The organism is Brevibacillus sp. SIMBA_040 (assembly GCF_046535075.1).
Taxonomy (GTDB): domain Bacteria; phylum Bacillota; class Bacilli; order Brevibacillales; family Brevibacillaceae; genus Brevibacillus.
This window is the reverse complement of record NZ_JAWRXI010000004.1, coordinates 173,015-230,685: the sequence shown is the minus strand read 5'-3', so window position 1 is coordinate 230,685 and position 57,671 is coordinate 173,015. Positions and strand designations below refer to the sequence as shown.

General features: G+C 46.9%; 56 protein-coding genes (2 of these 56 running past the window's edge). 30 read left to right on the top strand and 26 right to left on the bottom strand.

What is annotated here, in order from left to right:
• From SB752_RS09005 to SB752_RS08975, 7 genes are all read left to right on the top strand, one after another.
• On the top strand, positions 1 to 2,142 hold the 3' portion of the coding sequence (locus SB752_RS09005; protein ID WP_410715328.1) for a S8 family serine peptidase. Its footprint begins 1,620 nt before the window's first position; only the last 2,142 of its 3,762 coding nucleotides appear in the window; its start codon lies off the left edge, out of view; the stop codon is at positions 2,140 to 2,142.
• Between the two features lie 74 nt (positions 2,143 to 2,216).
• Positions 2,217 to 2,645, top strand: coding sequence for a hypothetical protein (locus SB752_RS09000; RefSeq protein WP_410715461.1), 429 nt, complete (start codon positions 2,217 to 2,219; stop codon positions 2,643 to 2,645).
• Positions 2,646 to 2,689: 44 nt separating this feature from the next.
• On the top strand, positions 2,690 to 3,148 hold the full coding sequence (locus SB752_RS08995; protein ID WP_410715327.1) for a chemotaxis protein CheX: 459 nt from the start codon (positions 2,690 to 2,692) through the stop codon (positions 3,146 to 3,148).
• A 63-nt stretch (positions 3,149 to 3,211) separates the two neighbouring features.
• A complete protein-coding gene (locus SB752_RS08990; RefSeq protein WP_410715460.1) occupies positions 3,212 to 4,453 on the top strand; it encodes a M24 family metallopeptidase in 1,242 nt (413 codons plus the stop codon).
• Between the two features lie 189 nt (positions 4,454 to 4,642).
• Positions 4,643 to 5,506 carry an ABC transporter permease subunit gene (locus SB752_RS08985; protein ID WP_410715326.1) on the top strand — a complete coding sequence of 288 codons (864 nt, stop codon included), beginning with the start codon at positions 4,643 to 4,645 and terminating at the stop codon, positions 5,504 to 5,506.
• 34 nt (positions 5,507 to 5,540) lie between these two features.
• Positions 5,541 to 6,464: an ABC transporter permease gene (locus SB752_RS08980; RefSeq protein ID WP_410715325.1), complete on the top strand. Its 924-nt coding sequence runs from the start codon at positions 5,541 to 5,543 to the stop codon at positions 6,462 to 6,464.
• Positions 6,465 to 7,027: 563 nt separating this feature from the next.
• Positions 7,028 to 7,249 carry a helix-turn-helix domain-containing protein gene (locus tag SB752_RS08975; protein ID WP_003387736.1) on the top strand — a complete coding sequence of 74 codons (222 nt, stop codon included), beginning with the start codon at positions 7,028 to 7,030 and terminating at the stop codon, positions 7,247 to 7,249.
• Between the two features lie 156 nt (positions 7,250 to 7,405).
• Here the strand turns inward: SB752_RS08975 and SB752_RS08970 are convergent, their stop codons facing one another.
• From SB752_RS08970 to SB752_RS08935, 8 genes are all read right to left on the bottom strand, one after another.
• Entirely contained in the window at positions 7,406 to 7,696 is a 291-nt protein-coding gene (locus tag SB752_RS08970; RefSeq protein ID WP_244873306.1) for an NIPSNAP family protein, read from the bottom strand.
• A 194-nt stretch (positions 7,697 to 7,890) separates the two neighbouring features.
• On the bottom strand, positions 7,891 to 8,208 hold the full coding sequence (locus SB752_RS08965; RefSeq protein ID WP_410715324.1) for a hypothetical protein: 318 nt from the start codon (positions 8,206 to 8,208) through the stop codon (positions 7,891 to 7,893).
• A gap of 249 nt (positions 8,209 to 8,457) precedes the next feature.
• Positions 8,458 to 9,123: an MBL fold metallo-hydrolase gene (locus SB752_RS08960; RefSeq protein ID WP_410715323.1), complete on the bottom strand. Its 666-nt coding sequence runs from the start codon at positions 9,121 to 9,123 to the stop codon at positions 8,458 to 8,460.
• A 177-nt stretch (positions 9,124 to 9,300) separates the two neighbouring features.
• Positions 9,301 to 9,717 (bottom strand): VOC family protein, encoded by a 417-nt coding sequence (locus SB752_RS08955; protein ID WP_410715322.1) that lies wholly within the window; start codon positions 9,715 to 9,717, stop codon positions 9,301 to 9,303.
• Positions 9,718 to 9,975: 258 nt separating this feature from the next.
• The gene (locus SB752_RS08950; protein ID WP_410715321.1) at positions 9,976 to 10,266 is read right to left on the bottom strand and encodes a hemoblobin-interacting domain-containing protein; all 291 of its coding nucleotides are present in this window, start codon (positions 10,264 to 10,266) and stop codon (positions 9,976 to 9,978) included.
• A 461-nt stretch (positions 10,267 to 10,727) separates the two neighbouring features.
• Complete coding sequence (locus SB752_RS08945) at positions 10,728 to 11,012, bottom strand: hemoblobin-interacting domain-containing protein (protein WP_410715459.1); 285 nt, start codon at positions 11,010 to 11,012, stop codon at positions 10,728 to 10,730.
• A 302-nt stretch (positions 11,013 to 11,314) separates the two neighbouring features.
• A complete protein-coding gene (locus SB752_RS08940; RefSeq protein WP_410715320.1) occupies positions 11,315 to 12,148 on the bottom strand; it encodes a lipid II flippase family protein in 834 nt (277 codons plus the stop codon).
• Positions 12,149 to 12,160: 12 nt separating this feature from the next.
• Complete coding sequence (locus SB752_RS08935; RefSeq protein ID WP_410715319.1) at positions 12,161 to 13,576, bottom strand: phenylacetate--CoA ligase family protein; 1,416 nt, start codon at positions 13,574 to 13,576, stop codon at positions 12,161 to 12,163.
• Positions 13,577 to 13,920: 344 nt separating this feature from the next.
• Here SB752_RS08935 and SB752_RS08930 point away from each other — a divergent pair, with 344 nt between their 5' ends.
• The gene (locus SB752_RS08930; protein WP_410715318.1) at positions 13,921 to 14,466 is read left to right on the top strand and encodes a GNAT family N-acetyltransferase; all 546 of its coding nucleotides are present in this window, start codon (positions 13,921 to 13,923) and stop codon (positions 14,464 to 14,466) included.
• 32 nt (positions 14,467 to 14,498) lie between these two features.
• Here SB752_RS08930 and SB752_RS08925 read toward each other — a convergent pair whose 3' ends face one another.
• The 3 genes from SB752_RS08925 to SB752_RS08915 all read right to left on the bottom strand — a co-directional run bounded on the left by SB752_RS08925 (position 14,499) and on the right by SB752_RS08915 (position 16,483).
• Positions 14,499 to 14,657, bottom strand: coding sequence for a hypothetical protein (locus tag SB752_RS08925; protein WP_410715317.1), 159 nt, complete (start codon positions 14,655 to 14,657; stop codon positions 14,499 to 14,501).
• Positions 14,658 to 14,713: 56 nt separating this feature from the next.
• Positions 14,714 to 15,610, bottom strand: coding sequence for an alpha/beta hydrolase fold domain-containing protein (locus SB752_RS08920; protein WP_410715316.1), 897 nt, complete (start codon positions 15,608 to 15,610; stop codon positions 14,714 to 14,716).
• 183 nt (positions 15,611 to 15,793) lie between these two features.
• A complete protein-coding gene (locus tag SB752_RS08915; RefSeq protein ID WP_410715315.1) occupies positions 15,794 to 16,483 on the bottom strand; it encodes an S-layer homology domain-containing protein in 690 nt (229 codons plus the stop codon).
• A gap of 128 nt (positions 16,484 to 16,611) precedes the next feature.
• Between SB752_RS08915 and SB752_RS08910 the strand changes: the two genes are divergently transcribed.
• Positions 16,612 to 17,046: an SRPBCC family protein gene (locus tag SB752_RS08910; protein WP_410715314.1), complete on the top strand. Its 435-nt coding sequence runs from the start codon at positions 16,612 to 16,614 to the stop codon at positions 17,044 to 17,046.
• A gap of 69 nt (positions 17,047 to 17,115) precedes the next feature.
• Here the strand turns inward: SB752_RS08910 and SB752_RS08905 are convergent, their stop codons facing one another.
• Positions 17,116 to 17,544: a PH domain-containing protein gene (locus SB752_RS08905; protein ID WP_410715313.1), complete on the bottom strand. Its 429-nt coding sequence runs from the start codon at positions 17,542 to 17,544 to the stop codon at positions 17,116 to 17,118.
• A 521-nt stretch (positions 17,545 to 18,065) separates the two neighbouring features.
• Between SB752_RS08905 and SB752_RS08900 the strand changes: the two genes are divergently transcribed.
• Positions 18,066 to 19,121, top strand: a complete 1,056-nt coding sequence (locus SB752_RS08900) for a hypothetical protein (protein ID WP_410715312.1) — start codon at positions 18,066 to 18,068, stop codon at positions 19,119 to 19,121.
• Between the two features lie 171 nt (positions 19,122 to 19,292).
• Positions 19,293 to 20,210 (top strand): cysteine synthase A, encoded by a 918-nt coding sequence (cysK, locus tag SB752_RS08895; protein ID WP_410715311.1) that lies wholly within the window; start codon positions 19,293 to 19,295, stop codon positions 20,208 to 20,210.
• A gap of 38 nt (positions 20,211 to 20,248) precedes the next feature.
• Here cysK and SB752_RS08890 read toward each other — a convergent pair whose 3' ends face one another.
• Entirely contained in the window at positions 20,249 to 21,439 is a 1,191-nt protein-coding gene (locus SB752_RS08890; protein ID WP_410715310.1) for an amidohydrolase, read from the bottom strand.
• A 431-nt stretch (positions 21,440 to 21,870) separates the two neighbouring features.
• On the opposite strand from SB752_RS08890, the gene SB752_RS08885 reads away from it, so the two are divergent.
• Positions 21,871 to 23,124: an ATP-binding protein gene (locus tag SB752_RS08885; RefSeq protein WP_410715309.1), complete on the top strand. Its 1,254-nt coding sequence runs from the start codon at positions 21,871 to 21,873 to the stop codon at positions 23,122 to 23,124.
• 61 nt (positions 23,125 to 23,185) lie between these two features.
• Here SB752_RS08885 and SB752_RS08880 read toward each other — a convergent pair whose 3' ends face one another.
• Positions 23,186 to 24,373, bottom strand: coding sequence for an MFS transporter (locus SB752_RS08880; protein WP_410715308.1), 1,188 nt, complete (start codon positions 24,371 to 24,373; stop codon positions 23,186 to 23,188).
• A 133-nt stretch (positions 24,374 to 24,506) separates the two neighbouring features.
• Positions 24,507 to 25,265, bottom strand: a complete 759-nt coding sequence (locus tag SB752_RS08875) for a TrmB family transcriptional regulator (protein WP_410715307.1) — start codon at positions 25,263 to 25,265, stop codon at positions 24,507 to 24,509.
• A 426-nt stretch (positions 25,266 to 25,691) separates the two neighbouring features.
• Between SB752_RS08875 and SB752_RS08870 the strand changes: the two genes are divergently transcribed.
• The gene (locus SB752_RS08870; RefSeq protein ID WP_410715306.1) at positions 25,692 to 27,953 is read left to right on the top strand and encodes an immune inhibitor A domain-containing protein; all 2,262 of its coding nucleotides are present in this window, start codon (positions 25,692 to 25,694) and stop codon (positions 27,951 to 27,953) included.
• Positions 27,954 to 28,021: 68 nt separating this feature from the next.
• On the opposite strand, the gene SB752_RS08865 is transcribed toward SB752_RS08870, so the two are convergent.
• Positions 28,022 to 29,281, bottom strand: coding sequence for an MFS transporter (locus tag SB752_RS08865; RefSeq protein ID WP_410715305.1), 1,260 nt, complete (start codon positions 29,279 to 29,281; stop codon positions 28,022 to 28,024).
• Between the two features lie 188 nt (positions 29,282 to 29,469).
• On the opposite strand from SB752_RS08865, the gene SB752_RS08860 reads away from it, so the two are divergent.
• From SB752_RS08860 to SB752_RS08815, 10 genes are all read left to right on the top strand, one after another.
• Positions 29,470 to 30,027 (top strand): bifunctional transcriptional activator/DNA repair enzyme AdaA, encoded by a 558-nt coding sequence (locus tag SB752_RS08860; protein WP_410715304.1) that lies wholly within the window; start codon positions 29,470 to 29,472, stop codon positions 30,025 to 30,027.
• Positions 30,028 to 30,181: 154 nt separating this feature from the next.
• Positions 30,182 to 31,771 (top strand): spore germination protein, encoded by a 1,590-nt coding sequence (locus tag SB752_RS08855; protein WP_410715458.1) that lies wholly within the window; start codon positions 30,182 to 30,184, stop codon positions 31,769 to 31,771.
• Positions 31,772 to 31,807: 36 nt separating this feature from the next.
• On the top strand, positions 31,808 to 33,004 hold the full coding sequence (locus SB752_RS08850; RefSeq protein ID WP_410715303.1) for a Ger(x)C family spore germination protein: 1,197 nt from the start codon (positions 31,808 to 31,810) through the stop codon (positions 33,002 to 33,004).
• A gap of 7 nt (positions 33,005 to 33,011) precedes the next feature.
• Positions 33,012 to 33,245 (top strand): hypothetical protein, encoded by a 234-nt coding sequence (locus SB752_RS08845; protein ID WP_410715302.1) that lies wholly within the window; start codon positions 33,012 to 33,014, stop codon positions 33,243 to 33,245.
• Positions 33,246 to 33,259: 14 nt separating this feature from the next.
• The gene (locus SB752_RS08840) at positions 33,260 to 34,387 is read left to right on the top strand and encodes a GerAB/ArcD/ProY family transporter (protein ID WP_410715301.1); all 1,128 of its coding nucleotides are present in this window, start codon (positions 33,260 to 33,262) and stop codon (positions 34,385 to 34,387) included.
• A gap of 215 nt (positions 34,388 to 34,602) precedes the next feature.
• Positions 34,603 to 35,433, top strand: a complete 831-nt coding sequence (locus SB752_RS08835) for an electron transfer flavoprotein subunit beta/FixA family protein (protein ID WP_410715300.1) — start codon at positions 34,603 to 34,605, stop codon at positions 35,431 to 35,433.
• Positions 35,430 to 36,452 (top strand): electron transfer flavoprotein subunit alpha/FixB family protein, encoded by a 1,023-nt coding sequence (locus tag SB752_RS08830; RefSeq protein ID WP_410715299.1) that lies wholly within the window; start codon positions 35,430 to 35,432, stop codon positions 36,450 to 36,452. Before SB752_RS08835 ends, SB752_RS08830 begins: the two co-directional genes overlap by 4 nt.
• Positions 36,445 to 37,740 carry an FAD-dependent oxidoreductase gene (locus tag SB752_RS08825; protein WP_410715298.1) on the top strand — a complete coding sequence of 432 codons (1,296 nt, stop codon included), beginning with the start codon at positions 36,445 to 36,447 and terminating at the stop codon, positions 37,738 to 37,740. The genes SB752_RS08830 and SB752_RS08825 overlap by 8 nt, the downstream gene beginning before the upstream one ends.
• Positions 37,740 to 38,036, top strand: coding sequence for a ferredoxin family protein (locus SB752_RS08820; protein WP_103110764.1), 297 nt, complete (start codon positions 37,740 to 37,742; stop codon positions 38,034 to 38,036). The genes SB752_RS08825 and SB752_RS08820 overlap by 1 nt, the downstream gene beginning before the upstream one ends.
• The gene (locus tag SB752_RS08815) at positions 37,921 to 38,223 is read left to right on the top strand and encodes a hypothetical protein (protein ID WP_410715470.1); all 303 of its coding nucleotides are present in this window, start codon (positions 37,921 to 37,923) and stop codon (positions 38,221 to 38,223) included. Before SB752_RS08820 ends, SB752_RS08815 begins: the two co-directional genes overlap by 116 nt.
• Before the next feature lie 148 nt (positions 38,224 to 38,371).
• Here the strand turns inward: SB752_RS08815 and SB752_RS08810 are convergent, their stop codons facing one another.
• The 5 genes from SB752_RS08810 to SB752_RS08790 form a co-directional block, all read right to left on the bottom strand.
• The gene (locus SB752_RS08810; RefSeq protein ID WP_410715457.1) at positions 38,372 to 38,746 is read right to left on the bottom strand and encodes a M67 family metallopeptidase; all 375 of its coding nucleotides are present in this window, start codon (positions 38,744 to 38,746) and stop codon (positions 38,372 to 38,374) included.
• 37 nt (positions 38,747 to 38,783) lie between these two features.
• Positions 38,784 to 38,966 carry a hypothetical protein gene (locus SB752_RS08805; protein WP_410715297.1) on the bottom strand — a complete coding sequence of 61 codons (183 nt, stop codon included), beginning with the start codon at positions 38,964 to 38,966 and terminating at the stop codon, positions 38,784 to 38,786.
• A gap of 81 nt (positions 38,967 to 39,047) precedes the next feature.
• Complete coding sequence (locus SB752_RS08800) at positions 39,048 to 42,689, bottom strand: hypothetical protein (RefSeq protein WP_410715296.1); 3,642 nt, start codon at positions 42,687 to 42,689, stop codon at positions 39,048 to 39,050.
• A gap of 150 nt (positions 42,690 to 42,839) precedes the next feature.
• Positions 42,840 to 44,045, bottom strand: a complete 1,206-nt coding sequence (locus SB752_RS08795; RefSeq protein WP_410715295.1) for a BMQ_0737 family morphogenetic spore coat protein — start codon at positions 44,043 to 44,045, stop codon at positions 42,840 to 42,842.
• Between the two features lie 106 nt (positions 44,046 to 44,151).
• Positions 44,152 to 45,036: a glycosyltransferase family 2 protein gene (locus SB752_RS08790; RefSeq protein ID WP_410715294.1), complete on the bottom strand. Its 885-nt coding sequence runs from the start codon at positions 45,034 to 45,036 to the stop codon at positions 44,152 to 44,154.
• A 143-nt stretch (positions 45,037 to 45,179) separates the two neighbouring features.
• On the opposite strand from SB752_RS08790, the gene SB752_RS08785 reads away from it, so the two are divergent.
• On the top strand, positions 45,180 to 46,733 hold the full coding sequence (locus SB752_RS08785) for a hypothetical protein (protein ID WP_410715293.1): 1,554 nt from the start codon (positions 45,180 to 45,182) through the stop codon (positions 46,731 to 46,733).
• An 82-nt stretch (positions 46,734 to 46,815) separates the two neighbouring features.
• On the opposite strand, the gene SB752_RS08780 is transcribed toward SB752_RS08785, so the two are convergent.
• Entirely contained in the window at positions 46,816 to 47,901 is a 1,086-nt protein-coding gene (locus tag SB752_RS08780; RefSeq protein ID WP_410715292.1) for a peptidoglycan-binding protein, read from the bottom strand.
• Between the two features lie 97 nt (positions 47,902 to 47,998).
• Between SB752_RS08780 and SB752_RS08775 the strand changes: the two genes are divergently transcribed.
• A complete protein-coding gene (locus SB752_RS08775; protein ID WP_410715291.1) occupies positions 47,999 to 48,343 on the top strand; it encodes a DUF1360 domain-containing protein in 345 nt (114 codons plus the stop codon).
• Between the two features lie 8 nt (positions 48,344 to 48,351).
• Here SB752_RS08775 and SB752_RS08770 read toward each other — a convergent pair whose 3' ends face one another.
• Positions 48,352 to 49,539 carry a glycosyltransferase family 2 protein gene (locus SB752_RS08770; RefSeq protein ID WP_410715290.1) on the bottom strand — a complete coding sequence of 396 codons (1,188 nt, stop codon included), beginning with the start codon at positions 49,537 to 49,539 and terminating at the stop codon, positions 48,352 to 48,354.
• A 195-nt stretch (positions 49,540 to 49,734) separates the two neighbouring features.
• Positions 49,735 to 50,583, bottom strand: coding sequence for a DUF1698 domain-containing protein (locus SB752_RS08765; RefSeq protein WP_410715289.1), 849 nt, complete (start codon positions 50,581 to 50,583; stop codon positions 49,735 to 49,737).
• Positions 50,584 to 50,774: 191 nt separating this feature from the next.
• Between SB752_RS08765 and SB752_RS08760 the strand changes: the two genes are divergently transcribed.
• From SB752_RS08760 to SB752_RS08740, 5 genes are all read left to right on the top strand, one after another.
• Entirely contained in the window at positions 50,775 to 51,650 is an 876-nt protein-coding gene (locus SB752_RS08760; RefSeq protein ID WP_410715288.1) for a hypothetical protein, read from the top strand.
• A gap of 166 nt (positions 51,651 to 51,816) precedes the next feature.
• The gene (locus SB752_RS08755; protein ID WP_410715287.1) at positions 51,817 to 53,184 is read left to right on the top strand and encodes a sugar phosphate nucleotidyltransferase; all 1,368 of its coding nucleotides are present in this window, start codon (positions 51,817 to 51,819) and stop codon (positions 53,182 to 53,184) included.
• 5 nt (positions 53,185 to 53,189) lie between these two features.
• Entirely contained in the window at positions 53,190 to 54,281 is a 1,092-nt protein-coding gene (gene rfbG, locus SB752_RS08750) for a CDP-glucose 4,6-dehydratase (protein ID WP_410715286.1), read from the top strand.
• Positions 54,278 to 55,045 (top strand): glucose-1-phosphate cytidylyltransferase, encoded by a 768-nt coding sequence (gene rfbF / locus SB752_RS08745; protein ID WP_410715285.1) that lies wholly within the window; start codon positions 54,278 to 54,280, stop codon positions 55,043 to 55,045. Before rfbG ends, rfbF begins: the two co-directional genes overlap by 4 nt.
• Positions 55,046 to 55,082: 37 nt before the next feature.
• Positions 55,083 to 55,970, top strand: coding sequence for an NAD-dependent epimerase/dehydratase family protein (locus tag SB752_RS08740; RefSeq protein WP_410715456.1), 888 nt, complete (start codon positions 55,083 to 55,085; stop codon positions 55,968 to 55,970).
• A gap of 137 nt (positions 55,971 to 56,107) precedes the next feature.
• On the opposite strand, the gene SB752_RS08735 is transcribed toward SB752_RS08740, so the two are convergent.
• The gene (locus tag SB752_RS08735) at positions 56,108 to 57,535 is read right to left on the bottom strand and encodes an FkbM family methyltransferase (RefSeq protein ID WP_410715284.1); all 1,428 of its coding nucleotides are present in this window, start codon (positions 57,533 to 57,535) and stop codon (positions 56,108 to 56,110) included.
• A gap of 14 nt (positions 57,536 to 57,549) precedes the next feature.
• On the bottom strand, positions 57,550 to 57,671 hold the 3' end of the coding sequence (locus tag SB752_RS08730) for a glycosyltransferase family 4 protein (protein WP_410715283.1). Its footprint extends 994 nt past the window's final position; 122 of the gene's 1,116 nt are visible here — the last part of the coding sequence; the start codon falls outside the window, past its right edge; it ends in the stop codon at positions 57,550 to 57,552.

Genomic DNA, 57,671 nt, shown 5'->3' with positions numbered 1-57,671 from the left:
AGTGTTGCTGCATTTGAAAAGGCGCGTGCGCAAAAAATGCCCTACAGCCCGCGTGTGCAGGGGGCAGGACTAATGCAAATCAACAAGGCGATCCAAACGCCTGTAATCATTGTTGATGCTAAGGGTAAGGCTGGGGTTTCTTTGGGGGAAATTGGCCCTACGACGTCCTTTTCCTTATTTCTCGATAACAAATTCGGTAAAAAGCCAATAACGTATCAGCTGAAGGATGAATTCGGGGTACTGACTGATTTGCGCAAGGATGGCTTGAATCTCTTGACCGAGGGGCCACTCGACGGGGCCAAGCTGCAGTTTTCTAATACGCAAGTCACCGTTGCTCCGGGAAAACGAAGTGAGGTGAAAGTGACGCTCCAGGTTCCCCAAGAGACAGCACGAAATCTGTTTGCAGAGGGCTTTATTGCGTTTCAGCCTGATGATAAGGAGCTTCCCACCTTACGTGTTCCGTACTTTGGCTTTTACGGAAATTGGAACGAGCCGCGAATCATGGACGAGCCGATGTGGGAGAAAGGAAGCCAGGAAAAGCGCACAGGGGTCAAAACAACGTGGTACCATGACAAACGCAATGACAAATGGAAGTACCGTGACTACTTGGGTGTAACAGGTGTTGGCGAGGAAGGAGCAGCGAAAATCGATCCGACTCAAATCGCTTTTTCGCCAAATGGTGACGGTCATTACGATACGGCTGCTCCATCCATTACGTTTTTACGCAATGCCCGTCAAGTGATCGTGGAGGTAACCGATCAATCTGGCAAGCCAATCCGGACGCTGGTGCGCGATGAAAAGGTATCCAAATACGATCAGTCCAAGCTGGGTACGCCCTATTACTACACGGAGAGAGAAGCGTGGAGCTGGGATGGCAAAGCGTACGTTCCCGAAAAAGGAACCTATGAACAGGTAGCAGATGGCCAATATCACTTTAGCATCAAGGCCAAAATCGATGGACGCAATGCCAACTGGCAGACCTTGACCTTGCCGATCCGAGTGGATACGAAGCCACCAGTCATTTCTGCATCGGTGTCAGGAAATCGCGTGCAATGGAGCAGTCGGGACAAAGACATTCAAGGGTACTTGCTGTATGTGAACGGGAAAAAAGTAGGCGGACCATACTCAGCCAAGGTAACAAGTACGATTGTCAATCAACCCGACAAGAAAATGAGTGTGGTTGCTTACGATTTTGCGGGAAATATCAGTGTGGTTCATTTGAATGGGAAGAGCGATACGACCCCGCCATTCATCGAGTTTCCGGAGGATCTGTTCTCCTACCTGAAAATTTCCAAGCAGCCGGATGTCGCCTTGCGCGGAAAAGTGACTGGAGAGGATATGCTGGACCGAGTTCGGCTAGCGATTAACAAGGCTCCGGTAAAGGTCGAGGCAGATGGTTCCTTTGAGACGATCCTGCGGCTGCCAGAAGGGCTCAACTATGTTGTTTACAGTGCTCGAGACATGTATGGAAACACGCGGCAATTTACACAGCGAGTCATTGTGGATACGACCCCTCCCATTTTGCAGTTCCAAAATGATGGAGCAGAGGACGTACAATTTGACCCAGCAACGAAGCAAATGCTGGTCCCGATCCGGTTTATGTATCGAGATCAGACATACAAGGGACAGATTAGTGTAAATGGACAAATTGTCACCAGCTTTGAAGAAGATCAGCTCGAGGTCCCTGTTCAAAAATATGTGACTCAGACACTGCCATTGAAGCATGGGGAGAATCGTATTTTGATCGAGGGCAAGGACGGGGCAGGCAATCAAAGCGCCCTGTTGATCTACGGATATGTCGATGCTAGTGCCGGATCGATTGTCTTGCATCAAGGCGAGCTGCGATTGAACTACAAAGCGCGAGCAGTTCCTGCACCAACAGTTAAATTAAAGCAAGACCAGCTTGAAGCAAAAGGCGGGGAGTCTATTCCGATCGAAGGGAAGGTGACAGGGACTGGTGCTGTCAGTCTTCAAATCCAGTATGGTAATCAGGAGCTACAGGCTGATGTGAATGATCAAGGGGGATTTCGACTTGTGCTCGATCATATTGAGGAAGGAAGGCAAAAGCTGACAGTAGTTGCAACAGACTCATTGGGACGAGAAGCCCGAGCGGAAATGAATGTGATAGGAAAGAAAAGGTAGAGTTTTGAAGCATACCCGGCGAAGCGCATGATCAGGCTGTTGCCGGGTATTTGTGTCTGGGGAGGGAAAATTTGATGTTTTATCATGGGATCAAGTGGGAATATGTAATGAAGGAGTATCCGTTACTTTCACCACGACGTACCGTTAGCAAGCATCGGAGAGACCAAGCCCTCGATCGTAAGCATTTGCTTCAACAATTTGGCTTGGAGCCGGTTCATTTACTTGAGGCTGATGAGAGCTACCCGCATGAGCGTTGCATCATGGAATGCTTCGAGTTTGGAGATACCGTTTTTGCTTTTGAACGTTTGGAGCTTCCGGTATGGCAGTTAAGTCACCATGAAGTAGGAGTAGAAGTACTCGATTTACGCTCCTGCAAGACTATTTATACCATTCGATATGAGGCTAAAGTAGAGTCTTTTTTTCCGGGAATTCCGTATATAAGAGACTTTTTCCCTACATTTTATGGTAATGACTCTTGCAACTGCCAAAAATCGACATTATGATATGGATACGACAGATAATTGCCCGGGAAAGGAAGAGAGTGAAGATGCTAGTCCAATACTTAGATCCATTCTTAGAATCTGCCTCATCGGTGATTTCGCAAGTGTGCAATGTCGATATCTCTCGAGGAGAATTGGCCGAAAAAGAATGGATACATCGTGAAGGCCATACCTGGATTCGTATTGGGATGACCGGTCAATTGCAAGGAGATATATTTTTTGGCATCCAGGAGGATTTGGCTCTGCGAATCATTTCCGCTATGATGGGTGGTTTCCCTGTCAATGAAATGGATGAAATTGGTAAAAGTGCAATTTCAGAGCTAGGAAATATGATTTCGGGGAATGCGAGTACGATTTTGTCTAATCGAGGCGTGCTGGTAGATATTACACCGCCGTTGTTTTTGCTGAATCGGGATATGCAAGAAATGACGGGTACTGCACTGACTGCACCACTCGACTTGCATGATATGGGGACGATGGAAATTCAGATTGTGATCATCAGATAGGCGGCAGCAGCCGTCTTTTTTCTATGAAAATATATCAGGGCGGGGGAAAGCGCTTTGAACGAGATGAACGTGAGAAACAACATCCTGCCGCTGCAGGTGCGCGATCGAATGCAGGATCAATGGCTGCAAATACGTTTAGCTACGATATTGCCCGCGATTATGGTGAAGCATCAAATGGACATGTGGGTGATAATCGGCCGGGAGTATCAGGAGGACCCGATCATGGAGACACTGTTTCCGGCAGCGATTGACAGCTCCAGAAGATTGACGATCATCGTGTTTGCTTTAAATGAAGACCAGACAGTAGATTGTTTGGTCATTCATACGAACCCCGATTTTGAGCCTTTTTATAGACCAGTCTGGGAGCCGGCAAAAGAAGATCAATGGGGATGCTTGGCCCGCATCATTTCTGAGAATAAACCGAAGTACATTGGCGTCAATGTCTCCGACCACTACAGCTTTTGCGATGGGCTAACGCACTCGTATTTTACGAAATTGCTGGAGGTACTCGAAGCAAGTCAGGCGCCTGCCGTCATGAGTGCAGAACGGGTCGCGCTTGATTGGCTTCAGCTACGCACAGACGAGGAGCTGATAGCGTATCCGGCAATCGCAGCAATTACCAGAAATTTGGCGCAAGAGGCACTCTCCAATCAAGTAATCCATCCTGGAATTACGAGGACGACTGACGTCGTTCGCTGGATCAGGCAACGAGTAAATGACCTTGGAATACGGACATCCTTTTACCCAACTGTAGATGTCATTCGCAAAGGCTGTGGCAAGCTTGAAGATGTGGTTATTGTCCCTGGGGATGTGATCCATCTGGACTTCGGGATTCATTATTTAGGGCTGGCGACAGATACTCAACAGCTTGCGTACGTATTAAAAATGAACGAACTCGATGCTCCGATAGGATTACAGAACGCCATGCAGACTGCGAATCGATTGGAAGACATCATGTGTGAGAACTTCCAAGAAGGACAGACTGGCAATGAGATTTTCACAGCATGTATCAAGCAGGCTGAAGCAGAAGGGATAAAGGCGATGATTTATTCGCATCCCATCGGCACTCATTGTCATGCCGCAGGGCCACTTATTGGCTTGTACGATAAGCAGGAAGCAATCCCGGTCAAGGGAGAGTTGACCATACAAAACAATACGTGCTACGCCATGGAATTTAATATTCGGCAATACATACCTGAATGGGATGAGGAAATCCCTATCTATTTGGAAGAATCCATCGCTTTTGTAGATGGCAAGGTGTACTTTTTGGCCAAAAGGCAAACAGATTTTTACCTCATTCGTTAAGAGAAAAGAGGGGAACACCAGGATCGCCCCTCTTTCGATTTTCACTCTCTTCCGCGTAAGTAGCCTCAAGAATTGCTTTTCTACCACCATCCATTATCTGAAATATAAAAAAACATAAAATATTTTTGATTGTCTGGATGAATTTTTTTAGATGGTGTATTGTTGGAAATAGTAAGGGGGTATGAAGGCTTGTCATATGTGAAACAACTGGTAGGAATGTTCTTTTTGGTGATCGCTGTTTGTGGCGGGCCGTTCATGCTGTACACGGTCAAAGAAGAGATTGTGTTTGCACCAGAAGAAGTAGTAGTACGAACGGTTTACCTGATACAGCAGATCGCAACGGGGTCACTGGGAACCTATTATTTAGGCGACAATGAGAGAAGTATAGCGGAGGATATTCTTCCTTTTGCTTTCAGCACGTTTGAGCTGCTATTTTCGAGTGTTTGTATTGCGGTTGTAGTGAGTCTGGTTTTTGGCTTGTTTCTGCAAAGATTTGGCATGGTGCGCCAGCTGCAAAAGCTGCTCAATCTCATATCGACGATTCCGGATTTTATTCTGATTTTTTTGTCGATTTTGGCTGCAATCAGTTTCTATAAGCTGACTAACATCCGGATCATTACATTGTCACCAACGAGTGATTCCGCCAACAACTGGTTTCCCATCACTCTTTTGTCCATAGGACCTACCATCTTCCTGATGAAGGTGGTCAGCCTGAAATATGTCCAGATTGGCGGAGAGGATTTCATCAAGACTGCACTGGCAAAAGGGATGGGGATATGGCATGTTCTCGTCCATCACGTATACAAAAACATCAAGCCGTTTTTGTTGGCTGATCTGAAAAAGACAATCGCCATTACTGTAGCGAATCTGTTCATTGTGGAATATTTGCTTAATGTGGTCGGCTTGACTCGCTTTATTTTTAGTAAAAACGCACCGTATCAGTTCAATTCCGCAGTCATGGGACTTTTGGGTATCATTCTATTGTCTATCTTGGTCTATTTCCTGATTCGTTTGGTTCTGTATTTGTTTGAACGGGCGGTCGTCTATAAGTAGTCGCTACATTTTTCGGTATGAGTGAGGTTTTTCTATGCAGAAACGATTCAATTGGTCTTTATGGACAGGCTCTATTCTGGCACTGCTTCTGCTCGTGATTGGACTGATCGGTCCCTATATGGCACCATATCCACTCGATCATCAGGAAAAGACACGCAATGAGGTTATAAACGGTAAAACAGTCATTATTTCGCCGCCATTACCACCGTCGAGTGATCATCTATTCGGCACCGACAAGTGGGGCTATGATCTGCTTACACTGCTCCTGCACGGGGCTCCTTATACGTTGTTTGTGACACTGGCGATAGCAGCTGGCAGGGTGGTTTTAGGCTCTGTTATCGGGCTGTACATTGGCATCCAGGACAAGCCTCAGCGATGGTGGTTGGCTATCGAAAATGCGTGGGGCTATATGCCGATTTTTATTCCCGTGTACTTTTTGCTAAAAGGGGTAAGTATCAATCCGTTGATGCCTACTTCGACGCTAGTCATGCTGTTCATTGGAATTGTGGCGATATTGGGTGCTCCTAGTGTTGCCTCGTCCATCCGACAGAAGACCGAGCAAATCAAAGATACGCAGTATGTACTGGCTGCTACCTCACTTGGGGCTGGCCGGGAACAAATTATTTTCCGCCACATCCTGCCCCATTTAAAAGAGCAGCTGATTATTATATTGGTGACCGAGATGGTTGCGATCATGACGTTGATGGGTCTTTTAGGGATGTTCGATTTATTCGTCGGCGGGACAAAAATGACGACAGACCCCGTTATCTATCACTCCATTACGCATGAATGGGCGGGGCTTTTGGGATCATACCGCGGCTTTGTCTACAGCAACTTCACCTGGATTTTCCTCACGCCATTACTTGCTTTTATTGTGGCTGTTGGTTCTTTTACCTTGCTTGCTAAAGGGCTGCGCGAAAAGTTTGAGCAGACGTATCATCGCACGCCTTTTATTTAACGTATAGGAATTGATAAGCGTGACGCTTATCAATTCCGGAGCGCATGACAACTTTCCGCTAAACGCGGTCGCTCCTCATTGAGGAAGCCTCGATAGAGGTTTTCTTAACGCTTGAAAAAAATGATGTGCACGGCTCCCTTTATCGGCTGAGATGACGGGAGTTTTTTTGTCGACTGCTGGGAACAAAGATGGTAAACCAAAATAAAATGAGGGCGAAAAGACGGGAGCAGTACGTGAGTGCGTTGAATAGACTGAAGTGTCGGGGGCGGTGTTGGCCTTGGGTTCCGGCGCCTGCTTCCTTCAGAGTCATTCGAGCGTATGACCGGGAGCAACAGACAAAAAGGCGGCCATCGTCGTCCTAAAAGTAGCGTGTTCGCGGTGTTTATCGAAGATCTTTGTTTGCGGTGTTCGGAACCCATTGCCCTTTTTCTGAATAGGATGTATGGCAAAAGCCTAAAATCCTTGAAATTCCGGCACCATCACCCACCCCCCATCATAGGATAAGGTGACTCTGTAATCCCTCAACCTTGTTCCTGTAGAGCCCACAAGGAGGGGTGGCACGATTGAAGGGTAGCGACCAAACCAAGCCGTTGTTAACGAATCGCGAAAGAGAAGTGTTTGAACTCTTGGTCCAAGATAAGACAACCAAAGAGATTGCCGGACAACTCTTCATCAGCGAAAAGACTGTGCGCAATCACATAAGTAATGTTATGCAAAAATTAGGTGTCAAAGGTCGATCTCAGGCAGTAGTCGAACTCGTTCGACTTGGTGAACTAGAGATTTGAGCCCGTTCCACCCAGCCTCCCTTTTCTTCCCCTGGTCGGAAGGGAGGGTTTTTTTATTTTTGCTTGTAAGAGGTGACAGCAGGATGAATAGAAGGAGCAGGTGTTGAGTGTTGAAAAGCCCATCTTACAAAAGATGGGCGAGATTGGATGGTTTCTTTATTCAAGTACAGGGCGAAGGAAGCTTCTTTCGTAGCTAATAATGCATTTTGTGTTATCTGCGAGAGCGAGGGCTTTTTGGCACTCTTCATCTGTCGGGATTTTCTTACGGTATTCTTCGTATTCAGCCAAGCTGGGGAAGCTGAAGAGGGCGTAGGCGATATTATTGGCACCTTCATGAGGTAGAAAATAACCATGGTGGTGTCCACCGAACTTATTAACGAGGGGAATCCACATTTTTGCATATTCTTCAAAAACATCAACCTGGTATGGATCAATAACGTATTTCAAGTAACAAGTGACCATTTGTCCACTCCCTAATCGTTTTTCCTAAATCTTACTGTACGTTAGTATGGGAAACAAGAGGGGGGATGGTTTTACAACCAATTCCAGCAGAAAAATACCCTCGGGTTATCCCGAGGGCTGTTGATGGAAGTCGTATTAGTAAACATACCAAGCTTTTCTTTCTCGATTCCTTATCCTAACTAGTCGATCTGTAATTGATCCCAGTCAAAAGAAACAGGATAGGAACCATTTGGGAAGTTGCCTTCTTTTTGATACATGAAGAACACTACCTTTTTATTCTGGTTATCGATCTCAATGCTGATGGTGTACCGATAACCCGGAACTTCCCAACGTTTTACTTCGTTGTTGTCAGAATCAAATGCGACGACAATCAATTTCAAGTCGTTCGTGGAAGTAGTAAACGGCCAATACGTATACTCTCCCGACCTAACTATTTGGTTAACACTGCTCGCCACAAGTCCATCTACGTATGGAATTACATGGGGTTTGGTAATCAATTCATAGCTATTCCCGACTTATTCCCTTCTATGTGTGAGGGTTTTCGTTCGAGCCTACACCGTGCTGGCGGCTTTCATCGCACACGGCGTTCCATCAACAGATAAGAAAGCTATACAATGGGCAAATGTAACGTTACACCAGCCTAGTTTTACTGTCTGCTAACTAAAGTTATAACTTTCTGTGATTGTGTTTTTACGAGCTGAGATTATCCAAACATACGATTCCTAAATGAGGGGCAAGCCTTATCTTTATAACCCTTGGCTAAGCTTTACTATTTGATCATGTACATTTTCATCACTCAATCCCCCGTGATAACAAACCACGGATGCGATGTCGAGATCTACATACTTTTTTAACGAGAGACGAGCTACATTCATATCTGGTGTGGTTGGGGCATGAATTCCTCCAAGAATTCCGTTTACACTGTACATCGAATCCCCAGCAATGAGAATCTTACTTTGCTTTAAATAAAGGCTGATATGACCGGGAGTATGCCCAGGAGTATGGATGACGCGAATCCCGCCGCAGAAAGGCAGTTCCTGACCGTCAATCAAGGTATAGTCTACTCGGCCTTTTGGGGGACTCTCCAGGTGCCCATCTTTTAAAAGTGGGAGCTCCCCCTGAATATAAGGCTTATCCAGTTCGTGTGCATAAACCTTAACTCGATTCCCACACTCCTGCAAAATCTCAGGGAGACTGCCTATATGATCCATATCCTGATGGGTTAAAATCACAGCTTTTAGTTTGTCGAGCGACACTCCTGCTTTTTCCATGGCCACACGTAAATCTACCATTTGCCCTGGGAATCCAGTGTCTATTAATACGGCCATTTCTCTATCCCACAAAAGAATGGGGTGAATCATGTTCCCATGAAAATCGAGGGGAAGCATTTCTACTCCCTTTGAAATCTCCATATAATCACACCTTCGCAAAATAATATTTTTACGTAAAGTAATGTTATTATGAAGAGTCGGTTGTTGTCAATATCTTCCGCTCTAATTCGCTCGAGATAACGGAGTCGTTCCCTACCGCCTAAAACGCAAGCACGAAATTAACCGCCTGCTCTGATGGATAAACGTAGAACCCGACTGTCAGGACTTTTTGATTGATTCTAGGACCTCTAAATAGTGGGCATTGTACATAATTCCAAGGATATTTCCAAAAGGATCAACTACGGAGGCAGTGATAAATCCTGGTCCACGTTCTATAGGTTCCTCGTATGTCGTTGCACCCATAGAAAGAAGCTTTTCAAAAGTTGCTTTCACATCATCGACATGCCAGTATACAATGGTGCCGGCTGGACTTGTTTGCGAGTCAGTGGGGGAGTAGCGGCTATCAATAACACCCAATTCAGCTTGAGTATCACCAAGACGAAACTCAAAATATCCTGGTCGTTCAAAGTATGGCTTGACGCCAAGCAGCTCTGTATACCATTTTTTCGAAGCTTCGAGATCAGCAGCCCAGAAACTGATGGTGCTGAGTCCTCGTAATGTGATTGGATTGTTCATAATTATTCCTCCTCGATTTTGAGTTAGGAAACGAATGGGTATTACCAACATAGTAACAGCCCAAAGCTGACAATTACGGTCAGTGGAGTTTAAACAATTATGGGGCGTATGCAGAAAGCGTTCTGGCTGTAATTTGTACGATTTGACAGCGAATTTACACTCGGTTTTCTAGCGTGTTCTTTGAACAAAAAGAAAGAGACTGCCTTTTGAGGGCAGACCCTTTCACATTCTAAGCTTGATAAAAAACTGGAATCAAGATTATGCCCCTACTGGTCCTGCAATTGTAAGAACCAGATTGGCATATCCATTTGCCGTAATGACGATTTGATATGTTTTAGAGTGCGGAAATAAATACGGAGATATGTCGATTGATTTCGTCCTACCAACACCAGGATCGTAGTAGGAGTATCCACCGGGCCATTCTTCATTTAATGTCTTAATTTCATGAATCACTTCTCCTTCGACAGTATACAATTTTACGCTTGTAATACTCCCATAATAGTCAGTATCATCGAAGCCAATACGCGTATCAAATAATCTTTCGTACACAAGAGTTTTGCCTTGGCTATTCTCGTCTTATACCTTTCGGCTTTATAACGAGCCTACACCGTGCGAGCGACTTTCATCGCACACGGCGTTCCGCCAACGAATAAGAGGGGGTTTTTACAATGGGCAAATATAACGTTACGCCATGCAATTCATACTGTCTGCTAACTAAAGTTATGATTTTTTTGTGTGTGTTAAAAATGAGCTGAAAGGAGTTGTAGCACATGAAAGCGGATTACGACTTAGAAATAATCCCAACCAAGAGGATAGGAAAATTTCAATTGGGATGGGACCTGGAAACGCTCAAAAAGAATTTGGATTGTGAATACACATGTGATTGGGTACAAGATGAAATGTGCTTAATTGAAAATGATGATTTCAAGTATTTTTATTCCCTAATAGTATAGGATTGAATATAAGAAGGAACCCCTAGAAAATTTCCTAAGGGTCTGTCGATGGAATTATTAAAGTAGTGATGCAATTGGACCTTGAAGTGTAAGGGTAACGTCTGGATATCCGGATGATTTGATCGTGATGATGTACTTCTCATTATTGGGAAATAATGTCGGATTAAAGGCAATAAAGTTAATACCTTCATCCAATTCTACCGGAGGAGGAGCAACATTTGTTGATCCAAACACATAGTCACCCGGCGATGTCTGTCCTAGCAATTCTGTTATCACCCGATCGCCGACTTTAACTGACGTAATGTTTCCTCTCCATGCTGGATTGTCGGTAAAGGTAAAGATAGGAAATGGCGCATCAAGTAAACGTGTAAAGACGAAATCGAAATCGCTATTCTCGACTTATTCCCTTCTATTATGGGGGTTTTTGTTCGAGCCTACACCGTGCGAGCGACTTTCATCGCACACGGCGTTCTATCAACGGATAAGAAATGGATTACAATGGGCAATTATAACATTACGTGATTCAAATCATACTGTCTCCTAACTAAAGTTAGGGGATTTTTTGTTGAGCCGAAAAAAAAGAGCCGAGGACATATTCCTCGGCTCCTGTTATTTGTGGCGATATAATCTTCCAGCAGAATGCATCAGAAGAATTTCGTTAAGAAGGAAATTCCTAAAGCGGCTGGATAAAGGGTGAAGATCGCCAGGATGTTTCCTAGAAAGCGACTGATCCCCAGATAGACCATGGCGGATCGAACAACTTCCATTGGGATTTTTCGATTTAATCCTCTGTCTACGATGATCGCACTTTGGGCATCGACAAAGAATAGAAGTAAAAATGCTCCGATAGCATTAATGGCAGGAGAAAGGCTGCTGGCACGCGCCATGTACTCAGGATTCAACCAAGCGGCGTAGTAAGCAGCAATCGCTCCCATACTGAAAAAGGTGTACAGCACGATATTCAAGATGACCATGCTTTTGGGAATGCCGTCGAGCTTCAGTTTTTTCACCATCTCGAACCGAGGAGGAGTCCAACAACTTTTCAGTGCAGATAAACCTTCTTTTGAGAGAATGAGGAACTTGAAAACCCGTATGATGCTGCCGTCTTTTTCTAAACGCTCTACGCCAATGTCATAAAATTTAACGATGGTCGGCATAAAAATGATCGCCAGTGCAGTTCCGAGCACTCCCCCGACCAGTGTAAACTGCAGCATATGTAAAGGGTCAAAGTTACCTTTTACGGCGCGGTCAATGATACCACCGATCGGAGCAATAAAAAACAGGGTTGCGGTTCGGGAACCGAAGGAAATCATGGCGTACAGTGAATTAGAGATTGCTATCTTTTGGCCACGTACCCCCGCTAATCGTGACCAATAGGAGGTCGTTTCAATAAAATTGGTCAAGGCTATCATTAGAAAAATGAAAAGGAGCCGTTCAATGCTCACCTCACCCAAGAAGCTAGAATCGGTTATATCCAAGTGGTTCACATCCTAGAGGTTTAATTTTGTAAATTCCTTTTCATTCTCAACGATCGTTGGCGTCGTAACAAGTGGAAATTCTCTGACTGCATATCTAATTTTACCCGAACTGCTGCGAGGAATTTCATTTACGAACGAGATTGAAAGATGGATATTCCCTAATTTTTTCATAATCTCATCTCGGAAGATCTGTTCATCCCGTTCAAAGTCATGACTGCCAACGTTTTTGACTAATTTCAACGAAACATCCTCATGCGTATGTTGGATTAGCTGATAACCAGAAAAGCTCTCCAAATTCCACATGACTTGGTTAAAGTAGTTTCCGTGGACATACGAACCGTCACGTGCAACAAATACGTCGTCTTCTCGTCCTTCCAAACTGCCAAGGATTGGTAGGTGGTTCCCGCACCTGCATTGCTTATCCGAAAGTGAAACGACATCGCCGAGCTGATAACGGATTCGAGGCATGGAATAGTTGTTTAAATCGGTAACGAGTAACAAGCCCTTTTCATTATATCCAAGGGGCTGTTTGGTATGAATATCGACGACTTCCAGATAGCAGTTTTTGGCGGAAATATGCATGTTTCCTTCTGGGCATTCATAGGCAATAATGCCACCGTCTCGAGCACCATATTCATTAACGACCTTACAGTTAAAGGCTTTTTCAATCACTTCTCTTTGCTGAGGCTGAAGGGTCTCGGCAGTAGTGACGACTGCATTCAGCTCAATCTGTAGTCTCAGATGGTTTCGAATCATCAGCTCAGCTAATAATGCCAAAGCAGACGGATACCCATACAGGTAGTTTGGTTTGAAGGAGTGAATCTGATCGAGATAGTTTCGAATGCTCTCTTCCTTCAAATCATAGGCAGAAATGATCGTTCGGTTTTTTAACAAAACTTCTTTCAGCTGGTGAATTTGGCTTTGATTTTTCGTAAGCTCAATAGAGGAGCCCCAAACCATCACAGATGGATCGCCAATTTGAATTCCACTCCATGACAATCCCAACCAACGTGCAGCTTCAAAATGCTCGACAGTTACCCGATCTAGATAAAATCGTGTAGGCTCTCCAGTCGAACCGCCCGTGCGATTGGCGATGAGCTGTGAGCGGTCAGCGGTGTTTGCAACATAACTCTCGCTGTTTTTATTGAAATATTTTTTGGTAAGAATCGGAAAATGCTGAATCGCTTCAGCAGGGTTAGAAACAGAGTTGATCAGATCGTGATCGAGATCCTTATAGGCTGGAACGTTTTTTACAGCGTGAGCGAGCAGTTCTTTTAGACGTTCAGACTGATACTGAGAAATCTCCTGCTCCGAAAGACTCTGAAATTTTTTCATTTCAGACATATAGGCTCTGATTTTGTTCCCTTTCTTTTTTTCCATATAGGGCCACAAAATGTTTCTAATCGACCAACCAATAAGAGATGACACAATGTACACTCCTTTTTTTGCTTGTAACAAGGTTAAGGGCTCGTCGTACGAACGAATGAAGGCTTGTTTGTTTATACGTTTGAGACGTACACCAAGATACTTCAGTGTCTGCTCCAGGTAATCCTCCAAAACGAATTATACTATACCACAAGATTACTTTGTGAAAAAGCGGTCAGGCTTCCAAGTGGAAATCACTCTTTCTCTTATTTAAAGAGCTGAATCGTACCAAATGTTCACACCAAGAGAAAATGTGCGCAAAGGCACGAAAGAACTCACAATTGAAAAGAAAATTGGGGCGTAACAGGTTAGATGATTGAAAAATGAAGGGGTAAGGAGTGAGGGATATGCAGCTTCCAAAAGTAGTTTTACGTGATTTAACGCTAGACGATGTAGAAGACCGTTTTCGCTGGTCGCTGGATCGGGAAGTCACCGCCTATTTGAATGTTCCGGATAAGTATCCTCCGTTCACAAAAGAAGAAACAAAGCTATGGATCGAGGCATGTATATTCAGAAGTAACGGATACATACAAAAAGCGATTACTACCGAAGACGGCAACCACATTGGTTGGGTTGATCTAAAAAACATAGACCAGGCAGACAAGAGTGCAGAAATAGGCATTGCGATTGGCGATAAGCGGTTTTGGGGGAAAGGGTATGGCTCCTCAGCATTACGAGCGATGCTATCTGTAGGATTTCGTGAGTGGGAGTTAAACAAAATTTGGCTTCGTGTTGATGTAGATAATAGAAAGGCAATTCGGTCGTATCGTCAAAATGGATTTCGAGAAGAAGCGATAATGTATCAGGATAGATGGAGAAATGGTATTTCTGTAGATAGACTGCGTATGGCAATATGGAGAAAAGACTTTGAACTGTCCGTAATAGACCAGTAAAAAGGAAGAAACGGGTATCAAACCCGTTTTCCTCAATCCTCTGGAGTGCGATCAACGAAAAGCCTCGTAACCGAAGTATAATCTCCCTTTTCTATTTCTTGCTCGCTCGCTTTTTCCTCAAGAGGGTCATGACCGTACATGCTCGGAGCTACAGTTGGCTCGTCATTCGGAGCTGCCTTCTTCTTGTCCATAAATATCCACCACCTTTTCCTAGTAGCGTGTGAAAGAATGGACGTCCTTATGCTTCTTACTTGCTGGGGGTAGCCGACTGGTCAACAAAATATTGAATCAGGTTCTTTTCTTCGGTTCGACTTTGAACAATTTGTGCAGGGGTATCTTTGGTTTTGGTCAGTTGCTTTCGAAAGAAGAGGAGGATATAGTCCAGAATTTCATCGATGGATAGATTTCCGCCGACAAGCCCATGGTCAGCCCCTTTTACACGAAGAAAGCTGGCATCCTCCAGCGCTGCATACAAAAGCTCAGCTTGATGGATGGGGACGATGCTATCGGCGTCACCATGAACAATGAAAAAAGGCGGGGCTTTTTCTGTGACGTAATGGATGGGGTTGGCTAGAGCTACCGTTTGCGGATTATCGGCAAGCGTTCTGATACCGAAGAGTCGGGCTTCTGGGGAATGAGCAAGATCATGCCAGCCACCCATCTGCAGCAGATCGGTTGGTCCAGACAAGGTACAGACAGCTTGTACCTCGCTCGAGTAGGCATCGTTGCCCCCATCTCCCTCAAGCTCACTGGCAAAAGCAGATATACCAAGCAAGGATGCTAAGTGTCCGCCGGAGGAATGGCCCCATATGCCTATTTTCGCAGGATCGATGTTGTATTCGTGCGCATGAGCTCGAATATATCGTACGGCTGCTTTCACATCATGAATTTGTGCAGGGAAGCTGGCTTCTCCGCTTAGACGGTGATTGATGTTCACACACACGAAACTATGCCTGGCAAACCGGGCATTCATATCGCGCCCGCCTAAACCAGCCTTATCTCCTCTAAGCCACCCTCCACCGTGAATGTAGATGATTGCCGGCTGTGGATCAGCGGCAGCCTCTTCTGTCATGATGATGTCAAGACAAAGGGGAGAGCCGTCAACCGAACAAAAAGGAATATTTTCGATCAGTTTCAGCTGCATATGCTTCATCCTTTCTTTTCCTGAAAATGGAATCATTGCAATTAGCATATCATGAATTTCTTGTGCAGCTTTTTGTTCGGCTGTGAATACTTTCCGAAACTTTCAGTCTTTATTACCCATCCCCAAAAACAAGCCCACCACCCAGTACGATTCATGCAAAATGGGATGGTGGGCATTCATCCTTTATTGACCTTGTGTGCTTGTGTCATCGTCTTTTGGGCCAGGATGTGCTTTCAAATATTCAACTGCATTGTAGATGATCTCGGCAGCTTCTTTACGTGTGATGGCATCTTTGGGATGAAGCAATTTATCTGTGTCCAGCGCGGTGATCCCTAGGACAAGTGAGCGCTGAATCGTACCTTGGTATTGAACAGTCAGTTGATCTGCATCCCCAAACTCGACGGGAACGATCTTGATCATTGGCAAATTACCGTGACGCTCCATCGCGAGCATTAACTGATGAATGAACTGCTCTTTGGTCCAAACCTGATTGGGGTCGAGGTCAGCTGGCAACTCAAAGCTGTTGTTCGCTGCGATGATGAGCGCATTTGCATACCAGCCATTGTTGTCCGCTTTTGAAAAGTAGTCGGTTGCTTTTGGTTCTTTAATAAAGCGGATCGTATCCAGGTTCAGGTCCAAGGCTTTTACAATCAATTGAATCCCTTGCGCAGCTGTCACTGTAGCGTCTGGCATAAAATGATGATCCTCTACACCTTGAATCGTACCCATTTGTTGCAGAGCAAGAATTTTATCTTTGGCAGCTACATTTGCCAGGTCTGTAAACGGAGTTGTTTGTGCAAAACTTGGTTGGGCAATAGATAGAGCCATGACAGCAAATGTAGAAAGAGTAAGCAGAGTGCGATTGATTTTCATAGTGATCACCTCGTCTGGTTGTTAGTGTTACACTCCGTTTGACGAGGTATGTTTTGGAATGTTTCAATAGGAGCAGGAAGATTTTTTTCGCGGACAGGAAACAAATAGAAAGAGGGATGAGTGTACATATGAACATTCTAACGAAATTTTCGATCGCGCGACCTGCCCATGAAGTGTTCGAAGCCTTTGTTGATCCTGCAAAAATCGGGAACTTTTGGTTTTCGTCCAGCTCGGATAGATGGGAAGCAGGCAAAACGATTACACTCATGTATGCGGAATACAATGCCACCGTGGTCATCAAAGTAAAGGAAATCGAGCGCAACCAAAAAATCGTGTTTGTGTGGGAAGGCCATGGGGAAGAACATGTTGTTACAATAACGCTGCAAGAAGTGGACAAGGCTCGTACCGTGATAGAAGTCAATGAAGAAGGCTTTTCACAGGATGACCCTGAATTTGTAAGCAAGCTGGTTGATAATAAAGAAGGCTGGGTGTTTGTATTGACCTGCCTGAAGGCGTATCTGGAATTCGGCGTGAAAGAGCTGCGAGGAGGATTAGTCAAATAAAAGAAAACGATTATGGAGCCCTGCAACTTCACCCTTATGTGTCGCAGGGCTGTTTGTTTTAAAGAGCATCTAACGAGATTGAACGGTAGCCCCAGGGCAGCGACTTTGAACTTCTGCCAAAAAGGCGTTTTCTTCCAGGGGAGAGATATAGATTAAATCATACTTGTTGTAGAGGATTTCAAGTCGTTTGCTGGATGTCGCTGCACTTGCAACGATAGAGGTGACAGGCTTGACACTTGTGATGCTTTGCAGAGGAATGGTTTTTTTGAGTGGCCCACTGTAAACAAGTAGAGCTGATTCCGTTACATAATAGACAGTTCCCAGCCAGATCCAGACTAACAATCCGGCAACGGCAAAGCAGATGATGAAAACGACAGTCCCACCTACAGCATCCGCACCACTAATAAAAAGAGGGGAAAGTCCAGAAAAAACGCAGATCAGGATGCAGACCCAAATGGTGATAGATAACCATAAATCCCGTCTGGTAACAAATTTCATGTCACACCTCATCCTTTAACTGTAAATAGATTATTGTCAATCCATTCCAAATTATACCACGCTTATATGATCGTATCCAACAGTCGTGTATGAAATTACTATGTTTTGAAGCAAGTTGAACTTGTGCTACTCTTGTTATGTAAATTTTATCCATAAATAACAAAGGAGTGAGTCCGTGAACTATTTTACGATAGATTGGTATAGAGAAATGTAGGTCAGAGTATCCTGCGCAAGAGCTTCGAGAGATGGCTGAACAGTGGGAAGAGCACATCGCCGGAGAGCTGCATGTCTTGTTTGAATGCCCTTTAACAGAGTGGAAGATCGTTGCAGAAAATGTTCAGATCGAAACAGTAAAATAAATGCGAAAGAGAGCTACTTCATACGAGGAAGTTCTTTCATATGAATTGGCCTTTTGACTCATAGGGTTTGGCGCAAGCCTTCATGTATGATGAAACTATGGGGCATTTTGGCAATCTAATCAGGCCGATCGTCATACAAATAGCAGGTAAAGGAGTAGCATTATGCGGGGAAAAAACAAAGCCACCATCATCATTATCGCACTAATCGTCGTAGCGGCACTAGGATTCGCGGGTTACCGATATTTCAGTCCGGTCACATTGGCAGAAGGGTATTTGTATGAAGATAGTTCGCATCTTCTTTATGCAAAGGTAACACCAGATGAGAAAAATGTGAAGGTTGAAATTTCAGCAGCAAACGTAGAAAAAGATACAGACGATATTCCCACTCTAAAAAGCGATACGCAGCAATTTACAGGGACGATAGACGGAGGAAAGCTGATTCTAAAGTCGCAGCCAGATAGTGGAGCGGAAGTACATGCGACTGTGAGTGCGGAGGAGCTCGTTTTCCAAGGACCGATTGCTGATATTCAAACAACTGAAACCAAGCTTCTCGCGAGTCAGGCGGCAACCTATGAAAAGAAGCTACAAGATTTAACAGCACGGGTGACGCAGGAAGCAGAGCAAAAGAAAAAAGAAGTGGCAGAGCGCAGGGCCAAAGAACAAGAACGAGTCGATTTTGCTAAGAAAGTGGAACGGACGTCCAAGCTTGCAGCCGATCTTATCGAAACGGCACAGTATTTGACGGAAATCCAATTTTCAGAAGAAACCAGCTTCAATCAGGAACAAGTGACAGAATTGCAAGGCCTTTTGGACGAGCTTGGCCAGTATGCGAAGCAGCCGAGTATCCATAAAACAGAATTTGAAGTCATGCAAGGAACAGCAAGCAGTATGAAGGTACTGGTTGATGGCATGAATACGATGGATGCGACGATTCAGGAAAAGAAGAAGAGCATGAATGACTTGATCGCCGTTTTGGAAACCGATATAACAGACATCAAGAGTGTATGGGAGGAAATCAAAGCAACGGTCCCTGATGCGCAAAAGCGGGAAGAAACAGTGAATCAAGCGATCAAAACAGGAACCGAAGCCATACAAAAGGCGAAACAGCAGCTAGCCGCCATCGAGAAAGAACAGGCAGGGTTGAAACAGTCAGCAAACAAGCTGTATCAGGATGGCGTCAATGTAATCAGTCAGACGAAGACCAAGTATGCTTTTTAACGAGATCAGGAGATAATAGAATTGCTCACCTTTTTCCAAAAGCACATGGAGGAGGTGGGCTTTTTCCTTATATACGGGTTTTCAGGAAGGATTAATTGTATTATTCTTATTGTATTACTATGAAATCGTTTGGTATGAAGACAATAGAGCATGTTTTGCAGGAGGTTGACGATGAGCGTTTATCAAAATATGACAGAGTTGATTGGGAATACGCCGATGGTTCGATTGAATCGCATAGTTCCCGAAGGAGCGGCTGAGGTATTTGTAAAGCTGGAAAAATTCAATCCTTCCGGTAGTGTAAAGGATCGCGCAGCCTACAATCTGATTTTGACTGCCGAACAAGCTGGCTTGATCCAGCCAGGAGATACGATTATTGAGCCAACGAGTGGCAATACGGGAATCGGACTGGCGATGAATGCTGCGGCCAAAGGCTATCGGGCGATACTGGTCATGCCCGACAATATGTCCAAAGAGCGAATTAATATTTTGAAAGCATACGGAGCCGAGGTTGTACTGACTCCGAGTGAATTGCGGATGCCCGGAGCAATCGCCAAGGCGGAGGAGCTGCAAAAGGAGATTCCGCGCAGCTTTATTCCCCAGCAATTCGAAAATAAGGCAAACCCGGATATTCACCGAGTGACAACGGCAAAAGAAATCTATCACCAAACAAACGGGCGTCTGGATGCCTTTGTAGCGACTGCCGGAACTGGCGGAACGATTACGGGAACAGGGGAGGCATTGCGTGAAAAGCTGCCTGAGCTCTACATTGCCGTTGTGGAACCAAAAGGCTCTCCTGTTTTGTCAGGGGGGAAACCAGGACCGCACAAGCTTGTTGGAACGAGCCCGGGATTTATTCCGAAAATCCTCAATACGAGCATCTATAACGAAATCATGCAAATCGCAGATGAGGATGCCCTGCAAACGATGAGGCAGCTGGGAGCGTTGGAAGGAATACTCGTCGGACCGTCCTCAGGTGCATCTGTCTTTGCCGCGATCACGATTGCGAAGCGGTTGGGTGCTGGCAAGCGTGTCGTCTGCATCGCACCAGATACGGGTGAGCGGTACCTTAGCATGAATCTGTTTTCATAATAGGAAAAGGCAGGAGAGATGTCCCTGCCTTTTTTCCGTTATTCGCCTTGGTGACGCGCTTGGTACGCGAGCAAGGCCGCGATAAATACTTGTCCGGTCTGAATCATGGAGCGCTCATCCACATCGAACTTTGGATGATGGTGCGGATAGGTAGCCTTGATATCCGGGTTGCGTCCACCAACCATAAAGAAGGTTGCGGGACGCTCCTGTGCGTAGTAGGCAAAATCCTCTCCGCCCATTCCAGGAGGCATGCGCAGCAGTCCTTCTTCGCCAAATAGGCGCAAAACCTCAGCTTCCAGATGTGCCGTTTCTTCCGGGTTATTCCATGTAGCTGGATAACCACGCTCGTAGGTTACCTCGCAGCTCGCACCAACTGCCTGGCAGGTAGCTTCTACGATGCGCTTCAGCGATTGTTCTACTGCAGTACGCACTTCTTCGTCATAGGTACGCACGGTTCCTTTTAGCTTGACTTGGTCAGGAATGACGTTATACGCTTCCCCGCCGCCAACGAATGAGCATACAGACACAACTACCTGTTTCAGCGGATCGACCTGACGGCTGGCGATTTGTTGCAGGTTCATAACGACCTGGCTACCGAGAACGATCGGGTCGATGGCAGTATGAGGATACGCGCCATGTCCACCTTTTCCGTAGAGCATGATCTCGAAGCTGTCTGCAGCAGCGGTCACATAACCATTGGCAATACCGACCTTGCCTACAGCGAAATCGGAAGCGACGTGCGAGCCATATACAACATCTACACCGTCGAGGCAGCCATCTTCGACCATAGCTTTGGCTCCACCTGGTGGCAGCTCTTCTGCAAACTGGTGCAGGAAGACGACGTTTCCTGGAAGCTCGTCTCTGAATTCACTCAATACTTGCGCAACCCCGAGTAAGCCTGCTGTATGAATATCGTGTCCGCATGCATGCATCACACCTGGGATGCGTGATTTGTATTCAACGTCTTTTTCATCCTGGATCGGCAAAGCATCGAAGTCAGCACGCAGCGCAACCGTTTTACCTGGCTTGCCACCCTTGAGAAGGCCAACTACACCCATGCCACCTACACCTGTGCGCACCTCGATACCCAGCGAGGTCAGCTTGTCAGCTACTTTTTTCGCTGTGTTTTCCTCTTTAAAGGAAAGCTCAGGGTACATGTGCAGGTCACGTCTGAATTGAACCAGCTCGGGATAAATCTCCTGCAGTCTGGCAAACAGTTTTTCTTGCATGGAACCCACTCCTTCTCACTTGGAAAAATATTGGATAGTAACACTCTCATTCATTATAAAAATATTCCAAATGATATTTCAATCTATGTTTTTCTAACATATAGGAATTTATAAGCGTGACGCTTATGAATTCCGGAGCGTATGACAAGGTACCTCAGCGTCCGCTCCCGGCATTACTTCGGTAAGACTTTCCGCTAAAACGCGGTCGCTCCTCATTGAGGAAGCCTCGATAGAGGTTTTCTTATTTATGTCGGGTAAGAGTGGTAGCAGGAAGTGAAGTAGACATAAGTAAAGGTATTCGACTAGAATGGAAAGGAACGGTATTGTGTCGAAAAACGTCAGAATTTGTTGGAGAGAAAATGGCTACGATTCATTATAAAAATCCAAGAGTCCTGATCATCCTATTGATATCAGGAGTTCTTTTTTTCATCATGACCTGTATTAGCATAGCAGCGTCTTATTACAATACGATTCAAGCAGTCCGCCTTTCGGTTGCGGGCCAGAGCATGAAGGCGGCTACTTCTGTTGCCAAAAAATTGGATGTCGCTGCTTACCAGGCTTTTCTCGCTAATCCCGTACAAGAAAATAAAGCGTATGGGCAAATCAAGCAACAGCTAGAAGAGATGCGAGAGCAATTGGGCGTTCTACATTTATATACGCTGCAAATTAACGGGGATAATCAGGGGGCAACAGTCATGGTCGGAGCCTTTCCTCCTGAGACCAGCGTGGGTTCGGAAATTGGCGACCCATGTCATGTTTATCCTGAGCAGATCACCCATGTTAAGAATGGACAATCGTACTATTCGGAGATTATCCATGACCCACTCTATGGGGTTTACATGTCGGCAGGTGCGCCGCTTTATGACCACAACGGCAAAGTAATCGGCATCATCGCCGTGGATACGGATATGGAGCAGGTGGATGGGATCGGCAGTGAAGTCGTTCGCCGAAGTATTCCAATCTTTATTTTTCAGGGACTGTTTGTAATTGTTCTTGTTTTGGTGATTTTGGGATGGCAATGCTGGTATCGCCGAGAGCTCAAAAAAGCAATTGGTGAAACAGAGGAGACATACCAGGATGAGCTGCGTTCTGTAATTACCTCGATGCGCTCGATTCGTCACGACTTTGTCAATCATATGCAGGTGTTATACGGGCTGATTGAATGCGGTTATTTCGACAAAGCCCGTGATTATGTCCAATCGCTTATGAAAGAGACCAAGCTGCTGGACTTGACGGTACGGATTGGGAACCCTGCTTTGATGGTCTTGTTCCATACGAAGTGGGAGCAGGCAAAGTCCCGTAAAATTGTGATGCAGTTTGCAGAATGTCCAGATCTATTTGAACAAATTCCATCGATTGATTTAATCAAAATCCTTTCTAACCTGATAGACAATGCCATTGATGCCGCAGCTTTATCAAGTGGCGAAAAACGAATCAGCATTGCTTGTCGCAAAGAAAAGAAGATGTATGTGTTTGTAGTGGAGAACACCGGGCAGGAGATTTTACCTGAGCAAAGGGAGCAGCTCTTCATGAACGGGTACTCGACTAAGAAATCATCAGACAATACTCAGCGAGGTACAGGATTGTACATCGTAAAAGACGTGGTGCATAAGCACAAGGGAACGATTGAAATGGAGTCGAATCAGGGGGTGACCCGATTTACTGTTCAGTTGCCTGTGAAGTAACGAACAAAAAGAAAAAGCCGCCTGCGAACGGCTTTTTTTGTTGGGATGATTTTTCATAAGACTAGGCGGTTTGGTTTGACAGGGACTGCTTTGTTTCTGCCGCCTCATGCTTGAGCGGACGAGTGATGGAAAAGATAGCGAACCCAAAGGAAAGAAGAACAAACAAGGCTCCTACCCACGGTGTGTAGGTGACCGAGGCCTGCTCTACGACCATTCCTCCTGCCATGGAGCCAAAGGCAATGCCAAGATGCAGGGCAGATGTATTGAGTCCCAGCGGAAGGTCAGGCGCAGTGGGTGAAGAGTAAATCAAATAGTTTTGTTGTGCAGGTGAGATTGCCCAGCTCAGCGCACTCCAGATCACCATGATGACTAGAAAAACGCGGAGTGAGCTCGTAAAGAATGGCAAAACGCTCATCACGAGAGCAAAAAGCGGAACGATCCAAAGAATAGCCTTTTTTGCTCCCCATTTATCGGAAAACCATCCTCCGGCTCCGCCTCCAGCGACAGCTGCAAGGCCAAAGACAAAATAGATGAGGCTGAGCATGCTCGCGTCGACGCCCATGGTTGTTTTCAGATACGGGGTGAAGTATGCGTACAGCGTCAAATGACCGGTCAGCATGAACAAAGAGACGAGCAGGGCACTGATGATTTTCCCATTTTTCAGGATAGCGAACTGCTCACGCAAGGGTACAGGCTCCGGTGTCTTTACTTTAGGCAAAAAATAGATCAGGAACAGCATCGATAAAATGCTGAGGGCAGCAATCAACCAAAACGGTGCTCGCCAGCCAAAAGCATTGCTCAGGGCTAGACCTACAGGGACACCTAGCACGAGTGATCCGCTGATCCCCATAAAAATGATTCCAATTGCCCGTCCTCGGTATGCCGGATCGACAATGCTTGCTGCGATCGAAATGGACAAGACGACGAGAAGCGCGCTGCTTGCCGCTGAAAGAATGCGTGCCACCATCAGTACGGTATAAGTAGGACTTAAGGCAGCAAGCACATTGCTAAGGAAAAAAACGGCCAGGGCATACAAGTACAACGGCTTGCGTTCTATTCGTCTGGTCAGGTGCAGAAGTAGCGGAGCCGAGATGGAAAAGGCGAGTGAAAAAATCGTGATCAGTTGTCCGGCTGAGCTGATAGAGACTTGTAAATCTTGGGCAATCAAGTCGAGCGTGCCGCCGATAATCAGCTCCACCGTTCCAACGACAAAGGTAGCAATCGCCAGAATGAAAACACGTGGGTTCAAAACAAAAAGCTCCTCTCTAGTGAAAAAGGTTACTACCATGATAGTAACCTTTTTGAAAATGCGCAACTAGAAAATGATGCTGGATGCGTAAAAAAGGCCCTGGCGTAAATAGCCAGAGCGAGCTGAAAAAGGGTTAATAACGCAGGCGAATCAGCATGCTGCGGATTTCATCATCGTCAAACAGTAAATCAAAATGCTTCTGCGTGATCCTGGTAAGTGCAACGTCATGGTAAAAAGAATCAGCAAAAAACTTCACAAACGGTTGAGCCCGTGTTTTAATCGCTTGCCAGCCGCTTTGCTCTTCACCAGCAAAAATCAGCTCCTCCTGATCAATCACGATCAGCTGATACCGCTCCAAGCCTTCGTGCTCCTTCGCTGGGACAAAGGAGTGTACGTGCGAGAGCTGTGTATGATTTTGCCCGATGATCAAGGCTTCTATTTCCACTCCATTGCGTTCTTTTTCTTCAAGCAGCGGTACAAACTCTTGAAAATCATCTTCCCAAGCGGAAATGCGTATTGAACGCGTCGCGGTATGAATCAACTGCTTGCACTCTGCCCGAATTGAATCAGCTACCTTCAGGCTCCACACACGGTCATCCCGCACAGTTCTTTGGGTGAGCGAGGAGGTGAGCTGTTTGACATCTGACTGAAACTGTTGCGTCAGCTTTTCAACGAGACTGGCCAGCGGAAGGGCTGTGTAGCGTTTCTTCTTCTCTGAAATCGTATCGAGGACCATTCCTTTTTCGACTAGACGATTTAGCACTTCGTAGATTTTGGCTTTGGGAACACCAGAGTGCTTCACTACCATGGCAGCATCCAAAGGTTCACTGCTCGAAGCCAATGCTTCGTACACCTTACTCTCATAGAGGGAAAAACCGAACGATTGTAGCATAAAAAAATCCTCCAAGCCATACACGGTCATGTTTTCTTGATGGTACCCGTAATGTGTGGTTTTTGCAACAGATGGGACAACAAAGAGAGGCAATTGGAGCTATTCCGTACTAGTTCTAAGGACCGGATCATTCCCGAACGTTCGTAACGATTCGACAAGCCCATTTAGGGCTATTAGCGGTGAGTGTGATGTTGATGCTGTTACGCTCCCGGATCGCGGAGAGTTTTCCTACGATAATGGCTCATTGTAGTAAGTCCCTGTCGAATTAGTTCGAGAAGCTTATTGAAAAAATTCTCTCTAGGAAGAGTTTTTTGTCGAATAAATAAATTTGGTAATGATAACCTATCGTGTGATAATTGCGAATAGTCGGAACGTTATTGTGTATAACGATTCGGCAAATCTCACTACAAAAAAGGGTGAACCGCAGTGAAGAAAAGCAAGAAGCTTTTATCCATCCTATTTTCCTCCTCGTTAGTACTCGGTACCTTTGTGGTACATCCGGCAGCAGGGCTGGCAAAATCGAAGGGAGAAAAAGATTCCTTGCATGTGGACTTATCCACCATCAATGTGGATCGTCTGGTGAATGCGCTGGTTGAACAAGGAATAATTGATGAGAATGCAGACCAGGAAGAAGTTGACGAGGCTGTTCAGGATTTCTTAAAAAACAAAAAAGTACCGCATGGCATTGATGACTCTACTTCGTTCGGGAAAAAAGCACGCAAATCGCAAACGGCGGCTCACTCCAAAGCTTCGAACAAGATCGCAAAGCTGGATGATGATGCCAAAGCAGCTCGGACATCCAAGCAGGTGCATACGGACAATATTGTCATCGCGTTAGTCGAATTCCCGGATCGAGAGCATAACCAATTGCCCAAGATGAGTGACTCGTTGTGGACGAAGGATTTTGACGAAAATCATTATAAAGAAATGCTGTTTAATCAAAAGGGCTATAAAACACCAGAAGGCACCGAGATGACGACGATGGCAAAGTATTACTATGAGCAATCCGGCAATACATGGACCGTGGACGGGGTTGTAACTCCGTGGCAAGCAGCAGAGAAAGATTATAAACACTATGGCAGCAACAATGACAACGGTGATGACGCCGCGCCTCGAGATCTGGTGGAAGAGACGCTGGAGGCTGTGGGCGAAGCAATTGCTGGACATGAGGAAGATTACGACCAGCGCGACCCGTATGATCTGGACGGCGATGGCGATCTGATGGAGCCCGATGGCATGCTGGACAACCTCATGCTCGTACATGCTGGAATCGGGGAAGAAACAGGAGAAGATGCTGACGCGATTTGGTCCCACCGCTGGACACTGAAAAAACCCGTAGAAATTCCGGGAACGGATCTGGTGGCGTATGACTACATGATCCAGCCCGAGGATGGAGCACCTGGCGTTTTTGCTCATGAATACGGACATAATCTAGGGCTGCCGGACTTGTATGACACTACGAATGCTGGTCATGATTCACCAGTAGGAGCATGGTCCCTGATGTCTTCTGGCAGTCACACAGGGAAAATCTTTCAAACACAACCGACAGGCTTTGACCCGTGGTCGAAAATGATGCTCAAGCAAATGTACGGCGGCAATTGGATTGAACCACAGGTCGTGAATCATGAAGATTTGAAGAAAAAGAAAAAAACGTTAGAGCTTGTAGACGGCAGCAGTATAGAACAAGAGGGGAAAGTCATCAAGGTGAATATGCCGCAGGTTGAGAAACAGCCGCCTGTTCAGCCAAAAGACGGCGAATACTCGTACTTCTCTGATGAAGGAGATAACCTGAACACAAAAATGGTTTCGGAAGTAATCGATTTGACTGGTGTCAGCTCTGCTTCCATGAGCTTTGATTCCTGGAGATCGATTGAAACGGGCTACGACTATTTGTACGTCAACGTGATTGATGTGGACGCAGGCACTACCACGAAAATTGAAGAGTACGACGACGAAACCAAAGGCTGGGACAGGGAAGAAATCAGCCTGGACGATTTTGCAGGGAAAAAGATCCAAATCGAATTTAATTATGTAACAGACGGCGGATTGGCAATGGCTGGCTTCTATCTGGACAACTTTGAGATAGAAGGAGACGGAGAGGTAATCTTCAGCGATGATGCAGAAGGCGAGCCAAAGTTTGAGCGGGATGGCTTTCATCACTTTGATGGAGAAGGTAAAATGTACGACGCCTACTATCTCGTAGAGCTGCGTTCGCATGAGGGTGTTGACGCTGGGCTGAAATACTTCCGTCGCAACGACACATTCTTCACCTACGATCCGGGTTTGGTGATCTGGTATTATGACGGTCGTTATGGCAAAACGCAGGACAATAACACTAGCCAGCATCCAGGCTATGGTATGCTCGGGGTTGTAGATGCTCATCAGGAGGTGCGATACTGGAACAATGACGAGGACAACAAGGATATGATTGCCGACGCGCGTTACCAAGTAAACGATGCGGCATTCAGCCCGAACAAGACGTCCGGAATGGATCTCGATTACATTTTTGGCACGATGAAGTACAAGCCGTTAAAAGGCATTACTGAGTTTAGTGACAAGGATGACTATACGATGCCAAAAGTTCCGGAAGTCGGCAAAATCCTGCAAAAAATCGGCTTGCAAATCAAGCTGAAAAAAGTGAATAAAAAGTTTACGGAGGCAACAGTAGAGTTTTCCGTCAAAAAATAAAACGGTAAAGGCGCCAGTCGACATATGGTTGATGGGCGCCTTCTCCTATTATTTTATCTGATCTGCCGTTATCCCTGATGCAGCTCATTCATCGTCTTTTCCTTGCTTTTTAAAAAAGGGGTAAAGAATAATGTGAGAGCAGCAATTATCAAACCAGCAGCGCCAGCAAACAAGGCGATCTGCATTCCGTACCTATCGCCAATGATACCGCCAGCAAGCGAACCGAGTGGATAAGCTCCCCAAGCAACAAAACGCACAGTAGCATTGACCCGTCCCTGCAGCTGATCAGGTACGATCGCCTGACGCAGGCTGAGGGTACTAATGCTCCACATAGACATGCCGAGTCCAAAGAAAAACTGTCCCAGCATCAAAAGAAATACGGCCGCGCTGCCAGTCCCCATAGCCAACGGAGCAAAAGGCCCCCCGCATGAAGCGATCATGGCCGAGCCGACGATGACGGGCCCCATCCCGAAAGTCCGGATTGCTTTATGCACGAGCAATGCACCCAAGAAAAATCCGACTCCCATCCCTCCATAAACCAGTCCAAGCCAACCCGAAGAAATATGAAGCGTGGTGATGGCATACAGGACGTATACACTGAACATGACATTCCAGGAGAAATTGAAGATCGCTGAGCATCGTATGACACCAAAGAGCAATGGTTCCGAGAAGGAGAGATGCAAACCTTCGCGGATATCCTGCCAAAGACTGCGCGGTGTGTCAGGACGCACAGGCATAGCCTCTTCTTTCTTGATGAAGCTAAGGGACAGGGCTGAAAGAAAAAAGGAAAGTGATGTCACCAGCATCGCCATAGGTGCAGTGATCATTTGGATGAGTGCTCCTGATAGCCCAGGTCCAGTCATTTGCGCGGCAGAGCGGCTTCCCTCCAGCATGCTGTTCGTCCCGACGAGCTGTTCTTTGCTGACTAGTGTGGGGAGATAGGATTGATAGGCGATGTCAAAAAATACGGTGCAGACTCCGGTCAGAAAAGCGATGGTATAAAGCCACTCCATGCGTAAAACGCCGATAACAGAGAGGATGGGGATCAGCGCCAAAACCAAAGCCCGCCCCATATTAGAGAGAAACAAAACGGGACGCCTCCGAGATCTGTCCACCCAGACGCCAGCGAACAATCCGATGATAAGGAAGGGAGCATATTCGAGGGCCCCAAGCACGCCCATCTGGAGCGGGGTAGCAGCAAGAGAGAGCGACGCAACGAGAGGTAGCCCCAACAATGCTACTTGCGTGCCGAATTGTGTAGCTGTATGGCTGAGCCAAAAAGTGCGAAAATCCTTGTGGTGTCGTCTACTATCATTTTTCTGAAACATGATCTTGTCCTCCCTGCTAAGTTGAATCGTTGACACTTTTTAGCATAGGAGATGGAGGGATTGACGTCTTTCTCGATCTTGCTCTCCCATTTATTCGAAAATGTTGCTCTTTCATTCCGGGGAGCTTACGTATGCGAGGGAACGTACGCTATACTGGGTAAAGAAAAAAGCGAGAGGAAGGATGGCAAATGAACGAAGAATACTGGCAAGCAATCGTATCGTGCGACAATGCGTACGATGGGCAATTTTGGTACGGTGTGCTGACAACGGGCATCTTTTGCCGTCCGTCCTGCAAATCGAGAGTGCCAAAAAAGGAAAATATACGCATCTTCGCTAATACGGCGGAGCCAGAGAGCATCGGTCTGCGTCCGTGCAAGCGATGTCAGCCCCACCTGCAGCATTGGAGACCGGCGGATGAAGAGCTGGCGAATCGGGTAGAGCAATTGATCGACAAATGCTATCAAGAGCCGCTTACGTTGCAAGAAATCGCATCACGATTGTTTGTGAGTCCGTACTATTTGCAGCGCTCGTTCACACGGCTGAAGCTGTGCTCACCTACTCAATATTTAAGTCAGAAACGGGTGGACGCGGCAAAAGAGTTATTGACCGAAACGACGAGCAGTGTGACGGATATAGCGATGCAGGTAGGCTTTCGGACCAGTGCTTATTTTGCGCAAGTGTTCCACAAGCTGACAGGGCAAACGCCGACACAATATCGGAGTCAGGAAATGAGAGAAGTCAAATAATGTTGGAAAAATGTATGGCAGGTAGTGGAGTGAAAAACTCCCTACCTGTTTTTATTTTGGGGCGACCGGCATGTTGTCTAAAACCCCTCGCCTTATGAGCATACTAAAATACTAGATTGGCATCGCTTACCAGAGGGAGCTCGTCATGAAATTTATGGACTTTTGGAAACGTTCTTCGTCCGCCAAAATTAGCAGAAGGCCTGCAGCGGCTACGCCTAAGACTGAGCAGACACCGCTGCTATTGGGCCTTAAAGAAAATATTCAAAAGATCAAAAGTGATCTCGGCAACAGTACGGACATCATTTTCCGAGAAATCCGTGTAGGAAAAACTGGCGAAAACGTGATGGGGATTTTGTACACAGACGGTTTGGTAGATAAAAATGTGATCACGGATTTTATCATGGAGTCGGTGATCCTGAATAGCCGGATCACGGAGGTAGAGCAGTTACTTAACTCCACACATGACGTGGTCCACATTTTGAAGGAATATGTCTTGACGATAGGTGATGTCAAGGAGATTCACAGCTTTGAAGACCTATATCACTCCCTTTTGTCCGGTGAGACGATTATTTTGCTAGACGGTCACACAGAAGGAATCGCCGTCAATACACAAGGCTGGAAAGATCGCGGGGTAGGCGAGCCTTCTGCGGAATCTGTGATTCGTGGGCCTCGCGAGGCATTTTCAGAAACATTACGAACGAATACCTCGTTGATTCGTCGAAAAATCAAAGATCCGAATTTGTGGCTGGAAACGAGAGCAATTGGACGAGTAACCAAAACAGATGTAGCCCTCATGTACATAAAAGGTATTGTCAATGAAAAAGTAGTCGAAGAGGTTCGCTTGCGTCTCGACCGAATCGATATCGATGGTATTTTGGAAAGTGGTTATATCGAAGAACTCATTCAAGACGATAATTACTCGCCGTTCCCAACCATCTACAATACAGAACGCCCGGATGTAATCGCGGCAGAGCTTTTGGAGGGAAAAGTGGCGATCCTCGTGGACGGAACGCCATTTGTTCTTGTCGTTCCGGCATTGTTTGTGTCTTTTTTGCATGCAGCAGAGGATTATTATCATCGTGCGGATGTCAGCAGCCTGATACGCATTCTGCGCTACGTCGGTTTTTTTATTGCTCTGTTCAGTCCGTCGATGTATGTAGCCATTACGACGTTCCATCAGGAAATGCTGCCCACGCAGCTTCTAGTCAGCTTGGCGGCTCAACGCGAAGGGATTCCCTTCCCGGCCTTCATCGAAGCAATCATGATGGAGGTAGCCTTTGAAATTCTGAGGGAGGCGGGACTCCGCATGCCGCGAACGATAGGACCAGCGGTATCCATCGTCGGCACACTCGTTATCGGTCAAGCGGCTGTAAATGCAGGGATCATTTCAGCAGCGATGGTCATTGTTGTGTCGATCACAGCCATTGCCAGTTTTGTTTTCCCATCGTACAGCTTGGCTAATTCCATTCGGATGCTACGATTTCCCTTTATTGTCCTTGCAGCTACTTTTGGGGTGTTTGGAATTATTGTCGGGGTTATCGCACTGGTCCTTCACATGTGCAGTCTGCGCTCGTTTGGAGTGCCTTACATGAGTCCTTTTGCTCCGCTGATTCTGAAAGACCAGAAGGATGCCATATTCAGATTGCCTCAATGGGCGATGTTTTCGCGTCCTCGCCTCATCAATCAAAATAACATAAGGCGAGCAAACAACGGTCCTAGCCAAAAGCCAAAGCCAAGAACATAAAAGAGGAACATGAAAGACTGAAAAGGAGGATGAACCGTGAGACGACCAGCGGTCCTGTTTCTCGTATTTCTAGCTCTACTGTTGTTTACGACAGGCTGCTGGAGCCGCCGGGAATTAAACGATCTAGCCATTGTTACGGCCATAGGCGTTGACAAAATCGATAACAAAGTTCATTTGTCCGTACAGGTCGCTGATCCTGGGGAGGTAGCGGCTCAGAAAGCGACCAGTGGCCGTGCTCCTGTCACGATGTACCACGCGAAAGGGGACACAGTGTTTGAGGCGATCCGCAGAATGACCACAGTAACTCCCCGTAAACTATATTTTGCACATCTTCGAATCTTCGTGATCAGTGAAGAGGTAGCCAGAGATGGAGTTGGAAAAATCCTGGACTTATTTTCACGAGATCATGAAATTCGCACCGATTTTTATATGGTGGTGTCAAAAGGATCACGTGCCAAAGACGTTTTGGGCGTCTTAACTCCTCTGGAAAAAATTCCGGCAACCAAATTGTATACATCTTTAGAGGTATCCGAAAAGGCATGGGCACCAACGGTTTCTATCCAATTAGATGAACTGCTCACTGATCTCGTGAGCGAGGGCAAGCAGGCAGTGATGACTGGTATACGTATTCAGGGCGATCTGCAAGCGAGCAAGGGGAGGCAGAACGTCGAAGCCATTGAGCCCCCCTCCAATCTCCAGTATGAGGGCATCGCTGTGTTTCGAAAAGATAAGCTGATTGGTTGGTTGAACGAGGATGAAAGTAAAGGATTTAGCGATTTAACGGACAGATTGAACAGTAGTGTCATAGAAATCGCATGTCCAAAAGGTGGAAAAATGGGTGTGGAGATTATTCGTTCCGAAACAAAAGTAAAAGGGAAGGTATCTGGAGAAAAACCGGAAGTTGAGATTTCTGTTCAAACGGAGGCGAATGTAGCAGATGTTGAATGTGAGGTGGATCTCACCAAAACAAAATCCATCTATGACTTGGAGAAAAGAGTGGAGCAGGTCATGAAAAACAACGCCGAGCGTGCGGTGAGCAAGGCGAAGCAGCTGCAAAGCGATGTCTTTGGATTTGGTCAGGCCATTCATCGGAGTAATCCGGAATATTGGAAAAAAGCCAAGAAGGATTGGAATAAACGATTCCTGGATCTAGCTGTCAAGATCAACGTTGACGTCAAAATCAGAAGGCTCGGGACAATCAGCGATTCCTTTCTCAATAAAATAAAGGAGTAAAAGTGCCATGGTGGCAGTCTTGGGAATAGTGATCGTAGCATTTCTTGTCATAATGATCGAGGTGCCTTCCCTTATGAAAAAACGTCAAAGGAAGGAACTATGGATTTTTTCGTTTCTCCTGGTGCTTGGTGTGGGCATAAGTATCGCGCATAGTATGCATGTGATGCTTCCGAATCCGATCGATTGGATTATTCAATTATACAGACCAGCTAGCGAGATGTTAGATAATGCATTGAAGTAAAGGTGGGCAGAGACATGGTTACTGAAACGAAAATCAGTGTTCGTCAATTCGGCATTTTAGTAGCTCTCTTTTCGATCGGCACCCCCATCTTGATAATTCCGGCTGGTCTTGCTGGTATGGCAAAGCAAGATGCTTGGCTCGCGGCTGTATTGGGTGTTGGTGTAGGATTGCTGATTACCGGATTGTACTGTGCGCTAGGCAGTCGCTTTCCTACGAAGACTCTGGTTGAAATGAATGAGCTCATGCTCGGAAAATGGATCGGAAAGACCGTTTCGATCACCTTTGTCTTCTTCAATCTAGTCACTGCGTCAGAACTGCTATATTTTGTAGGAAATTTTATGACTACCCAAATCATGCCGGAGACGCCGATTGAATCGATCAACATTATTTTTGCATGCATCGTTCTCATGGGAGTTCGTTTAGGGATTGAGACACTGGCTCGCTCAGCGGAAATGTTGTTTCCATTGTTTATTGTCCTTTTTATCATATTAGCGATTTTTGTTTCACCGCAGATTAAATGGGAAAATATTCAACCGGTACTGGAAACCGATATGAACGTTTTGCTCAAGGCCGTTATTTTTTTTACCAGTGTTTATTCGTTATCTCCTGTTGCCTTGCTCATGATTTTTCCAGCGTCCGTCAATCGCCTCAAGGAAGCTCGTAAAGCTTTTCTATCCGGCGCGTTTATTGGCGGAGCCGTGCTAATCATCATCATCACACTCGCGATACTCGTCCTTGGTGCGGAAACAACTGCAAGACAAACGTATCCCAGCTATGCGTTAGCAAAAAAGATCAACGTGGGAAACTTTTTGCAGCGTATTGAGATTGTAATGGCAGGTATGTGGTTTATTACGATTTTTTTCAGAGTGTCCTGCTATTTCTATGCTTCGGTCATAGGACTTGCGCAGTCACTGAATCTGAAAGACTCTCGGTTTCTCGTACTCCCACTAGGGATTCTCATGATTGCTCTGTCACAGATCGTCCACCCCAATGTTGTCCATTCAGAAGAATATAATAAGGGTGAGTGGATACCGTACGTCGCTACCTACGGACTGCTTCTCCCCTTGCTGCTGCTCGGAATAAATGCATTCAGAAAGAAAGGAAATGAATCACAAAGCCAAGGGCTCGAAACAAGAGAGTGAGTAACGGATAGACAAAAACAGCTGAAATCCCTGTGGAGGCAGGGATTTTTTTGTTGCTGTGCGGCGTGAACGTCTCGGTTTACTGGTCTAACCCTCCCGAAAATGCAATACGTTATAACAATGAACGACAAGCTGCCTGAAGCATCGCGCGAAAAAGAGACAACCTTTTGCTTAGGACCATCCATCACGCGCCCGGCAGCAGAGGGGGATGATTTATGCTGCACATAGTTGCTTGTATCAAACAGGTGCCGGACACCAAGATCATCAAAATGAATCCGAAAACCAACACGATGGACCGAGCGAGCGCACCTGCAATCCTCAATCCATACGATGCTCATGCAGTTGAGGAGGCTGTCCGTCTCAAGCAGAGATATGGGGGCATCGTCTCTGTTGTTACGATGGGACCTCCACCTGCTGTAAAGGCAATCAGAAAATGCGTGGAGATCGGAGCGGACGAAGGATACCTGGTCACGGATCGGGCGTTTGCAGGAGCCGACACGTTGGCTACCAGCTACGCAATCACCATGGCAATCAAAAAAATCGCGGAGACACAACCAGTGGATCTGGTCATCTGTGGAAAAATGACGATTGACGGGGATACAGGCCAGGTAGGTCCGGGTATCGCCAGACGATTGGACATTCCACCGCTGACCAGCGTGAAAAAGGTAGTGGAAGTCAATAAAGAGCAAGGCTACGCAATCGTTCATCGCAAGCTCGAGGATGGCTACGAGGTCATCCAGTCATCCTTGCCCTGCCTGTTTTCTGTTGAAAAAGAAATAAATGAAGTCCCATACTCGCCGCTGCCCAATATGCTGCGAGCAGCCCGGTATAATCCGATTGTCTGGTCTGTTAACGATTTGGGAGATATTGATCGAACCCTGCTCGGATTAAAAGGCTCACCTACGATCGTGGCAAAGGTATGGCCGCCGGAAAAGCCAAAGGGCGGCGAAATGCTACAGGGATCTTCCCAAGAACAGGTGACAAACCTGATGGACATTTTGCGAGAAAAAAGGGGATTGTTTCGGGTGAAGGAGGGGCAAGTATGAATCTGGATGAGTATAGGGGCATATGGGTGTATGTAGAAGTGCGCGACGGTCAGATCGCACCTGTCTCTCTGGAGCTGTTGGGTGCAGGACGACAGATGGCAGATAAGCGGGGAGTTCCGCTCGCTGGTCTCATGATTGGAAAAGGCATTCGTCCGCTTGCCGAAGCTCTTTTTCCGTACGGAGCCGATCAGGTTTATGTGTACGATAACCGGATATTCAGTGATTATCGGACGGAATCGTATATGCGTGCAGTGATCGAGTGCGTCGAGAAGCATAAGCCTGAAATCATTTTGTACGGGGCGACATCTACTGGAAAAGATTTGGCGAGTGCTGTAGCGACCGATTTGGAGACGGGATTGACGGCAGATACGACGATGCTCGATGTCAACGCTGAGACAGGGCTTCTCGAAGCGAGCCGTCCTGCTTTTGGCGGAAATATTATGGCTACGATTTTATGCAAGAAGCATCGGCCACAGATGGCGACTGTACGCCCAAAAGTCATGAAAGCGCTTGAGCCGGACGAGACGCGAACGGGAGAAATTATCGACGAGCATATAAGCCTGAATGAAGAAGATATTCGAACAAAGGTACTGAAAATCGTTCGTGAGACAAAAGAAAAAGTGCGGCTTGATGAAGCAGATGTGATCGTAGCAGGTGGCAAAGGATTGGGAAGCAAGGAAGGCTTTGCGTTGATTCACCGCTTTGCTGTAAAAATCGGAGCGACGGTAGGGGCCAGCAGAGACGCCGTGGAAGCCGGATGGATCGATCATGAGCATCAGGTAGGACAGACAGGAGTGACGGTCACGCCGAAAATTTACTTCGCCATTGGTATATCCGGTGCGATTCAGCATCTGGTCGGCATGCGCAATTCCGGATTAATTATCGCCATCAATAAGGACCCGGACGCACTGATTTTCCAATCATGCCACTATGGGATTGTTGGGGATGCCTTTGAAATCATTCCGATGTTGATGGAAGCATTCCAAGAGGAGCCGGACAAGGAGGTTTCGTATGGCTGAAAAATTTGACGTAATCGTAGTCGGAGCAGGTCCGGCCGGTACAGCCTGTGCATACACGTTGGCAAAAGCAGGAGTGAACGTCCTGTTGATGGAAAGGGGAGAGTACCCTGGCTCCAAAAATGTAATGGGTGGTGTCTTGTACCGTAAGACGTTGGAGGATATCATTCCAGGTTTCTATAAGGAGGCTCCCGTAGAACGTCCGATCGTCGAGCAGCGCTTCATGATGCTCGATAAGGACTCAGCGCTTAATTTTAGCTACAAAGGAATGGAGTGGGCACAGGAGCCGTATAACAACTTTACCGTCCTGCGCGCGAAGTTTGACCAATGGTTTGCCGATAAAGCTGTTCAGCAAGGTGCCCTGTTGCTCAACGAGACGGTAGCATTGGAATGCATTCAGGAAAATGGAAAAGTAGTCGGGATTCGAACAGACCGTCCTGATGGAGATGTCTATGCTGATGTCGTTGTTCTGGCGGATGGGGTCAACTCTTTGTTGGGAAAATCACTTGGCTTTCACAAGGAATTTCGTCCTGACGAGGTAGCGCTTGCCGTCATGGAAGTACTCAAGCTCGATCGGAAAATTATTGAGGACCGATTTAATCTGGAAGGCGATCACGGCTGTACGATTGAGATATTCGGTGATTCGACAAAGGGCATATTGGGTACCGCCTGGCTGTATACGAACAAGGACAGTCTGAATATCGGAGTTGGGACGATGCTGTCAGGATTGATCAAAAACAAGCTCAAGCCTTATGAGCTGTTGGATTATGTCAAGAATCACCCGATGATCCGTCCTTATATTCAAGGGTGTGAGCAGCAGGAGTATTTGGCTCATCTCATACCAGAGGGAGGCTATCGCTCCATGCCAAAGGTTGTAGGCAACGGGGTTATAGTCATCGGGGATGCTGCGCAGCTGGTCAACGCTATTCATCGGGAAGGCTCAAACATGGCGATGGCATCCGGTGTACTCGCTGCCGAAACGATTATGCAGGCGAGAGAGGCAGAGGACTACTCAGAAAAAATGCTTGATTCGTATAGGGTGAAGCTTTTAGATAGCTTCGTCGGGCAGGATTTGAAAAAATACAAGGACGCTACTCATCACTTCGAAAAATACCCGCAATATTTCGAGAAGTATATCCCTATGATGAACAAGGCAGCCAGCCAAATGTTTACGATTGATGGAACCTCCAAGTGGAGCAAGCAGAAAAAAATCTGGCAAGATCTCGGTTCTGCCAAAGACAAATGGAAAATGGCACGCGATCTGATGAATGCGTGGAGGGTGATGAAGTGATGCAGGAACTACCAAAAGGGCAGTCGATTGAAGAAAAGCAGTATCTTGTGCGCTTCAAAGCAGATACGCAGTCACATCTGCATGTGTTAAGTGCTGATGTTTGTGCATCGCAATGCCCGGATAAGCTATGCACTATCTTTTGCCCAGCCGAAGTGTACAAATGGGAAGAGGTCAGGATGCATGTGGGGTACGAGGGCTGTCACGAGTGTGGGAGCTGTCGCATCGGGTGTCCTTACGAAAATATTAAATGGGAATACCCAAAAGGCGGTCATGGCATCATCTTTAGACTCGGGTAAAGGGACGCGATGCGATGTGATACAGATTGGGGATATGGTCGTGTACGTAAAGGATGGAGCCAGGGGGATCGTGATCGGATTAGAGGGAGAGAAATACCACATTAAGTGGGAGGATGACTTTGTTAGCTGGGAAGAAAGAGAATGGCTGCGTCTTGGATCGATGGAAAAGACAGAACAGCGGGAATAAGCTCCCGCTGTTTTTGGTTTGGCTTTTAACGTATAGGAATTGATTAGCGTGACACTTATGAATTCCGGAGCGCATGACAACTTTCCGCTAAACGCGGTCGCTCCTCCTTGAGGAAGCCTCGATAGAGGTTATCTTATGACGCGCGTACCTATATGAGCTGAAAGGGAAGCACGAATGCCTGCTTTCCCGAAATACGATAGCAGCAAAGCTCAGGTCGGTTTGAGGAGAGAGAGAGGATCAGATAGGCTGCTTCTGGATAGTACGCATAGGCAATATCCTCTGTAGATGGAATGGGCGGCGCAGTAGGATGAGAGTGATAAATACCCACTAATGCTTCGCCTTTTAAGGATATTTTTTGCAGTACCTTTTGAAGTTGTCGCGTATCCATGGCAAAAGCGACCGGGCTCTTTTCCGTATTTTCCATTCGCCAGATGGTTTCTGCTCTCCCGTCTCTACCCGAGAGCAATCCGCATGCTTCGTTTGGTCTCTCTTCCTTGCAATGTCTAACCATTTCTTCCCATATTGGGCGAGCTATAAGAAACGGTTCTCCTTGAAAATGACTAGCCCTGCCAGCGCCTGCCGCAGCAGCCTCCTTTGGTTTTGGGTTGCGCCAGTGGTTTAACGTTGTTTACTGGGCTTTGTTTTGGCAAAGGTGAAGCGGGCATGCCCATCGGGTTTTGCATGGGTCGAACGGGACGTTGCTGGCGCTGATTGTAAAGCGCACGGAGTTGCTCTGGTGTCATGATCTTCCTCCCCTTTCTTAACTGTAATATGTTGTATTCAGTATTCCAGTTTGGGGGAACGGCATTTGCACATTATCCCTGTCATTTGAATGGGTTGAATGTGTTCTTGTTTTGTGTAAAGGGTGGCATCTGATAGGGAGTTTGAGGGGATGGCGACATTTTGATTGGGGAGGAAGCCGGACCATTTCCCGTTGATTGTGGAGGAGCAGCGAATTGGCTGAGCGTTTTATTTGTGCGTGCTTCCTTTTGAGTGTAGCTTTTAATAGCTTGTCTGTAAGTCTCCTCCCTTTCCTGAAGGTCCTTCACCATACTCTTGAGTCCAGCAACCGTCTTTTTCAATACTAGCTCCTGATCGGATACTTGCTGAAGCTCTTTTTCCTTGTCTTTTAGCTGCTGCTGGTATAGCTCGCTTTGTTTGTTGGCTTGGTCTAGCAATCGATTCCATTTTTCTTCCTGTGCATCTTTTTGAGTGTCGTGTTCGAGATTTTTGAGCTGTTGTTCGAGCTGGGTTACTTTCTGGTTGGCACCAGATAATTGTTCTTGAATCGTTTCAGCTTTCTGTTTTGCTTCAGCCAGCTGTATATTCAAGCTCTTCTCCAGTCGTTTTAGACTGTCAAGCTCTTCGTCGCGAGCATGGAGAGATGTCTCCCAAGTTTGATAAGCGAGCGCGAATTTCTCGTTGGCTTCGGAAAGTTGTTCAGTCAGAGTTTGCTCGAGGGCACGAGCGTCTTCTAACTGTTGGTTCCGAGCTTCGAGAGCGGCGTTCCATTCCTGCTGAGCAAGTTCCAATTTCTCGTTGGCTTCGGCCAGCTGTTCGGTCAGAGTTTGCTCGGCGATGCGAACGTCTTCTAGCTGTTGGCCCCGAGCTTCGAGAGCGGCGTTCCACTCCTGCTGAGCCAGTTCGAATTTCTCGTTGGCTTCGGCAAGCTGTTCGGTCAGAGTTTGCTCAAGGTCACGAGCGTCTTCTAGCTCTTGATTGTGCGCTTGGAGAGTAGCGTCCCACTCCTGCTGAGCCAGTTCGAATTTCTCGTTGGCTTCGGCAAGCTGCTCAGTCAGAGTTTGCTCAAGGTCACGAGCGTCTTCTAGCTCTTGATTGTGTGCTTGGAGAGTAGCGTCCCACTCCTGCTGAGCCAGTTCCAATTTCTCGTTGGCTTCGGCCAGCTGTTCGGTCAGAGTTTGCTCGGCGATGCGAACGTCTTCTAGCTGTTGGTCCCGAGCTTCGAGAGCGGCGTTCCACTCCTGCTGAGCCAGTTCGAATTTCTCGTTGGCTTCGGCAAGCTGTTCGGTCAGAGTTTGCTCAAGGTCACGAGCGTCTTCTAGTTCTTGATTGTGTGCTTGGAGAGTAGCGTCCCACTCCTGCTGAGCCAGTTCGAATTTCTCGTTGGCTTCGGCTAGCTGTTCGGTCAGAGTTTGCTCGGCGCTGCGAACGTCTTCTAGCTGTTGGTCCCGAGCTTTGAGAGCGGCGGTCCATTCCTGCTGAGCCAGTTCGAATTTCTCATTGGCTTCGGCTAGCTGTTCGGTCAGAGTTTGCTCAAGGTCACGAGCGTCTTCTAGCTCTTGATTGTGTGCTTGGAGAGTAGCGTCCCATTCCTGCTGAGCCAGTTCGAATTTCTCGTTGGCTTCGGCTAGCTGTTCGGTCAGAGTTTGCTCGGAGCTGCGAACGTCTTCTAGCTGTTGGTCCCGAGCTTCGAGAGCGGCGTTCCACTCCTGCTGAGCCAGTTCGAATTTCTCGTTGGCTTCGGCCAGTTGTTCCGTGAGAGACTGCTCGGAGGTTCGGAAGGCTTCTAGTTCTTGATTATAGGCTTGGAAAGAAGTCTCCCAATCCTCCTGAGCAAGCGCGAGCTTCTCGTTAGCCTCAGTCAGCTTTGCTGTCAGGCTTTGTACCAAATCGCGAAGGTCATCCAGTTCTTGGTCACGGGTATGAAGCGCAGCGTCCCAATCCTCCTGAGCAAGCGCGAGCTTCTCGTTAGCCTCAGTCAGCTTTACTGTCAGGCTTTGTACCAAGTCGCTCAGATCATCCAGTTCTTGGTCACGAGTATGAAGGGTCGCGTCCCAATCCTGTTGAGCAAGTACGAGCTTCTCGTTAGCCTCGGCCAGCTGAGCAGTCAAGCTTTGTACCAGGTCGCGCAAATCCTCCAGCTCTTGATTACGAATCTGGAGTTCAGCGTCCCAATTTTGCTGAGCGAGTTCAAGCTTCTCATTGGCTTCGGCAAGCTGGGTAGTCAGGCTTTCTTCCAGAGCACGTAGATTCTCCAGCTCTTGATCACGGATGCGGAGATCGGCGTCCCAACTCTCCTGAGCAAGTGCGAGCTTCTCATTGGCCTTAGTAAGCTGTGCCATGAGGCTTTGCTCGGAAATACGTGTTTTGACAAGCTGCTCTGTCAGGCATAGCTCGGTTGTGCGCAGGTGATCCAATTCCTGGTCACGAGCTTGCAGCGTTTCATTCCATTCCTTCTGAGCGAGCTCAAACAGTCTCGTTGTTTCAGCTAGCTGTGTGGCAAGGCTTTGCTCTGCGGTACGTACATTTTCAAGCTCTTGATGATTATTTTGAAGAGTCTGGTGCAAGTCATGCCTCGCAAGCTCAAGCTTTTGGTTTGCCTCATCTAATTGAATGGTGAGATTTCTTTCAGTAATTCGAATGCTTTCCAGCTCTTCGTTGCTCACTTCGGCCGCTTTTTTCCATTTTTCCTCTTGTTGTGCCGATTGCTTGATGACTTCTTCCAGTTCGCTTCGCTCCTGGATATAGAGAGTCTCTTTTTGCTGTGCAGCACTTAGCTGATGATACACCTCAGTCAATTGTGTATCAGTTTCCCCGAGCTTTTGTTGCAATTCTTCCATTAGAAGATCTTTATTTTTGTTGGCTTCGTGTGCTTCCTCTAATTCGGCAATGATTCCTTCCTGATCAGTCACGAGCTGGATCAAGACGGATTCTTTTTGCTTCGCGTCCTCCAGGCGTTGGGTGGCATCCTGCAACAGCTTGCTCCAATATTCTTCGGCAGGCGGGATGGATTCCAGGTGCTGCTGCAGCTCTGTATAGGCTTCATTCCATTGTTTTTCTTTTTGTGCGTATTCGCTCAGTTGATGACGGAGCGATTTGAGGTCAGTGTTCCAGTCCGATTCCTGTGCTTGGTAGCTGGAGATGACCGAATCCTTGTGCTGGAGACTTTGATCGGACTCGCAGAGCCGTTTGCGATAGTCTTCCCTCTCGCGTTCGAGCTGTTCTCTCACTTGTCGCAAGCTTGCTTCAAGCTGTTCCTGCTGGCTCAAAAACTCGGCTTGCTGCTTTGCACTCAACGCTTCTTCGGACTTTTTCAGCTTTTTTTCTTCTTTCAATTCTTCTTTTAAATCATCGATCGCATCTTTCCATTTGGCCTCGCGCTCTTTGTACGAAGCGATGGTTTTTTCACGTTGCTCGAGCAGGCTTTTTTGCTGCTCAACCTTTTTCTCCCATTCACTGATCACGGCTTGCGTACGGTCTAGTGTTTCCATCCAATGATGTTCCTTGCTCTTCAGCTCGGATACAGTGGAGCGGAGCTCTTCTATTAGTTCGTTTTGTGTCTGTTCTCTTGCTCGATACGTATCCAATTGTTCATTCAGCTCTTGGGCCATCATACTGAATTGGGTAGCTTTTTCCTCGTAGTAATACGCTTGCTTTTTTAGCAAAAGGAGCTTTTCATTTCCCGTTTTCCCTTTGCTCGTGCTGGAGGTCTTTTTCTTTAGCACAGTGTTGTCCTCCTTATGACGTATGGCTTTCCTAATAGTCATATGTAACGGATAGGGAAGGGTGCATGTATCCCGGAATTGGACAGGGAAAAGAGAAACGGGAGAAGCCATGGTTCTTCTCCCGTTGGAAAACAGCTTGCTGTATGCGGATTAAGGGGTGGTAATAACGATATCTCCGAAGGTGATGCAATCGCGAACGAGTAATTGTTCGTCCGGTACGACTGTGATCGTAGCAGTGAAGACGAGAACGCCACTTTGATCGGTGAGCGTCAGGATGATGATGTCTGGCAGGCCGAGACCTGTTTCAGCCAGCGTGAGCGAGTAGGTCAACGTATCTTGTGCACCGGAGGAAGTGAATGTTCTGACACCCGTTCCGGTTACTGACAGTCCTGTCAAAATAGCGAGACCTGGAAGGACGGTAATGCACGTAGGAGAACTGATCGAAGTAGGCGAGAAGCTGAAGCTTTGATCGCCTGCAGGAATATCTGGCAAAACATTGTCAAAGAAGTTAAAGGTAAACGAGCTGCTGGACGGATCGCAGCTTGGGCAGATATCTGCGATGAGCTGGATAGTACCGATTGCGAGTGTAAGTGGAATACCGAGGGATATGGAAACGTTCGGTACCAAAGCGTTGACGGACGCCTGACAATCGCAGTTGCGTACTGGGAAGATTGGTGGGCATTGTGGCGGGAATACGATTGGTGGGCAACGGAAAGAAGGAGTCGGCGATGGTACAGGGATGGTGTTTGGACGTGGCGAGCAGAATTTAGCCAGTACTTCCAGTTTGACTTCTGCTTCTACCTGGATTTCGACGCAAACAATGACATCCAGTTGAACCATTCCACCAAGCAGGACGCTTCCAGTCGGATTGCACTCAATGGCGCTGATCCGGCAAACGATGTTGTCCTCATCAAGTGGTTCAGGCAGGCACAGTACGACTTCTTGGTCAAACTGAACAGTCGTAGTAAAGGTGCAGAGAGGAGTGCCATCTGCAAATACAGTCAGCTGAACAGTTGCACTGAAGACGAAATGAACGACACCTACGCGAACAGTGGTTCCACCAACAACGATGGTTTCACGACGAATCCCTACAACACTGCAAGTAGGTGCAGGTGTAACAGGCTCTACGCAGGAAAAGCTGATATCTTGCCCGGCACGAATAGCTGCGTCTACCAGTGCTCGACAATCGTCGGGAATGGCAATCTTGTTCCGGTAGCTGTTAGCGAGAACAACCCAGTCGTACACCTTGTTGACGCGAATGCACTCTTCCTGCAGGTTATTGGATATAGGAGGAGTTGCGGTTGGCGTCGGTGTAGGGAGCTGGCGACCCATAATGGGCTTCACGATATGGTTCACCGTAAGAATCCTTCCTTTCCTAGGGGATTTGCTTTGCAGTTACATACTATGTGGGCAATGGGAAATTTGCTTGTCAACGAATGCCCATTTTTAGGTAGGAGTAGCGTTAAAAGGGAATTTGAAACCGCTGGAAGAACCAGTTGTCGTCAAACTTCCTTTGCGAAAGATAGCGCAGACGCTGCGTTGCACCGCCAAAAGTGAGTACTTCATCCTCAATTTCTTCGGATTGAGCATAGACGATGAGCTTTTTGCTCGCTTCAATCCGAGCCTCGCTAAAATGACTATAGGCCATGCGCAGCATGTTGTAATACACGTGCTCATGGACGACGGTGTATGGATGTGATTGTCTGAACAGATGCAGTATTTTAACAGATGGTTGAACAAAACACGTATAACCGAACAGCCACATTTTTATGGAGAATTCGATATCTTCAAATCCCCAAACGCGAAAGCCGCGATCAAACCCGCCTACTTTGGTAAAAACCTCTTTGGACACAATAAAACAACCCCCCGGCAAAATGGCTACAGGAGAAGGGCGGTGAGGATTTGGATTCCAGACGACCCCGAGCTTTTGGTCCAGCTTTTGCCCGTAGCCAATTTTGTGCGGCTCTGTCATCGAGGCGATTCCAGGAGCTACCCCATCTGCTTTTTTGCTTAGAATCAGCTCCAGCATCCGGTCAATCCAAAAGTTCTCGAATGTCAGGTGAGCATCGCAAAATACGAGGTAGGTGCCCTGCGCATGATCGGCGCCCAAATTTCGTGCTGCTGCCGCCCCGATTCCCTCGGTTGTAATCAGCTTGATTTGGGGTGTTTTCATTTGATGCTGTAAAAAGTAACAGCAGTTATCGGTAGATGCATCATCCACCACGATCACTTCATATGAATAATTGGTTCGTGTATTAAAAAGGGAAGTTATCGTGGAGCGCACATTGTCTCCTTCGTTTTTTACAGGAATGATAATCGAGATCAATGGCGTTTGTTCGGCGGACATATGACCACTCCTTTCTTGATGCCATGGTATGCTGCGCGCAGTTCTGTGGAACGCAGTAGGGCAAAATTGCTCACTTAAAACACTGGGCATTCATACAATGTTGACGGATATAAGTATGTGAGTGCCGTGAAGGAGTGAGCGGGATGGATGTGGAGGTATATTACAGCGGGCAGCGTGGTGGGACCATGCCGTACGCGGCTCTGCCTGCTTTTCGATTGTTCTGCAAGCAAAATGGGTTTCAATTAAAGTGGGATTCGAAGAACAGACGGATCGATCTGGATTCAGGCTTAAAGGGAAAGGTTTGCGTACTCTTCACAGGGAAGAGCACGACCGAGACATCGTACGAGTGGGATGTGCTTGGGCGTGTGCAAAAGTTTGTTTCCGATTATGGAATGGAAGTAGTGCTGGCTCAAAACAATGTTGCTCTTGCGAAAAATACGGATATTGCCATTCGTTTCAGCATAAAGGAGCTGCGTCTGCTGGAAAAACCGAGACTGGTACTGTTCCAGGCAGAGGATGAAAAGCGTCGAGAGCTGATTAGATGCCTGCAAGCCGAATTGAAGCAGACCGGAATTCCGTGCCACGTAAAAGGTGGGAAAGAGGCTAAGCCGACTAGTGCGATCGTTCATTTACAGCTCCAGATTCCGAAGCATACTGAAATTTTCAAGCGAAAGGCGTACGGTGAAAAGATTGCCTTTTATTTGGCTTCCGGTATCCTCGGCTACTTGCAGGAAGGCATGCAGATTCAACCACTGGCGTATTTGCCACCAAATCTGTTGCGGGTGTTTTTTGGGAGTGTACTGGCAAACACGCAGATAGCACATGAGCAAACAGACCTCGAAAAACAATTGGCACAGCCACTGGCTAGTGGAGTAGAGGATGAGAGAGAAGATTCCGAAGAGCTGGAGCTGCAAGAAGAGTATGGGCAGTTTATCGAGCCGGAAGCAGAGGTGGCAGAGGAAATAGTGGAGGAAGCTGATTCGAATGATGAAGCAGATCTCCATGCAGATAATGAAAACGAGCCGGAACTCGAGTATGAGCAAGCGCCATATGGAGAAATGGAATCAAGGGACGTTGGCACACAGCCAGTGGAACCGATCCAAGCAGTCTCTGTAGTGGAGGTTGTACAAGAAGCGGTTGAAACAGCCGAAACGGTCGAGGTCGAACAGCCCATACAGCTCGAACACCCATTACAAACCGATTTAGTTCAACCGATAGAAATAGAAACAAGGCTAGAGGCTGAAGTGTTTTTTGACTATACACTGATTCATTCAGATTCAGAGGAGAAGCCGTATTTGTTAATTGGTACCCTCCAGGTAAAAAACACGGGAACAGAGGAGTTGTACAACCCAATTATTTGTTTGAGGGTGACCCCGGCAGACTCCATTAAAATGGGTGGTCAAATCCTTCCTCCCAAGCTGGTTGAAACAATGGCCGTACAAGGAATGAACGGACTAAAGGGCTGGAGATATTTAGAGGATGACTGGTTTACTCAGGCGATGGAGCGAGGAGAGTACTGGATTGCTCCGATCGCACCTGTAAGCATTGCTCCCAAAGCCACCGAGTCTTTTCAAAACTTTCAAATCTCATTTTTGAAGCAGGATGCAGGGAAGGCTGTGATCGTGGAAGGGGTCGTGGTTTGTAACGATCAGGAGGTTCAATTTTCCGCGAATAACCGCATTGCCGTCTCGTTTTAGCAAGTAAATCCGTGAGGGACTTATTGAATCGGAGAAAAAAAGCCACCATTTCCATCGAAATGATGGCTTTTACGTTCCGAGGCTATTTTTTCAGGAACATCTGCACGAATGTTTTTCCGTGTGGGCCGCCGTTCACTACAGCAATCCCCACGTAATCATACGCAGAGCTCATAATATTGGCTTTGTGTCCCGAAGAATTCATAAACATTTGATGAGCGCCACTTACGGATGGATTCTGAGCAATGTTTTCAGCAGCAGCTCGGTAGTTGATGCCAAAGCTTTCCATCATTTGAAACGGCGAGCCATACGTAGGAGAGGTGTGGCTGAAGTACCCTTTATCGACCATCTCCTGTGCCTTCACACGTGCTACTTTCACTAATTGCATGTCGACCTGATACGGCGAAAGTCCGCTGTTGGCACGCTCCTTGTTCACGAGCTGGACCATTTCCTTTTCGTCAGCAGTCAATTCAGAAGGCAACGGAACGCTTGGATTTACCGTTCCTGTTCCTGTGCCAGGCTTTTGCGGCTGATCAGGATTGGAAGGAGTAACAGGTGGCAATGGATCAGGCTTCGTTTGCCCATTGTTATTCTTGTATTGCGTCTGGATCGCACTGTACGTTTTTGCGTCTGCTTCGCCAGTCAAGGTCTGCTTGTTCCGCGACTGGAATAGCATCACATTAAAACGAGTGGAATCATCATACGTGCCATTCACTGTTATTTTATAGCCGAGGGCAGCAAGCATTTTTTGAAGCTCTTTGACTCCCTCTCCGCTAGATCCGAGTTTCAGTGTTCCCGTTTGATCGGCTGGTTTTGACGGAGTTTCCGGTTTTGTTTGCGGCTTTGTTTGCGGCTTTTTGTTCAGGGAAACATAAGCCGTTTTCATTTTATCGTACGTGGCTTTGTTTACAATCCCTGTTTGCTTTAGCTTGTACTTCTTTTGGAACTGCTTGACGTTGTAGGCAGTGTAGCTGTTATAGAGTTTGTCTACCTTTAATTTGTGATCAAATTTCAAAGCATCGAGCATCTTTTCCACTTCTAAAACCCGTGCGTTATTCATCCCTTTTTTCAAAGGGGTAAAAGTCGATTTCGCAAAGGCAGGTTGTCCGATCATGGTGACGGAGACGGACAGGGAAAGGATAGCGGCAATCTTCTTCATGCTGCGATTCATGTCATCACGCCTTTCTCTGGTTTGTCGCTCCTTGTAATGGTACTAAAATGCCAGTGGAATAAAAAAGCTCAAAATATTGGAAAGAGGTGGAGAAGAGGTGTTTGATCTCTCCTGGATCGACATGGTTATCCTTGTGCTGGCAAGCTTTCGACTTACCCATCTGATCGTCTTTGATGAGATTACTTCTTTTTTGCGCGAGCCCTTTATAAAGGTCACGTATGTCACCGATTCGTCGGGTCAAGTCGTTCGTGATTTCCAATTCAAAGGGGGAGCGGTGCGCCAATGGATCGGAAAGCTACTTAGCTGCCATTGGTGTGTCGGGATTTGGATCGGAGTGCTCATTGTTGCGCTGTACATGTATGTACCAGCCGCCTATCCGGTCCTGCTTATTTTGGCGATAGCGGGAGCGGCGGCTGTAATCGAAACGAGGCTGTATATGTGATGACAAAATCAGCTACGTGAAAAGGTATGGTAGACGATAAACTCATCGTGTGAAAGCGGGATCACTTCATCAGCCCTGTAACCGCCTACGAGCTTGTTGTGGATTTGTGGCGGAGTAGCAGGGCCAATACTGGAGGAAGCAATATCGACCCGATGAATATGTGTCCGTGGATCGAGCGGGACTTCAATGGCGAAAATGGGCTTTTCGACTGTAAATGATTTAGCCATGACGCCGTTTACCAAAGCAGTCAGGGTGAACGGTTTTGTCACTTTGGCTGTAGGACCAGGAACAGAGCCTTTCAGCAACAGAATGTGTGACGGGTTGCTGGGATCAGATTCTAGCATTACCCGCAGGACAGGCGGTGCCCACAAGTCGGGAAAGCGGTTCATGCTTGTGATTCTCGCTGAGTTGGAAGGGAAGGTCTTGTACTGCTTTAATAATTCAATCACGCCCAAACCGCGATATTGGGATACATGGGACACCCATCCACTAGGTATACTCAAATAATGCTTCGCTAACGATTTAAACACTTCTGGAATCCCGATCGAGTGCCACTGGGTCATGGATTTGCAAGTGGCATGAATGCGAGCATTTGCAAAATACTCAGGTATAAAGCCGATTTGATGAAATTTGGCAATCCGCATCCACAGCTCATAGTCCATACAAAAGTAAAGCTTTTCATCCACACCACCCATTTGTGCGATCACATGACTGCGAATAAAGGCGGCAGGCTGACAGACACAGCATGTATAAAATAACTGTTTGGCATCTGCGTGATCGGAAGGAAACGTATTTACTGCTTGGCTATGTTCATTGACGACCTGACATTTGCCATGAACCATACCCCAATTCGGGTTTTGCAAAAAGGCTTGCACAGCTTTGCGAATCGCACCTGGCAAATAGGTATCATCGGAGTTCAGCCAGCCAATGATGGATCCTTGCGCTCTGGAAAAACCTTTGTTAAGCGCGTGGGATTGTCCGCGGTCTGGCTCAGAGATATAGCGAAAACGGCTGTCTGCTTGAGCGTACTCCTGTAAAATAGCGAGCGTATCATCTGTCGAGCCGCCATCTATGACAATCATCTCAATGTTGGTGTAATCCTGAAGTAGAACACTGTTAATCGTCTCGCGGATAAATCTTCCCTGGTTAAAGGAAGGCGTCACGATACTGACGAGAGGAAGCTGGGGGGTAGACATGTGTGCCACTCCTTTCAAAAATTTCCAAAGCCAAAAACGGCACGCCTGAAATAGGATATGTACAAGGAGAAGCATTGGTATCGGGATACATTTCTTATTTTGAATCCAATCAAAAGAGCAGCGTAAAGCAAAATAAAAAAAGAGTGCGGCCGCTCTAAGGAATGGCACCCACTCTGATATGAAAAGTGATACATGTTACAAGTAGTCTGGGACTAATCCTGGATTCCGATAAATCCGCAGTAATTCAGCATAAGAGTCCGCAGCAGTTTCCGGGCCGCTGATTGCCCTTGCCACCATGGTGACACGGCCGATCGGGTAGTTGTTTTTGGTGCCAGAGCTGATCGTTTGAATGGTGTGGGGAAGAGGTTCAAATAGTGTACTTGCAAGCATTTCCTTGAGACATTTTATCGAAGGCACCCAATACGTGGTGATATCATGATAAATCCGATTCATGCTTCCCGGAGGCCCGTTAAAGATCATTCTTGATTCTTTATCATCGAGGATACAAGCGGTTTCGAGGAGCAAGTGTCCACCCGTTTTGACGACGCTTCGTGCTTGCGAGATCGTCCACAATGGATCGCGCACGTGATAAAGCAGTCCGGTATGCTGGACGATGTCGAACAAGTTGTGGCGAATTTGCTGTGGAAACGGGAGTGGTGTGTTAAAGTCGTCCATCAACAACACCTTCAGGCCCTCCCAAAGTGTATAGGGAGAGATGTTGTATAGGGGAAGAACCTTACTGCCCAGTATATCTTTGCACAACTCAAAATTGGAGTAAAGGGGCTGCATGCAGTCCGTTGCTACAACAAGAGATGCCCCGAGCTGTTCTGCCTCAAAAGCCCACATGCCGTCAAAACTAGCGATGTCGAGGACGCGTTTTCCAGCATAATTCAAGTGCTGCCTCGATCTGCGAGTACTCTCCCACAGTGGTTCCAAAATCGCGAGACCTGGTGTAGATATACCTGGGCGAAGCGAGATTTTATGGTACCAGCTGCGTTTTCCGATCTCAGCTAAAATTTCACTGTCTGTCCATGTTCCTCCCACTGTTGTTCCCTCCTTTTTGAAAAGAGCGATCAAAAAATGTCATCACGCTATCTTTACGATATGTACACTTAGGTTCACGGGATACGGGGGAGAAGCCCCAAATTCACATAGATGAACAAAAATTTAGGCAGGAAGCCCACGACAGTTGGCCGTTTCCGAGCCTGCTTTTTGTGAATACGGTGAAAGGAAGAATGAATACCAAAGGAGGGGCGGAAGCGATGACCTTGCCTATCATATTCATGCACAGGGGAGATGACGATTATCTTACCTACAGCCTGCGGCAAGCCAAGTTAAGCAACCCCCATTCACCCGTCTACCTGCTCGGGAAAGTGACGAATCAAAAATTTGCGACGGCCGGAATCATCCACGAGCTGATGGATTACCATATGGTGACAGCCCAAAGCTTTGCCAAGGTTTATCAGCATATGCACGTGATGAGCTACGAATATAATCTTTTTTGCTTCCAGCGATGGTTCATATTGCGTGATTTCATGCGAAAGAGAGGCATGCAGAACTGCTTTTATGTCGATTCTGATGTGATGCTGTATACAAATGTTTCCAAACCAGAGTTTCGCCCATTTTCCATGGAATTTGCATGGACAAGTTTCGTAGGCATCGACACATTGGATCGTTTTTGCAACCTCATGATGAAGTACTTTGTCAATCCCTCGTTATTCCGTCAGCTCGTAAAAATAACGATCGAATATGATCAAGTCATAAACGGAGTTCCTCTCGTCTCTGACATGGTGCTCTGCTTGCTGTATTTTCGACACTACTCTGGGCAGACGCATACGCATGGGACATTCGGAGATTCCTTTTTCGATGAAAATATAAATCGGCCACTTTGGGCTGAAGCTCTTGCCAACAAGAAAAAAGTGTATGTGAATCAAGGAATCCTCTACTGCAAGGACCTGGCCAGCGGCTCGTACAAACGAATAAACTCCCTGCATTTTCAAGGATTAGAGTCAAAAAACTTCATGCACGATTTCTTGTTTTCCAACATTCCGCAAAGTACAGGCGCCCAGTATTACGATTATCTGACAGGACAATGGACACCTGTGGTGTAATGATTGTACATGTGTACCCCCGTTATGTAGTTAACGGGGGTTTTGCCTATGGAAGAAGTCGTAACAGTCGGGAGAATCGACCATTTTAGCGGGTAAAACGGTCATCGCTATTTCCGCTTTCATATGATGGTTCATGCATGAAGTATAACGGACAGAGGTGGCCTAGATGAAACTGGTATTGCTATCGGGCGGTTCAGGGAAAAGGTTGTGGCCGCTCTCCAACGATGTTCGCTCCAAGCAATTTTTAAAATTGATTAAGAGTCCAAACGGCGGTCCAGAATCGATGGTCCAGAGAATGTGGAGGCAGCTCGCTTCCAACCAGTGTCTGGATATGACCTTTATCTCGACAAGCCAATCACAAGTAGACCTGATATATAGTCAACTCGGAACGAATATACCACTCATACTGGAGCCGCAAAAACGGGATACATTTCCGGCAATTACGCTAGTAGCGAGCTATCTGCACAGTGTGAAAAAATTGGGCCCGGATGAGATTGTAACGGTTATGCCTGTCGACTCGTTTGTGGAGGATCATTTTTTCCAGAAGCTAAAGCAATTGGAGAAAGTGATCGAGGCTTCGGGTGCAGATTTGGCCTTAATGGGTGTGAAGCCTACGTACCCGTCAACCAAATACGGCTATATTGTGCCGGAGCCCGTAGCAGACGAATCTCAGCAATACCGAAAAGTAGCCCGATTTACGGAAAAACCAACGGAAGAACAGGCGAAAGGACTGCTGTCCAAGCAAGCTTTATGGAATTGTGGCGTCTTTGCTTTTCGTCTGGGCTATTTGCTGAAGGAGATGGACAAAAGAAACATTCCGATTGCTCATGACCAATTACTTCAAACATACACACAGCTGCCTAAAATAAGCTTTGACTACGAAGTGGTGGAGAAGGCAGAGCATGTCGTGGTCGTCCCATACGCAGGTGATTGGAAGGATTTAGGTACGTGGAATACGCTGACAGAGGAAATGAGCGAGCATTCTGTGGGACGCGTGCATCTGGAAGAGAGTGGCAATACGCATGTCATCAACGAGTTGGACCTGCCGATCGTGTCGATTGGGGTGTCAGATTTGGTAATTGCGGCTAGTCCAGATGGCATCTTGGTTTCTGCCAAGGAAAAAAGTCATGTCGTCAAGGATATCGCAAGGGACTGGAGTCAGCGTCCTATGTTTGAGGAGAGAAGATGGGGCTGGTACCATGTTTTGCAACTTCAGAGAATGAGTGAAAAAGTAGAGGTTTTGACGAAGCGGCTTCATATTCATGCCGGCAAAAATTTGAGCTACCAATACCATCACTATCGAAGCGAGGTGTGGATGGTCGTGGAGGGTGAAGGTGATTTTGTCCTGAATGACCGCTTATTTCGCATTCGCCCAGGGGATGTGTTAGAAATACCAGTGGGTGCCAAGCATGCCATCAAAGCAATCAGTGATTTGGATATCATCGAGGTGCAGATGGGCAGCAAGTTAATAGAAGAGGATATTGTTCGCATAGGCATGAGCTGGAACGACATTCTCGAAATGGTCAGTGAGTAGCAATGATGCTAGATAACGTATTCTGGAAAAATAAAAGAGTCTTTTTGACAGGCCATACAGGCTTCAAAGGCTCGTGGATGTGTCTGGTCCTGCACGCGCTCGGCGCACAGATAACAGGATACGCACTTGCCCCGCAGACAAAGCCCAATTTATTTGAGCTATGTAACCTGGAATCAGTACTCCATAAGCATATTTGCGGAGATATCCGCCAAAAGGAAGACATAACAAAGGCAGTCATGGAGGCACGGCCAGATATCGTAATTCATATGGCAGCACAGCCTTTGGTTGGCATGTCCTATCTTGATCCGCTTACCACCTATGAGACAAATGTGATGGGGACGGTTCATGTGCTTGAAGCGGTACGAACAGCCGCACTGGCACAGGTGCCGATCAGGGCTGTCATCAATGTAACGACAGACAAATGCTACGAAAACAAGGAATGGCCCTGGGGTTATCGTGAGGTGGACACGCTGGGTGGGCATGATCCTTATTCGAATAGCAAGGCGTGCTCCGAATTGGTGACAGCCAGCTATCGACAATCCTTTTTCCAATCCGATGCTGCTGGCGGAAAGCTCGGGATAGCTACTGCACGGGCAGGTAATGTGATAGGAGGAGGAGACTGGACCTTTGGCAGGCTCATCCCCGATTTGATTCTAAGCCTATTGAACAAAGATAAGGTCGTGCTCCGAAATCCGCAAGCCATACGCCCGTGGCAGCACGTCCTCGAATCGGTGTGCGGCTATCTGCTGCTGGCAGAGAAGCTATGGGAGGACCCGCGGCGCTATTCATCAAGCTGGAATTTTGGTCCCGACCCAGGGGATGCCAAAACGGTAGAGTGGATCACCGCGCGTATGTGTGAGAAATGGGGAGCACAGGCTTCCTACCAAATCACTTCAGACTCTCCCTTTCACGAAGCGACGTACTTAAAGCTAGATTGTGCAAAGGCGATCTCACAGCTGGGCTGGCATCCTCGCTGGTCACTGGAGCAAGCGCTCGATGCCATTATGGAGTGGACAAGAGCCTATCAGCAAAAAAAGGATATGAAGCAAGTTTGCTTGGAGCAGATTGATCATTATTTGAAGGAGGGGGCTTCATGAAGGTGGTCATTTTGGCGGGGGGATATGGCACACGGATTGGAGAAGAATCACAGCTTAAACCAAAGCCCCTGATAGCGATAGGAGATAAACCGATTATTTGCCATATCATGTCCACCTATTCCCGGTACGGCTACAATGACTTTATCATCTGTCTAGGCTACAAAGGCTACCTGATCAAAGAATACTTTGCGCACTATTTTTTGCACCAGTCAGATGTTACGTTTGATTTTTCAAAGGGCAATGAAATGACTTTGCATAATCCATGCCAGGACCCGTGGAAGGTCACGCTGATTGACACAGGCAAGGATACAATGACAGGGGGCAGAATCAAGCGAATCCAGTCGTACGTAGGAAACGCTCCATTTATGCTCACTTATGGAGATGGTGTCTCCAGCATCGATATTGAAAAGCTGGTCTCCTATCACCGCGCACATGGAAAGCTGGCTACGATTACAGCTACGCAGCCTCCAGGTCGCTTTGGTGCTTTAGACCTTGGCAGTGATGATCAAGTGAGGGGCTTTCAGGAAAAGCCAAATGGCGACGGAGGATGGATAAATGCCGGATTTTTCGTTCTGGAGCCGGACGTTTTTTCTTATTTGGCTGGGGATGAAACTGTCTTTGAGCGTGAGCCCCTGGAGCAATTAGCCCAGAACGGACAGCTCGCTGCATACAAGCATACAGGTTTTTGGCACCCGATGGATACGATGCGGGATAAAAACTACCTGGAGTCGCTATGGAAAAGTGGAAAGGCGGAGTGGAAGTAGGAGGACAGATGCGGGGAGGCAGAAGAGCTTGAGAATCATGCTTACGGGAGCTACCGGATTTTTGGGAAGCCATCTGGCAAGAGCTCTGGTGCGAAATCATCATCATGTCGTCATTCTCAAGAGAAGCTTTTCGGATTGCGCGCGTCTGACAGATATTGTGAGCGATATCAGCAGCTACGATCTGGATATGACAGATTTATGCGTACCGTTTGAGCGCCATCAGCCTTTTGATGCCATTATTCATACGGCAACCGCATATGGGCGGCGTGATGAATCGGATGCAGCACTGCTTGAGACGAACGTCGTCTTTCCGCTCCGACTCCTGCAAGCTTCGATCAAGTATGGCACCAGTCTGTTCCTGAATACAGACACCTTTTCACGTAGGGCACTCTCGTCGCAGGCAACATACATGCTCGGATATCATCTGACCAAAAAACAGTTCGCGGAGTGGGGCGAGTATTTATCTGCCATACATCAGACGAGGTTTGTCAATATACGGCTGGAGCATGTGTACGGACCATGTGATCAGCCGACCAAGTTCATCCCATTTGTGATGAGGCAATGTATGAGAAAAAACATAGAAATAGCTCTTACCCCCGGAGAACAGAAGAGAGATTTTGTGTACGTAGATGATGTAGTAGAGGCGTATCTCGTACTTCTAAGCGAGAGTATGGTATTGCCAAAAGGGTTTAGTGAATATCAGGTGGGAACAGGTCACGCTACCCCCATTCGCGAGCTGGTACAAAAAATACACTCGTTGACCAAGTCATCTGCGCAGTTGAAATTCGGAGCGATTCCGTATCGTGACCAGGAGATTATGTGCTCACGAGCTGACACGACAGCTCTCAAAACGCTTGGATGGAAAAGCAACGTGGAGCTAGACGCTGGGCTTGCTAAGATGATGAAAATAGAAGGACTCGCATAAACAAAAGAATGAAGAAAACGGACAGGGTGCTAGCTTCCTCTGTCCGTCTTTTTTGTATAGGACGGAGTATAGACCAAAAAACATGGTCAGCTTAGCTGCCACGTTTTCTAGGTCGCCCACTTTAGACGGATTTGAGTTTATCGAAGAATGGTCTTGTTTGTGCAGAACAAATCTCCGTGGAATGGCTTGATTAATTCAAGCAGTTCATGATAGGTACTGATCTCAACTAATGACTCATCCCTTTTGATCAAATAGACATGGTTGTATAGGGAGAAGATCCTGAGAAAGAGCTCATTGGGATCTTTGCCGAAATAGCCGCGCAGATTGTCAGGATTGAACTCAATGACGAGATCAGGATTGAAATTTTTGAATGTCTGAACCGCACCAGTCAATGCCTGGACCTCTGAGCCTTCGACATCGATCTTTATCAGGTCAATTCGGGACAAATTCTTTTCCGCAACCCAGTCATCCAGCCGCGTGCAGGTAATGGTATCCGTTGCAGCTGAGGTTGCTTCACTGGCGACGAAGGACCAGCCGCCACCGCGATCGACCTCGCAAAATTCGATGGTACCGTTTCGGTCAAATACGCCCAATGGAACCGGTTCTACATTTTGGATCTGATTATCCTCAAGCGTTTTCGTCAAAAAGTGGTAGTTGATGCTCGATGGTTCAAACGCATACACCTTGCCAGAAGGTGCTAGATAGCTCAAGGCAAGCGATATGGTACCGAGATTGGCGCCAATATCCAGACAAACATAGTCGGGCTGGACAACCTTTCGCAAAAGGTTGATGACATAATCCTCATATAGACCATCGGCCATTTCCACATAATAAAGAACACTCTGATCAGAATGGCTGCCGTGAATCAAGAAGCTTTTCTGATCAAAGGGCAGACGAAACTGAACCGTTTTTGTCGCACTTAATGTCCGAGGCGGGTGGATACGTATGATGTCATTTTTCACCTCGAAATGCAGGTCAGGACGCAGAGTGGCGACGTACTGCTTCAGATCCTCGATTGTAGGGTAATCCTTAAGCAACGGATTGGGTCCGATAAAGCAGCGGGCATCGTCAATCAAAATGACATGGTCTGTTACGTGATGCGATAAGATAGTGGCCAGCTCTTCCAAAATAGGAGTGTCGAGATCCCCCTTGGCTGACTCTATGGAAAGAGGAATGTAGTGACCGTCAAGCCAGAACAGGCATGGCTCGTTAATCGATGCCAATAAGCTCGGAAGCACCTTGCTGCTATCCCCATGCAGGATGGAAATATGGGCTTCCCCAGCAAAATTGTTTTTGGCTGCCAGAAATAACGCGTCATCCAATTCAATGGAATAAATCTGATTAAAATGCTGCTTCTGAGCTGCCACCATGTATCCGTGAAAGGTTCCAGTTTCGATAAGTGTACGTATTTGGTGCCTGCTTCCATACTCTTTGACAGCTGCCGTTTTTACATCGTAAGGAGGGGATTCCAGTATCCAGAAGTCCCAAGCCTCCTGTGCAGTAAGACCAGAGGGAACGCGCAACTCCGTTTGCCACATCTGGCGAATTTGATTCATTCGCGACATATGCATACTCCTTTCTAGGAAAATGATCTCCCTGCGACGCGGTGCAAGACCGACAGCGTTTGTTGCGCGCATTTTGCCCAGGAAAATCTGCTTGCTTGTGCCATGCCTTTTTTGATCAGACTTTCTCTCGTGTTGA

Coding starts and splice junctions, on each gene's coding strand:
- SB752_RS09000 (WP_410715461.1), top strand. CDS start 2,217: ATGTTTTATCATGGGATCAAGTGGGAATATGTAATGAAGGAGTATCCG.
- SB752_RS08995 (WP_410715327.1), top strand. CDS start 2,690: ATGCTAGTCCAATACTTAGATCCATTCTTAGAATCTGCCTCATCGGTG.
- SB752_RS08990 (WP_410715460.1), top strand. CDS start 3,212: ATGAACGTGAGAAACAACATCCTGCCGCTGCAGGTGCGCGATCGAATG.
- SB752_RS08980 (WP_410715325.1), top strand. CDS start 5,541: ATGCAGAAACGATTCAATTGGTCTTTATGGACAGGCTCTATTCTGGCA.
- SB752_RS08960 (WP_410715323.1), bottom strand. CDS start 9,123: ATGGAGATTTCAAAGGGAGTAGAAATGCTTCCCCTCGATTTTCATGGG.
- SB752_RS08955 (WP_410715322.1), bottom strand. CDS start 9,717: ATGAACAATCCAATCACATTACGAGGACTCAGCACCATCAGTTTCTGG.
- SB752_RS08930 (WP_410715318.1), top strand. CDS start 13,921: ATGCAGCTTCCAAAAGTAGTTTTACGTGATTTAACGCTAGACGATGTA.
- SB752_RS08925 (WP_410715317.1), bottom strand. CDS start 14,657: ATGGACAAGAAGAAGGCAGCTCCGAATGACGAGCCAACTGTAGCTCCG.
- SB752_RS08920 (WP_410715316.1), bottom strand. CDS start 15,610: ATGCAGCTGAAACTGATCGAAAATATTCCTTTTTGTTCGGTTGACGGC.
- SB752_RS08915 (WP_410715315.1), bottom strand. CDS start 16,483: ATGAAAATCAATCGCACTCTGCTTACTCTTTCTACATTTGCTGTCATG.
- SB752_RS08910 (WP_410715314.1), top strand. CDS start 16,612: ATGAACATTCTAACGAAATTTTCGATCGCGCGACCTGCCCATGAAGTG.
- SB752_RS08905 (WP_410715313.1), bottom strand. CDS start 17,544: ATGAAATTTGTTACCAGACGGGATTTATGGTTATCTATCACCATTTGG.
- SB752_RS08900 (WP_410715312.1), top strand. CDS start 18,066: ATGCGGGGAAAAAACAAAGCCACCATCATCATTATCGCACTAATCGTC.
- cysK (WP_410715311.1), top strand. CDS start 19,293: ATGAGCGTTTATCAAAATATGACAGAGTTGATTGGGAATACGCCGATG.
- SB752_RS08890 (WP_410715310.1), bottom strand. CDS start 21,439: ATGCAAGAAAAACTGTTTGCCAGACTGCAGGAGATTTATCCCGAGCTG.
- SB752_RS08885 (WP_410715309.1), top strand. CDS start 21,871: ATGACCTGTATTAGCATAGCAGCGTCTTATTACAATACGATTCAAGCA.
- SB752_RS08875 (WP_410715307.1), bottom strand. CDS start 25,265: ATGCTACAATCGTTCGGTTTTTCCCTCTATGAGAGTAAGGTGTACGAA.
- SB752_RS08865 (WP_410715305.1), bottom strand. CDS start 29,281: ATGTTTCAGAAAAATGATAGTAGACGACACCACAAGGATTTTCGCACT.
- SB752_RS08860 (WP_410715304.1), top strand. CDS start 29,470: ATGAACGAAGAATACTGGCAAGCAATCGTATCGTGCGACAATGCGTAC.
- SB752_RS08855 (WP_410715458.1), top strand. CDS start 30,182: ATGGACTTTTGGAAACGTTCTTCGTCCGCCAAAATTAGCAGAAGGCCT.
- SB752_RS08845 (WP_410715302.1), top strand. CDS start 33,012: ATGGTGGCAGTCTTGGGAATAGTGATCGTAGCATTTCTTGTCATAATG.
- SB752_RS08840 (WP_410715301.1), top strand. CDS start 33,260: ATGGTTACTGAAACGAAAATCAGTGTTCGTCAATTCGGCATTTTAGTA.
- SB752_RS08835 (WP_410715300.1), top strand. CDS start 34,603: ATGCTGCACATAGTTGCTTGTATCAAACAGGTGCCGGACACCAAGATC.
- SB752_RS08830 (WP_410715299.1), top strand. CDS start 35,430: ATGAATCTGGATGAGTATAGGGGCATATGGGTGTATGTAGAAGTGCGC.
- SB752_RS08825 (WP_410715298.1), top strand. CDS start 36,445: ATGGCTGAAAAATTTGACGTAATCGTAGTCGGAGCAGGTCCGGCCGGT.
- SB752_RS08820 (WP_103110764.1), top strand. CDS start 37,740: ATGCAGGAACTACCAAAAGGGCAGTCGATTGAAGAAAAGCAGTATCTT.
- SB752_RS08815 (WP_410715470.1), top strand. CDS start 37,921: ATGTGGGGTACGAGGGCTGTCACGAGTGTGGGAGCTGTCGCATCGGGT.
- SB752_RS08805 (WP_410715297.1), bottom strand. CDS start 38,966: ATGACACCAGAGCAACTCCGTGCGCTTTACAATCAGCGCCAGCAACGT.
- SB752_RS08790 (WP_410715294.1), bottom strand. CDS start 45,036: ATGTCCGCCGAACAAACGCCATTGATCTCGATTATCATTCCTGTAAAA.
- SB752_RS08785 (WP_410715293.1), top strand. CDS start 45,180: ATGGATGTGGAGGTATATTACAGCGGGCAGCGTGGTGGGACCATGCCG.
- SB752_RS08780 (WP_410715292.1), bottom strand. CDS start 47,901: ATGAATCGCAGCATGAAGAAGATTGCCGCTATCCTTTCCCTGTCCGTC.
- SB752_RS08770 (WP_410715290.1), bottom strand. CDS start 49,539: ATGTCTACCCCCCAGCTTCCTCTCGTCAGTATCGTGACGCCTTCCTTT.
- SB752_RS08760 (WP_410715288.1), top strand. CDS start 50,775: ATGAATACCAAAGGAGGGGCGGAAGCGATGACCTTGCCTATCATATTC.
- SB752_RS08755 (WP_410715287.1), top strand. CDS start 51,817: ATGAAACTGGTATTGCTATCGGGCGGTTCAGGGAAAAGGTTGTGGCCG.
- rfbG (WP_410715286.1), top strand. CDS start 53,190: ATGCTAGATAACGTATTCTGGAAAAATAAAAGAGTCTTTTTGACAGGC.
- rfbF (WP_410715285.1), top strand. CDS start 54,278: ATGAAGGTGGTCATTTTGGCGGGGGGATATGGCACACGGATTGGAGAA.
- SB752_RS08740 (WP_410715456.1), top strand. CDS start 55,083: ATGCTTACGGGAGCTACCGGATTTTTGGGAAGCCATCTGGCAAGAGCT.
- SB752_RS08735 (WP_410715284.1), bottom strand. CDS start 57,535: ATGTCGCGAATGAATCAAATTCGCCAGATGTGGCAAACGGAGTTGCGC.